This window comes from Achromobacter colocynthidis (genome assembly GCF_057334535.1).
Map to the genome: position 1 here is coordinate 340,554 of NZ_JBHFIZ010000039.1, position 50,210 is coordinate 390,763.

Sequence of the window (50,210 nt, forward strand, 5' to 3'; positions counted from 1 at the left end):
GCCTGGCACAACGACACGTGCCAGGCCCCTGTCTTTGCGGCGCGCTAGGCCACCTTCCGAATCACCACCGGAATCGACTTGTAGCTGGGCGTGCCGCTTTGCTTGTCCTGGTAGTCCAGCGGGCAAAGGTCATTGGCTTCGGGGTAGTACGCGCCGACCGAGCCGGACGCAATGTCGTAGGCAATCGCCGTCAGCCGCAGGCGCCGGTGGGACTGGCCGGGCAGGTCGGTCTGAAGCTCGACTTCGTCGCCGGGTTCCAGGCCGTGGCGCGTCAGGTCGGACGCATTCATGAACAGCACGTCGCGTCGGCCGAACACACCGCGATAGCGATCGTCCAGGCCGTAGATGGTGGTGTTGTACTGGTCGTGGCTGCGCAGCGTGGTCAGCTTCAGGCCGCCGGATGCGGTGGCGGGATCTTCCTGCAAGCCCTTGAAAGGCAGGAACTCAGCGCGGCCCGAGCGCGTTTTCCAGATGCGCTCGGTGGGCGGCAGCGGCAGGCGGAAGCCGCCCGGTTTCAGGATGCGTTCGTTGTAGCCGTGGAAGTCCGGATACACCTGTTCGATCAGGTCGCGGATGCGGCTGTAGTCTTCCACCAGATGCAGCCACGGTACGCGGCTGGCGGGCAGCGTGGCGGCGGCGATGCCGGCGATGATGGCGGGTTCGGAACGCAGATGCTCGGACGCCGGCGTCAGCTTGCCGCGCGAGGCGTGCACCATCGACATCGAGTCTTCCACGGTAATGGACTGCGCGCCGCTGGCCTGCACATCGCTTTCCGTGCGGCCCAGCACCGGCAGGATGATCGCGTCGCGACCGATCAGCAACTGCGAGCGGTTCAGCTTGGTGTTCATGTGCACCGCCAGGTCCAGGCGGCGCATGCCGGCCTCGCATTGGCTTGTGTCGGACAGCGCCATGGCCAGGTTGCCGCCCAGGCAGATCAACACGCGCGCGTCCCCGTTCACCATCGCCTTCATGCCGTCGACGGCGTCATGCCCATGGCGCTCGGGTGGTCGGAAGCCGAACGTCTTTTCAAAGTTGTCGAACATCACCGGGTCGATCTTTTCGGTGATGCCGACGCTGCGGTTGCCTTGCACATTGGAATGCCCGCGCAACGGGCAGATGCCGGCGCCGGGCTTGCCGAAGTTGCCTCGCATCAGCAGCAGCGCGGCGATCTGCTGCACGTTCTGCGTGCCGCGCGCGTGCTGGGTGATACCCATGCCGTAGGTGACGATGGTGGCGTTGGACTTGGCGTAGGCGGCGGCCACCTGTTCCAGCTCCGCGCGCGCCAGGCCGCTCACCTGTTCGATGTCGGCCCAGTCGGTGTTGTCCAGGTCTTGGACGTAGGCGTCAAAGCCGTTCGTGTGTTCCGCGATGAAAGCGTGATCCAACGCGCCCGGCGCCTTGCGGTCCGCCTCCACCAGCGCCTTCATGATGCCCTTGAGCGCCGCCGCGTCGCCGCCAACCTTCACCTGGTAGTAGGTGGATGCGATGCGGGTCGAGCCGAAGGTGCCCATTTCGATGGGGTCTTGCGGGTCTGCAAAGCGTTCCAGCGCGCGTTCACGCAAGGGGTTGAACACGATGATCGGCACGCCGCGCCGCGCGCATTCATGCAAGGTGCCCATCATGCGCGGGTGATTGGTGCCGGGGTTGTGGCCCATCGAGATGATCAGGTCGCAGGTATCGAAATCATCCAGCGACACCGTGCCCTTGCCGATGCCGATGGCTTGCGGCAGCCCGACGCTGGTGGCCTCGTGGCACATGTTCGAGCAGTCGGGAAAGTTGTTGGTGCCAAACTCGCGTGCAAACACGCTCAAGAGAAAAGCGGCCTCGTTCGAGGCGCGGCCAGACGTGTAGAACTCCACCATGTCCGGGGCCGGCAGGCTGGACAGCGTGCGGCCGATGTGGGCAAAGGCCGCGTCCCACGAAATGGGCTGATAGGTGTCGCTGGCGGCGTCGTAGCGCAAGGGATGCGTCAGGCGGCCGGCGTCTTCCAGCTTGTGGTCGCTCCAGGTCAGCAATTCGGTGACGGTGTGCGCGGCGAAGAATTCAGGCGTGACCCGCTTCTTGGTGGCCTCCCACGTGACCGCCTTGGCGCCGTTTTCGCAGAACTGGAAGGTGGAAGTATGGGCCTTGTCGGGCCAGGCGCAGCCCGGGCAGTCAAAGCCGTCCGGCTTGTTGGTGCGCAGCAGAAGCACGGGCGCTTCCGCGATCCGCATCTGGTCGGCCACGGCCTGGGCGGTGGCCTTGAGCGCACCCCAGCCGCCGGCGGGGGCGTCGTAGCGTTGGATACCGGTGAGGTTGTTGGGCTTCTTGGGTGGGTTCTTGCTAGGCGGGTTGTTTGACGGCTTGCTTGGCTTCATAAAAATCTCAGGTTCAAGATGCTATGAAGCACTGTATGCCAAGTGGCGTCAATAACACCCATCCCAGCGTTCGCTCAATCCCACTTCGCCGCCAGCCCCTCGGGACTGACTTCACGCCCGTTGCGCTCCAGCGCGGCGATCTGTGCCATATCCTCATCGCTCAGGCGCAGTTGCAGGGCGAGCAGGTTGCTGGCCAGGTTGTCGCGCTTGGTCGACGAGGGGATCACGGAATAGCCCAGTTGCAGCGCCCAGGCCAGCGCCACTTGTGCGGGCGTGGCGTTATGGCGTTGGGCGATCTGCTGGATGACGGGGTCTTTCAGCACCTTGCCGTAGGCCAGCGTCATGTACGACGTCACGTGAATGCCTTGTTCCTTCAGGAAGGCGGTCAGCGCTGCGTTCTGCAGATAGGGGCTGAGTTCGATCTGGTTGGTGGCGATGGCGTCAGCGCCCACGGCTTCGATGGCTTCACGGGTTTCGGCGATGGGGAAGTTCGAGATACCGATCTGGCGGGTCAGGCCTTGCGACTTGGCCTCGGCCAGCGCGCCCATGCATTCCGCGATCGACACGCCATTGCCGGGCGCGGGCCAGTGGATCAGGGTCAGGTCCACGTAGTCGGTGCGTAGCTTGGCCAGGCTGTCCTTCAGGCTGGGTACAAGCTTGTCCTGCGCCATGTTGGGCACCCAGATTTTCGTGGTGATGAACAGGGCGGCGCGCGCCACGCCGGATTCTGCGATGGCCTGGCCGACCTCGGCTTCGTTTTCGTAGATCTGCGCGGTGTCGATGGCGCGGTAGCCGACGTCCAGCGCGTTGCGCACGGAATCAATGACAACCAGGCCTTGCAAGCGGAACGTGCCGACGCCGAAATGGGGAATGCTCATGTAAAACTCCGGAAAGGGGGGTGAAGATCCAGGCGGCGATGGCCCGGGAATGCAGCCAGTGTGCCCGCCCGATCCTTGCTGAAAAAGCCCTGTATTGGCGAAAGACTTTTGATATAACGTCAAACATGAAAACCACACTCGACGAAATGCAGGTCTTTATCGCGGTCGTGGACAGCGGATCCATCACCGCTGCCGCCGACGTGCTGGGCCAAACCATTTCCGCTACCAGCCGCACGATGAGCCGGCTGGAAGAAAAGCTGCAAACCACCTTGATGCGCCGAACCACGCGCCGGCTGGAACTGACCGAAGAAGGCCGCGCCTATCTTGAGCAGGTGCGCCGCATCGTGGCGGCGGTGGAAGAAACCGAAGACCTGATGAATGTGCGGCGCAATCAGCCGGCCGGCTTGTTGCGCGTGGATGCCGCGTCACCGTTCATGCTGCATGTGATCGCGCCGCTGGTGCCGGGCTACCGCAAGCGCTATCCGCAAGTTGAGCTGGAGCTCAACAGCAATGAGGGCAATATCGATTTGCTGGAACGGCGCACCGATCTGGCCATTCGCATCGGGCGGCTGAAGGATTCGTCGCTGCACGCGGTGCCGCTGGGGCAAAGCCGCGTGCGCGTGCTGGCCAGCCCGGCCTATCTGGCGCAACACGGCACGCCCAAGCGCGTGGCCGACCTGGCCACGCACACGCTGCTGGGTTTCAGCCAACTGGAAGCGTTGAACGAATGGCCGCTGCTGGATGCCGATGGGCAAGCCTTGCACGTCAAGCCCGGCGTGCGCGCCCATAGCGGCGAGACGCTGCGGCAGTTGGCGCTGAACGCCGGTGGCATTGTCTGCCTGTCGGATTTCATGACGCGAGCGGACCGTGAATCAGGCGCGTTGCAGCAAGTGCTGCCGCGCCACACGCAAGATGTCAGGCAGCCGATCAACGCGGTGTACTACCGCAACACCGCGATCTCGTCGCGCATCAAATCGTTCATCGACTATGTGGTTGAAGCGGTGGGGCCGAACGGATTCTCGGAGCCGGCCAGACGGTGAGAGATGTGTCCAATCGAGACATGGCGTTGGGCGCACCAATGGGCAAACGTATACTGCCCCCGTTTTAATTCTGGATAGCCCCAAACCCCATGAGCATCTTCTCCCGCTTCTTTGGCAGCAAGGAAGAATCCGCCGACTCGCGCGCGCTGGCCGCCAACCCCGACGTTGAAAACCCGCTGAGCTTGCAGGTGCTGTTCAACGCACCGCTGGCGCTGGCCGAAGACACCTTGAAGGCCGCGTTGTGCGCGTATCACCCGTCAATGAGCAAGGCTCGCGTCGAGATCGCGCCCGACATGCCGGAAGTGCTGGGCCTGGCGGGCTGGGGCGAGCATGTGGTGCGGCTGGTGGGTTTTAACGCACCCTATCCCAAGGATTCGTTGGAAGCCTGCGTGGCGCCGGCCCATTACCCGGGCACGGTCAAGGACGAAGTCCGCGCGCATGCCAGCCACATCATCCTGTACTACGGTGGGTTCGCGAAAGATCCGCTGGAGCAGTACGTGGCGCTGGCCGCCGTGGCCGGCGCGTTGACGGGGTTTGGCGCCGTGGCGGTGTTGAACGAAACCGCGCACACCTCGTTGCCGGCCGGCGTGTTCGATGCCGAGTCGCTGGGTGAGGAAAGCCTGGACCTGTTGCGCACGCTACCGCTGAACATGCTGTATTGCGGCTTTGTGAAGTATGACGTGGACGGCGTGGCGGGCGTGTGGATGCGCACGTATGGCGCCGACCGGTTCGGCCTGCCCGATTTCGCGGCGCTGGCGCGGGGCCATGATGAAGGCGAGTACTACTCGAACATGTTCAACAACATCATGGGCTACATGCTGGAAAGCGGCGCGGAACTGGCCGCCGGGCACACCATGCAGATCGGCGAGAACGCCTACATGAAGCTGCGCGAGCCCGCCCAGGAAGAGTACTTCCTGGACGGTCCCGCGCAGGTGTTGGTGGCCGAGATCATCACGGCCGACGAGATCAACGCGCCGCAATAACCGCGCGGCCGCCCAAGGCGGGCCACACCCGCAAGCCCAGCGCTACCGCTGCCGCACTGGCCGCCACCACCGTCACGCCGGTCCAGCCCCAGTGCGCCAGCGCCAGGCTGCCCAGCGCGCCGCCAGCCGCCATGCCGATGAACACGCCCGTCATCAGGATGGCGTTGAGCCGGCTGCGGGCGGCGGGGTCGATGCCGTAGACGATGCTTTGATGCGCGATCAGCGAGGTCTGGATACCCAGGTCGAAACCGATGGCGGCGCCGGCGATCAGCCACAGGGCGGCGTGCGGCGACAGGAACGGCAGGAAGATCATGGACGCAAATGAAACCATGGTCAGGCCCGCGCCCAGGCTGGCTACGGCCAGCGGGCCACGAGTGTCGGCCACGCGGCCGGCCAGCGGCGCGGCCAATGCACCGGCCGCGCCCGCCAGGCCGAACGCGCCCGCCGCACCGGCGCCCAGGTGGAACGGCGCGCCATGCAGCATCACCGCCAGCGTCGACCAGAACGCACTGAAGCCTAACGACAGCAAGCCTTGCGCCGTGGCCGCGCGGCGCAGCCCCGGATGTTGGCGCCACAAGGTGGCCAGCGAACCCAGCAACGCCGCATACGACAACTGAGCGGTCGGCACGAAGCGCGGCAGGCCGCGCCACAGCGCCGCGCCCAAGGCCACGATGGCGACGGCGGCGGCCACGAACATGGCGCGCCAGCCGAATTGCTCGGCCACAAAACCGCTGACCACGCGCGACAGCAGGATGCCCAGCAGCAGGCCGGTCATGACGGTGCCGACGATCTTGCCGCGTTGCTCGGCGGGCGCCAGATGCGCGGCGGCGGGCACGATGTCTTGCGCCAAGGTGGCCGACAGGCCCACCACGAAACTTGCCGCCAACAGCACGCCGATGGACGGCGCCATGGCGGCCGCCAACAGCGCCAGGCTCAGCACGGCGGCTTTGATCAGGATGATGCGCTTACGGTCGTGGCGGTCGCCCAGCGGCGCCAGCATCAAGATGCCGAAGGCGTAGCCCAATTGCGTCAGGGTTGGAATCCAGCCCAGCGTTTCGGCGCTGGCGTGGATCTCAACGCCCAGCACGCCCAGCATGGGTTGGCTGTAATACAGGGACGCAACCGACAGGCCGGCGCCGATCGCTAGAAGAAAAACCAGGCCACGCGACAAGGTGGCGGAAGGGGTTTGGGATGACATGATGACGTGTCCGAAGGTTCGTGTACGGGGCAGATTCTCGGCGTCTCGACGATGTTTTGGTAGCCGGCGCGGCGGTACATCGGTTATACGGTTGGCGTATGAGCACCTCCATCCCGACTGTCACGACCCCTGTCAACGCCACTGCCGGCACCGACCGCCTGCTGCTGATCGAAACGTTCGTGCGCATCGTCGAGGCGGGCAGCCTGTCGGCCGCCGCCGCGCAACTGGGCGGCACGCAACCCACCGTCAGCCGCCGCCTGCAATTGCTGGAGCGCTCGATGGGGGTGCGGCTGCTGCAACGCTCCACCCACGCCATCCGGCTGACCGAGGATGGGCAGCGCTGTTATGAACGCGCCAAGGAACTGCTTGCCACGTGGCAGTCGTTTGAAAGTGATGTGCGCGGCGCGGGCGACGAACCCACCGGCACCTTGCGCGTGGTGGCCCCGCACGCCTTCGGCCAGGATCAATTCGTGGAGCCGTTGGCGCGCTACTTGCAGCAGTATCCGGCAATGCGCGTGGAATGGCTGCTGCATGACCGCATGCCGGATCTGATCGCCGAAAACGTGGACTGCGCGATTCGCGTGGGCGCGGTGACCGACCCGTCCGTGATCGCCGTGAAGCTGGGCGAAGTGCCGCGCATTGTCGTTGCATCGCCCGATCTGTTGCGTGGGGCTCCCGTGCCTTTGCAGCCGGAGGCGCTGGCGTGCCTGCCCTGGCTGGCGTTGCGCACGTTCTATCGCACCGAGGTCAGCCTGACGCATTGCGACACGGGCGCAACCGAGCGCTTCGGCATCCACCCGCGCCTGTCCACCGACGGCTTGCACGCGCTGCGCAAGGCCGCCGTGCTGGGCCTGGGCGTGGCGCTGGGATCGGCGTGGGTCATGCAAGACGACCTTGCCGCCGGCCGGCTGGTGCATCTGGCGCCCCAGTGGCGCGCCGACCCGCTGCCGGTATTCCTGGTGTATGCGCCGTCGCGTTTTCAGCCGGCGCGGCTGCGCCGATTCATCGAGATCATGCGCGAGCATCTGCCTGTCGGGCTGGCAGGCGGCTGACGCAACCAGCGCCGACTCTTATCAGACAGGCCATACCGTCGGGTCGCGATGGCCGGACGTGGCGGCGCTGGCTCCCGGACAGAAAGACGTTGCCGCTTGAGGGGCGGACGCGGACGGGGGGGGGGGGGGGGGGGTTGGATTGGCGCGCAGCAATTCCGCCCGGCACGGGCGACCATACAGCCAGCCCTGGCCGGTGGCTTCGGGTGCGCGTTCCAGCACATAGCGCGCCTGCTCTTCGGTTTCGATGCCTTCGACCAGCACAGAGATATTCAAACGGCGGGTCATCTCGAACACCGTGTCCAGCACCGTGGCCGCCCACGCATTCGCGCTGATCCAACGAATCAACGTGCGGTCCAGCTTCAGACCGCTGACGCCCCACGTGAGCAGATTGCTGAGGTTGGCGTAGCCCGCCCCGAAGTCATCAATGACCACGCGGAATCCAACTCGCAAGTATTGGGCAATCAACGTGCGCGGGTCTTCCACCAAGAACGCCAGTGATTCCGTAATCTCAAGCACGATTCGGTCGGGCGGTATTCCAAACTCGCGTGTGGTATCGACCATGAACTTCACAAAGGAAGCGTCTTCGATGTCGCGCGGCGTGACGTTGATGCTGGCGTAGAAATCGCCCGGCTCTCGCAAACGATCTTGAAGGTCGCCGAAGGCGGCGCGCACGACGTGGCGCGTGAGTTTGCGTCCCAGGCCCGTTGACTCTGCCCAAGCGAAAAACGTATCGGGCGGAATCACGCCCAGCGTCTCGTGCGTCCAGCGCGCCAACGCCTCGACGCCAACCATGTGGCCCGTGGACATCTCCACAAGCGGTTGATAGACGACGTGGATGTGCCCGCGTCGCATTGCCCGATTCAATCGGCGTCGCACCGCTGACGCACCGCCAAACCAGCGGTAGCACAACAGGCTGAGCAGCACGCCGCCAATGGCGCCAAGCAAGGCGGGCCAGTGCACATCGCGCGCGGGTTGCTCGGCTGTGCCGCTGTTCTCACCCGACGAGGAAGCGATGGCATCGTAGGCCACGCCAAAGATAGCGCCCGTTAAAACGAGCAATAAAAAATAGGGCAGGCAGGGGCGCAGGAAGCGATGAGGAATGGTCATGGATGCGAGCAGATCCGCAATATGTCTTGGTTGCCGCGGCAAAATAAAAGCCAAGAAACCGAGCACTAATAAAGGGCTTGCGCAGTGACCATGTGGACACCTTGCAAGACCGTGCCGATTACTCAGCACGCACTCACTAGTTCGCGCGATAACGCGGGCTTGTTGCAGCCTTGACGTTAATTTTCATTTGGCTCGATGCCTTGTTGCTAAGCTCATCGCAAACGCAATGTTCAGTAATCGGCAGTGCATGAAATTATGTATCTGTCTGTACTTTGCGAGCGTATACTTCCCTGCATGGTTCAGCCCATGCGCCATCTTTTGCGGCCAGGCCGCTTATCAGAATGGCGGTAGAAATGCCCAGAGAATTCGCCTCCCGCTTAGGGACTGTGGAATCCGAATTAAAGGCACTGTGGCTACAAGCTCAGGCCGGAGACGAAACCGCTTATCGAGATGTGTTGGGCCGCATTGCCCGTTTGCTGCGAGCCTATTTGCGCCGACGCATGGCGGGCTCCCTGGACGATGTCGAAGACCTGGTTCAAGAGTGTTTGTTGGCCCTGCACCTGCAGCGTGGAAGCTACGACTCCACCCAGCCGCTTTCCGCCTGGGTATATGCAATCTCTCGTCACAAGCTGATCGACTTCTGGCGCCGCAATCGGCGCTATGGTGCCCTGAACGATCCTATCGACGATGTAGACGAACTGCTTCTTGCCGGGGAAGCCAATGAAGCGACCTCCCATATGGATCTGGCTCGTTTGTTGGGCGAGTTGCCGGATGCGCAACGTCGAGCCATCGAACTGACTAAACTGGAAGGATTGAGTGTGGCGGAGGCCGCGGCGCGGATTGGCATGTCAGAAGGCGCCATCCGGGTTCAAGTCCACCGTGGGTTAAAACGACTGAGCCTACTCGTCAAGGTGGTCATATAGTGAAAACCAAGGACTTCATCGATTTTCTAGCTACCGGCGCGGGGCCCGCGCCGGCGGCCAATACGTCCTTCAAGCTCCGCGCCGCCTTGCTCGCCGGATTGGCCACCAGCCTGGGAGCAGGCCTGGTGGCGAACGGCACCGCAACCCCCGCTATTTTTCTGGCCAGCCGCTGGTACAAGCTGCTTTATGCCTTGTCGATCCTTGCCTGCGGATGGGTAATGGTCACGCAGTTGGCTCGTCCGTTATCGCGCGTGCGTCGGTCCATGTGGTGCTTGGTGGCGGTGGTGTTGATCATGGCCGGATTCGGTGTATGGGTCTTGATTAACGCACCACCTGATCAATACGCGGCGTTGTTGTTGGGTCAAAGCTGGCAGGTTTGTTCGTTGTTGATCATGCTGTTTTCCCTACCCGGTTTGGCGGCGTTGCTATGGGCCTTGCGCTCGTTGGCGCCCACACGATTACGTCTTGCCGGCTTTGCCGCTGGCGTCTTTGCGGGGTCGTTGGGTGCATTGGGTTATAGCGTGATTTGCCTTGAGAATTCATTCTTGTTCGTGGCGGTCTGGTACACGTTGGGAATCGGCTTGAGTGGCTTGCTTGGCATGTTGCTTGGGCCCAAGGTGCTGAACTGGTAGGCGTATTGGTACGTATTGATAGCGGATGTCGTCACGGACCCATTGGGGTCCGTTGTTGTTTTTGGCGTTGATGTTTGTGGCGATGACGTTTGTGACGTTGATACGTGGTGTGACTGCATGGTGCAAGCGTTGTAACGAAACGGCGCACGACGGCGAATAAGAAGACATGCCGGCGCTGGCCGCCCCGCTCTTCGGTCGTGTGAATGGGGCGAGACGCGCGGGCGCCCAGCCGTCGCGCCGCGTCGGCGCCAACGAGTACGCCATGAACGCCCAAGAATTCTTCAATGTGTTGACTCAGCATGCGGCAAGCACCTACCGGCCCGCGGTGATCGGGCCGCGCGCGTCGCTGTCCTATAGCGCGCTGTGCGCGCATGTGAAAGAACGCGCGGCGCTATACAAGCAGTTGTCGGTGGGCGTGTTGCTGACGCTTCAAGACAACTCGCCTTGGACCATCGTCGATGATGTCGCGGCATTGATGACCGATGTCGTCCATGTCCCGTTGCCGCCGCTCGCGACGGACCGCATGGTGACTAGCGCGCTGGAACGCTGCGGCGCGGATACGGTGATCGCGCCCGGCGCCATGGCGGCCAGGCTTGTCAGGTTGGGGCTGCGGCCGTCGGTCTCGCTGTCCGGCGGCGATGGCGTGTTTGTCCGGGACGTTGCATCGCCCGCGCGCGCGCTGCCGCCAGGCACCGCGAAGATTGTGTTCGACATCGACGGCGAAGGCATGGGCCGGGGCATATGCCTGAGCGAGCAAGCGTTGCTGTCGGCCGCGTCGTCGACGGCGCAAGCCTTGGCGGAGCGGGGAATCAAACGGCATTTGATGACCCGCCCCTTGGCCACGCTGCAAGAGTGCGTGATGGGGGCCTATGCCAGCTTGATGTCAGGCGCAACGTGTGTGGCCATGCCGGGCAGCCATTTCGCGCTAGACGCGATGGGCGTTGACCCGCTGGCCTTGCACGAAGAGCTTGAGCACCACGGCGCGCAGAGCTTTCTGGCGACGCTGCAAACGCTGGTCGATTACGCCACGTTCTTGCAGGACCGTCGCGCCCGCGCGCCCGTCACATTGCGCTGTGCGCTGATCGACGGCCCGGCGGACGAGCTGGGTGTGCGCCGACTGTTCGAAGCGACCGGACTGCCTGTCGTGCCGACCTTCTCTTTGCCCGAGGCCGCTTCCGTCATCACGATGAGAACCGACGGCATCCGCCACGCCGGCTCGGCGGGAAAAGTGCTGCCGCACATGCGGATGCGCGTGTCCGCCAGAGGCGAACTCGAGGTCAAGGGAACGCTGTTCCTGGGCTACGTTGGCGACACGCCCTATACGGGGGAATGGCTGGGCACGGGCCGGTATGGAGAGATCGACGCCGAAGGGTTCGTGTATCTGTTGGATCGCGCGGGCTCCGCGCTGGTCGCTACCTCGCGCGCGGGGCCCACGCAGGCAAGCGCCGAACGCGCCTTGATGGATACGTTGCTGTTCATGCAAGCCGTCGTGTACCTCAAGCCGCGCGTGGGATGTTGCGCGGTGTTATGGCCGATCGGCCAGAGCCTGTCCGACGGCGAAATACAGGCCGCCATCGACCGGTGCAACGCCCGTCTGGATGCGCGGTCGAAGTTGGTGCGATGGACGCGCGCCAAAGCGCCGTTTTCATTCGTGGCGGGGCTTGCCACATCGCGAGGCCGGCCACGCCGTTCGATGATCTTGCGCCTGCATGATCATGAGTTCAATGAGGCGATCGCCGAAGACGCCCGCCACGATGCGCTGATCGCCGACGTGTGACGGCGGCGCAATGAAGGGGGCGCATCACTGCCCCCCCTTCTCTATTGCCTGACGCAATTGCCAAACGATCGCAAGACTATTGCGTTATTGGGCGCGGAATACTCGCACTTAGGCGATAAAAAAATACTCGCAAACTTCAGACCACATTGAGCGAGAGACAAATTTGCCGAACTCCCGCAAAGCTATGTCCATTATTTACCGTTCTTAACTATTGCCCCCGTAACCGGATGCAGCGGGCGCTCGTATTTACAGATATGGGCCGCTCGTCTGCATTCTCCGGGTCGATTCCATACGAGTTTTTCTTAGGCGGATTCTGTCAGGGACGCACGCAGTCGTGCGCGACAAGGGTAAAGAACATGAGCTCCATCGTAAGCCTCGGCATCGGCGGCACACGCCGGCCCAGAATTGAAAACAAAGCCAGGATAGGCACCGCTGTCGCTTCCTTGGCGGTGGTGGTGCTTGCGGGCTGCTCGGTGCAGCCCAAGCAATTCGAAGCGGCTGAAAACCGTGATCGCGCCATGGATCTGATTGCGCGATCCACCGCCAACCAAGAGCCCATCCTGGGGCCGGTGGATCTGTACGAAGCCATGGCGCGCGCCATCAAATACAACCTGGATGTGCGCGTTGAAATGATGGGCGTCGCCTTGGCGCAGCGCGAGCTGGACTTGAAGCACTACGACATGCTGCCGAAGTTTGTCGCGTCGTTGGATTACTCCGGCCGCGATAACTATTCGGGCGGCGCCAGCCAGTCATTGCTGACGGGCCAGACCTCGCTGGAACCTTCCACGTCGTCTGAAAAGAATGTGCTGCAAAGCAATCTGCAACTGAGCTGGGACGTGCTGGATTTTGGCCTGTCGTATGTGCGCGCCAAACAAGCGGCGGATCGGGTCAACATGGCCGACGAGCGCAAGCGCAAGGTCATGAACCGTTTGATCGAAGACGTGCGCACCGCCTACTGGCGCGCCGTCAGCGCGGAGCGTTTGCTGGGCAAGATCCGTGAATTGGAAACGGCTACGCAGACGGCGCTGGACCTGGCCGCCGAGCAAGACCGTCTTGGCCTGACCGCGCCGCTTGCGCCCTTGAGCTACCAGCGCGAAATGCTGGGCATCCGGCGCGACGTGCAGGCGCTGGGGCGCGAGCTGGGCGTGGCCAAGCAGCAGTTGGCCGCCTTGATGAACCTGCCGCCCAACACCCAATACACGATCGCGATGCCGCCGCCGATGGAAGCCAACCGGCCGCTGGTGCTGCCCGGCATCGCCGATGATTCGGCGGCATGGCTGCAAGTGGCGATCGAGAACCGGCCCGAGCTGCGTGAAGTGGCGTATCAGCTGCGTGCGAACGATCAGGAAAACACCGCCGCCTTGTTGCGCTCGTTGCCCAGCCTGAAGCTCTTTGGCGGCTTGAACGCCAGCACCAACGACCTGCTCTACAACAGCAACTGGATCGGTTGGGGCGCGGTGGCCAGTTGGAATCTGCTGAACATCTTCCGCCTGCCCGCCGAGAAGGCGCAGATCAAGGCAGAAGGCGACCTGCTGGACCAGCGGCAGTTGGCGCTGACCACGGCGGTGGCCACGCAAGTGGAAGTCAGCCGGGCGCGCTACGCCCTGCGCCAGGATGAGCTGGACACGGCGCGGCGCTTCTACGACGTGCAGGCACGTATTGAAGGGCAGATCGATTCGGGCTTCAAAGCGGAAAAGCTCAGCCGCCAAACCTTGATCCGGGAACAGATGAACACCTTGGTGGCGCGGGTGCGTTATGACCTGGCGCTGGCGGACCTGCAAAACGCCTATGCCAATGTCTTCGCCTCGCTCGGCATCGACCCCGTAGACACCTCCATGAGCACGTCTGACGCCGTGCCGACGCTGGCGGGCAAGCTGCGCGGCATGTGGACGGCGCGCGACGCCTTCGCCAGCAACGAGCAGGACGCTCGCGTGGCCGTGGTCGCGCCGACACGCTAACCCCTACGCGGGAACCATCATGAACAAGCAAAGAAGTATCGCGCCCAAGGCGGGTTGGCCCCGTCGCGTCTGGCTGACGCCGTTGTTGCTGGCCTGCGCCACGGCCTGGGGCTCGCAGCCGCCGGCTGATGGAGGCTCGGCGCGCGGGGTATTGCGCGCCACGGCCGAGGCCACGCTGTCGTCATCGGTCTCTGAAAAGATCCTGAGCATGCCGCTGCGCGAAGGCGAACGGTTCAAGCAGGGCGACGTGCTGGTCAGCTTCGATTGCCGTCGGCTGGAAGCCGAACTGCGCGCCGCGCGCGCCGGCGCCGCCGTCGAAGCGCGCAACGCGAAGGTGCAGTCAGAACTGTTGCGCATGGCGGCCACCGGCCGCGCCGATGCCGACATCGCACGCTTCAAGCATCAGGAACGCCAGGCGCAGGCCGACGTCATCCAGCAACGGATGGTGGACTGCAAGGTCGTGGCGCCGTATGCGGGCAGCGTGGTGGAAACGCTGGCGCGGCTGGACGAAACGCCGCCCGCCAACGAAAAGCTGATCTCTATCGTGAGCGATGGCCCGATGGAATTGCACATGGTCGTGCCGTCCAAATGGCTGGCGTGGTTGAAGGAAGGATCCGACCTGGACTTCATCGTCGATGAAACCGGTGATGTGCTGCCGGCCAAGGTGACGCGCGTGTCCGCGGCGGTGGATGCGGTCAGCCAGACGATCAAGGTGGTGGCGCGCGTGGAACAGGCCCCCGTGGGCGTGCTGCCGGGCATGAGCGGACGCGCAACCTTGGAAGGCGCCGCCGCGTCACCGGCAACGCCCATGGCATCGACGCCGGGGCCGGTGCAAGCCCCAGCCGGCAAGCTGCCCGTTCAGGCGGTCTATCACGTGCCGCCCGGTAGCGAAGGCCAGCCGCCGGCGGTCATGCCGATACCGTCGACGCCAGCCCATGCCACGCCCTCGGGGTCGGTGCGTGTTGGCGCGCCGGGTTCCAGCAATAGCGCTGTGCGGTAAGGAGTGCTTGTCATGGCCCTTCATGTTGCAAGCTCCCGGAGTGGGCCGGCTGAATCCGTGGCTGGCGGCGAAGCCGCGCGGCCTCGACCCGCCGCGAATGCGCCGTCGGTATCGCAGGCCGATCCGCAGAACAGCACGGGCGCGCAACTGATCCGCCTGGAAGGCGAGCTGCGCCGCTGCGCCTCGCGCGATGCCTTGTGGCAGCACCTGGCCAACGAGCCCATCGCGCTGTTGCCCTTTGGCCAGGCGCTGGTGTTCGAAGGCGCGCCAGGTGGCCGCTGGCGCGTGGCGGCCATATCGGGCCTGGCAAGCGTGAACCGCGATGCGCCGCTGGTGCGCTGGTACGAGAACATGGTGTCGGCCCTGTGTCGTCAGAAGGGGAATGCGGCCGGCGCGCCCGTTGCTTCCGATACGCCAGACCCAAGGGCCGTCCGCGCTTTCGATGTACACGCCTACGCCGATCCGGATGACCCCTGCTCGGCCGACGCAGTGCTGACTTCGCTCTTGTGGGTACCGCTGGCTGATGTGGGGCAGGCGCCGCGCGCAGGCTGGCTGCTGGCGCGTGATCAACCCTGGGAAGATGCGCACCAGCGCCTGGCTACGCGCCTGGGCGGGGCCTATGCCCATGGCCTGTCCGCCATCGCCGGCCGCGCCCGGCCGCCCGCCGGTTTGCGCCGTCATCGTCCCAAGCTGTATGTATTGGTGGCAGCGGTGGCGGCGGCGCTGGCGTTTGTCCACGTGCCGCTGACGACATTGGCGCCGGTGGAAGTCACGCCGCAAGACCCCTTCGTGGTGACGGCGGCGCTGCCCGCCGTGGTGGAGCGCATTCTGGTGGCCCCGGGCGCAACCGTCGCCGCCGGCACGCCGCTGGTGCAATTGGTGGACACCCAGCTGCGCAGCGATTACGAAGTGGCTATTCAGAAGGTGGAAGTGGCCCGCGCCAAGGTGCTGCGGCTGCAACAGGCGGCCGTGTCCGACTCTACCGCCAAGCGTGAACTGGCCGTGGCCTTGAGCGAAGAATCCGTCGCCACGGCGGAACGTGACTACGCACGCGCCATGCTGGCCAAGGCCTTGCTGCGCGCACCGCAGGACGGCGTTGCCCTGTATGGCGACCCGCGCGACTGGCTGGGCCGCCCGGTGGCGGTGGGCGAAGCCATCATGCGCGTGGCCGACCCTAAGCGGGTGCAATATCAATTGAAGGTGCCGGTGGCGGACTCCGTCAACTTGCAGGAGGGCGCCTCCGTGCGTGTGTTCCTGGATGCCGCGCCGCTAGACCCGCTGGACGCGAAGATCGTGCGGGTGGCGTATCGCGCGGAATCCGACGCCGCCGGCGTGGCCAGCTACACCGTGCTGGCACGGCTTAACGACCCCACCGCCGCGCCCGAACGCCTGGGCCTGCGCGGCACTGCGCGCGTCTATGGCGAACCGGTGTCCTTGTTCTACTACCTGATGCGGCGGCCGATTACGGCCTTGCGCCAATGGACCGGAGTCTGATGCCATGGACGCCACCGCACTGCGCATTGACGACCCAGAAGCCAACCCGGACGCGCGCAAGCTGCCGCCGCTGCGCCAGGACCTGCGCCTGATCGCCGACCAGGGCGGGGCGCGCGCGGGCGAATGGGGCGGCAACTGGCGCATCCATGACCCCGCCGCGCATCGCTTCTTCGCGATTGACCAGGACACCGTCGGCATGCTGGCCCAATGGCATCAGGGCACGGTGGGCGCGCTGCGCTCGGCGGTTGCGCGCAGCACGGGCCGCACGCCTGACGACCAGAAGATCCTGGGCCTGATCGAATTTCTGCAACGCCATGAACTGCTGGCGCCCGCAGCGGGCGAAACCTATGCGCGCGTGCGCCAGCAGCGCGGCGCGCAACAGCGCTCGCTAAGCGCACGGCTGCTGCACGGCTATCTGTTCTTCAAGGTGCCGCTGGCTCGCCCCGACGCCTTTCTGCGCCGCACGCTGCCGTGGGTAACGGTGTTCTTCTCGCGCACCTTCTGGGCCCTGGCAGCGTTGCTGGGTGTGTTGAGCCTGTATCTGGTTTCACGCCAATGGGACACCTTCCTGAGCACCTTCCCCGACATGATCTCGGCCACGGGCCTGATCGCCTTCGGCCTCAGCCTGGCCTTGGTGAAGACCTTGCACGAACTGGGCCACGGCTATACCGCCGTGCGTTTGGGTTCGCGCGTCACCACCATGGGCGTGGCGTTCGTTGTGATGACGCCCATCCTCTACACCGACACGACCGACGCCTGGCGCTTGCCCCGGCGCCAGCGCGTATTGATCGACAGCGCCGGCATGGCGGTGGAACTGCTGGTGGCGGTGCTGGCGACGCTGGCCTGGGTGTTCCTGCCTGACGGCGCCTGGCGCAACGTGGCCTTCGCGCTGGCCACCACCAGCTGGGTGCTGAGCCTGGCGGTCAACCTCAACCCGCTGATGCGCTTTGACGGCTACTACCTCTTTAGCGACCTGATCGGCATTCCCAGCCTGCAAGACCGCTCGTTTGCGATGGCGCGCTGGTGGATGCGCGAACGGCTCTTCGGCTACGGCGACGAGCAGCCCGAGCCCACCTACGGCTCGACGCGCACCTTGTTCATCGTCTTTGCGTACGCCACCTGGATCTATCGCTTCTTCCTGTTCCTGGCCATCGCGCTGCTGATCTATCACTACTTCTTCAAGATCCTGGGCATCTTCCTGTTCGTGGTGGAGATCGGCTGGTTCATCGTGTTGCCGATCTGGCGCGAAATGAAAGTGTGGGTACGCCGCCGCCACGAAGTGGGCCGGCAGGCGTTCGTCACGATGGGCGTCTTGGCGATACTCGCGGCCGTGTTGCTGGTGCCCTTGCCCTACACCGTGCGCATTCCCGCCGTGCTGACCGCAAGCGAGCAGGCGCCCGCCTTCGCGCCGCGCCCCGCGCGTCTGGAAGCCGTGCGCGTACGCCAGGGCGAAACCGTGCGTGCCGGACAGATCCTGATGGCGCTGAGCGCCTCGGAGATTGAACAACAGTTGGAAGCCGCGCGCGAGCGCGAACGGCTGTTGAACGAACGGCTGGATCGTCGCAGCGCCGACCGCAAGGATCTGTCCGAGTCCCTCACGCTGACGCGCGAAGTCCAGTTGGAGCGCGACCGCATTGCCGGGTTGGAACGCGAGCGTGCCCGCCTGGCCGTGCGCGCGCCCATCGACGGCGTGGTGGTCGAGCTGGCGCTGGAACTGTCGCCCGGGCGCTGGGTGGACGAGAAGACCCGCCTGGCCCTGATTGCCGCGCCCGACAGCCTGGAGGCGCGCGGCTACATCGATGCGGACGACCTGCATCGTATCCGCGAAGGCGACGCGGGCGAGTTCGTGGACGAGCAGCGCCTGATGCCCGCGCGCGCCATCCAGGTCTCGCGCGTGGGCGCGGCAGCCAACGACACATTGGACAACTGGGTGCTGACGTCCGCGCATGGCGGCGACGTGCCGGCGCGCCAGTTTGAGGGCCGGCTGCGTGCCGAACAGGCCGTGTTCGAAGTGGCCGGCGACGTGACCGACTTGTCCCGCCAAGCGCTGCCCTTGACCGAACTGCGCGGCGAAATGCAGATACGTGGTGAACCGATCAGCTTGGCCAGCCGCCTGGTGCGGCGCGTTGCAAGCGTGCTGTTGCGCGAGGCCGGCGCATGAGCACGAAGAAACATGAACGACGCGCCGTAGGCGTGTTGCATGAGTATGGGGGCGTTGCCACCGGCAGCGTCCAAGCGATCTCTGTGAGAGGTGTGCAGTGAAAAACAAATCCGCTTCGCGTTTCGGCAAGAAGACCCCGCAAGCCCTCGGCCCTCGCACGCTGAGCTCGCGCCTCTTCCTCCAGGCCCTTGAACCCCGCGTCCTGCTGGACGCCGCCATGGCCCAGACGGCGCACGAAGTGGCGCAGGCCGTCCCCGACGCGCCGCCCGCCGCGGATACCCAGGCGCATGCCGAACTGATCGCCGCCCTGGGCGCCGTGGAGCAGCACAAGGCGACCGCCACCGAACCGGCGGCGGAGCGCACCGAGGTCTATTTCATTGACCGCACCGTTGACGACGCGGATGCGCTGGCGCGGTCGCTGCCGCCCGGGGCCGAGGTTCACTTCATCGAGCCGGGTGTCGACGGCGTGCGCTTCATGGCTGACACACTGGACGGCCGCCAGGATGTGGATGCCGTCCATATCCTGAGCCACGGCGAAGAAGGCATGCTGAAACTTGGCACGGCCACGCTGACGCTCGAATCCATGCAAGGTGAATACCGCGAGGTGTTGACGCAGATCGGATCGGCCCTGAGCGCCGACGCCGACGTGCTGCTTTACGGCTGCGACTTCGGTCAGGGCGATGTTGGCGCGCTTGCGGTGCAGACACTGGGCGTGATCACCGGCGCGGACGTGGCTGCATCGTCGGACACCACCGGCGCGGCCATGCTGGGCGGCGACTGGACGCTGGAACACCAGAGCGGTTCCATCGAAACCGTCGCCGTGGCGGCAGAGGGCTGGAGCTATCTGCTGGCGCCGCCGGTGCTGGACAACGCCTTGAACCTGACCTATACCGGCGCAGAAGATTCCGGCACGCCCAGCGGCGCGGTGGGCGCCACGATTTCCAACTACACCGCCGGCCTGACCGATGCCGACCCCGGCGCCGTCAAGGGCATTGCGGTAATCGGCACCGTAACGACGAACGGCACGTGGTGGTACACGCTGGACGGCGGCGCCAACTGGAGCGCCGTCGGCACCGTCAGCACAACCAGCGCGCTGCTGTTGTCCGACACGCCGAATTCGCGCATCTACTTCCAGCCCAACGCCAACTTCAATGGCAGCGCGGGCAATGCGCTGACGTTGCGAGGCTGGGACCAAAGCGCCGGCACGGTGGGCACCAAGGTGAACCCCACCACGATTACCGGCGCGGTGTCTACCGCCTCGGACACCGTCGCGGTTTCAGTGACCGCGGTCAATGACGCGCCGTTGCTCAATGCGGCCACGCGCAGCTTGACGGCCATCAACGAAGATCTGAACGTCGGCGTGCCGGCGCCCGCGCCGACGGGTGCGGTTGGCTCGACGGTGAACAACTTCATCGGTTCGACCACCGACGTCGACGCCGGCGCATTGACGGGCATCGCGATCGTGGGCGCCGACACCGCCAATGGCACCTGGTGGTATTCCGCCAACAATGGCACGAACTGGACGCAGATGGGCGCGGTGTCCGACAGCAGCGCGGTGCTGCTTGCCAACAGCACCAGCTCGCGCGTGTACTTCCGTCCTAACGCGGACTACAACGGCACGGCCACGCTGACGATCCGGGCCTGGGACCAGACCAGCGGCACCAATGGCGGCACGGCCGACGCCAGCGTCAATGGCGGCATCACCGCCTTTTCCAGCGCCACGGGCTCGGTCGGCATCACGGTCAGCGCTGTCGCCGATATCGTGGCGGACACGGCCACCACGGCGGAAGAAGCGCCGGTCATTATCAATGTGCTGGGCAACGACACGTTCGAGAACAGCGGCCGCGTCGTCACCGCCATCAACGGCACCGGGATCACCGTGGGCGGGCCGGCAGTCAGCGTGGCGAACGGGTCGGTGGTGTTGAACGCCGACGGCACCATCACCTTCACGCCGGGCGCCGATTATCCGGGCGCCCTGGCCTCTGCGAACACCGTCTTCACGTATACGGCAACGTCGGGCGGCGTGTCCGAGACCGCCAACGTGACGGTCACCGTGACGCAAGTGCAGGACGCGCCCCGCATTGACCTGGATGGTTTGACTGCTGGGTCCAACTACAGCACCACGCTTGATCAAGGCGCCATCGCCATCGGCAACCTGGTGTCCGTGACCGACCCCGAAGGCAATAACCTGGCGTCGATGACCATCACCTTGTCGGGCGCCACGGCGGCCGCCACCCTGGCGCTGACCGGCAGCGTGGCCGGCATTACGGCCAGCTACAACAGCGGCACCGGCGTGCTGACCTTGACGGGCAGCACCACGCTGGCCAATTACCAGACCGCGCTGGGCCTGGTCTCGTTCACCACCACGTCCGGTTCGACCGCTGCGCGTACCCTCTCGGTCCAGGCCACGTCGGTCGCCGCGCCCACCGCATCCAACGTGGCGGTTGCCACGATCACGCCCATCGATACCGATGGCGATGGTCTTGCCAATACTGCCGACATCGATGACGACAACGACGGCATCCTGGACATCAACGAAGCGGGCAATACCGACGCCGATGGCATTGTCGATCGGTTGGATCTGGACAGCGACAACGACGGCATTGCCGACAACGTCGAAGCGCAGGCGACGGCGGGCTACAAGCCGCCCAGCGGCCAGGGCCTGTCGATGGTCGATGTGGACCAGGATGGCCTGGATGACCGCTATGACGCGGACACCGTCAGCGTCAGCAGGACGACGGCGGTGGCCAGCCTGGGCCTGACGCCGGTGGATTCCGACGCAGACGGCACGAAAGATTTCCGTGATGCCGATAGCGACAACGATGGCACGGCCGACGTGGCCGAGCGCGGCGACGGCCAGGCGATTTCGGTGACCAGCACCACGGACACCGACCTGGATGGCCTGCTGGATATCTTTGAACACGGCACCGTCAGCGACGGCTTTGCCGTGCACGACGGCGCGGTGGTCACCAGCGGCAGCGGGCTGACCGCCACCGTCACCGGTTTCAACCTGAGTGACACCGACGCAGACATTCTCGCCAACGGCAGCAACGCCCAAGTGCTTAGCGCTGACCTGGACTGGCGTGACAACTTCGTCGGCGTGGCGCCTCCGGTGGCGCTGGCCGATTCCGCGATCACCGTGGAAGACACACCCCTGTCGGTGTCGGCGGCGGCGGGCCTGCTGGCCAACGACACCTACAACCGCGACGGCAGCATTACGGCCGCCAGCTATGACAGCAATGCCGACGGCACGCCTGACACGGCGATCACCGTGGGCGTGGCCACCGCGCTGGTGCGCAATGGCGTCACCACCGGCAGCCTGACGCTGAACGCGGACGGTTCCTATACCTTCACCCCGGCATCCAACTACGACGGCCTGGTTCCGCTGGTGCGCTACACCATCACCACCCCGGGCGGCAGTTCCAACGGGGACCTGTCGCTGGCCATCACCCCGGTCAACGATGCGCCGGTGCTGGCGGATACGACGCTGACCGTGGTGGCGGTCATGCCGACCAACGGCGCGCCGGTCGGCCAAGTAGGCATGCTGGTGTCGGACCTCGTGGGCGGCGTCACGGACGCCGATACCGGTGCGGTGAAAGGCGTTGCGGTCACCGGCATGAGCGGTCTCGGCACGCTGTACTACTCCATCAACAACGGCACGGCCTGGACGCAGGTTGCGTCCTTGACCGAGGCCACGGCGCGCTTGCTGGCCGCCGATGGCGTTACCCGCCTGTACTTCCGACCCAACGTCGCGGTGTTGGGCAATGTCGCCAACGCGCTGACCATCCGGGCCTGGGACCGCACCAGCGGCACCAATGGGGCGACGGCCGACGCTACGGTCCACGGCGGCGCCACGGCGTTCTCGGATGCGACAGACACCATACAGATGCGGGCAAACACCGCTCCGGTACTTAACACAGTACCGGCGCTGACCTATACGGGTAGCGAAGATGACCCGGTCCCCGTGGGGGCGGTGGGACAACTGGTCTCGGCCTATACGGTGGGCATCGTCGATCTGGATCCGGCCGCGCTGTCGGGCATCGCGCTGACGGCGGCGAACGCTGGCAACGGCGTCTGGTGGTACACGGTGGATGGCGGCGCGACCTGGAACCTGGTGGGCACCGTCAGCGGCACCAACGCGCTGCTGCTGTCCGACACGCCAGATTCGCGCATCTACTTCCAGCCCACGACCAATTTCAATGGCAGCGCGGGCAATGCGTTGACGCTGCGCGCCTGGGACCAAAGTTCCGGCACGGCCGGCACCAAGGTGAATCCCGGAACGTCGACCGCCTTCTCTGCCGCCAGCGATACCGTGGCGGTTTCCGTGACGGCGGTGAACGACGCGCCGGTTCTGCTGGTGGATACGCGCAACCTGTCCACCATCAACGAAGACCTGAACGCCAGCGTGCCCGCGCCCGCGCCCCCCGGCGCGGTCGGCACGTCGGTCAACAACTTCATTGAGTCCACCTCCGACATCGACGCCAGCCCGTTGACGGGCATCGCCATCGTGGGCGCGGATACGACCAACGGCACCTGGTGGTATTCCACCAACAACGGAACCAACTGGACGCAGATGGGCACGATCGCCGACAGCAGCGCGGTGTTGCTCGTCAACAGTGGAAACTCGCGCGTGTACTTCCGGCCCACCGCCGACTACAACGGCACCGCAACGCTGACCATCCGTGCGTGGGACCAGACCAGCGGCACCAATGGCGGCACGGCCGACGCCAGCGTCAATGGCGGCATCACGGCCTTCTCCACCGCGACGGGCCTGGTCAACATCATCGTCAACCCCATTGCGGATATCGTGGCCAACACCGCCACCACCGCCGAAGAAACGGCGGTCATCATCAACGTGCTGGGCAACGACACGTTCGAGAACAGCGGCCGCGCGGTCACCGCCATCAACGGCACCGCGATCACCGTGGGCGGGCCCGCGGTCAGCGTCGCCAACGGATCGGTGGTGTTGAACGCCGACGGCACCATTACCTTCACCCCGGGCCTCGACTTCCCCGGCGCGGCGGCGTCAGCCAACACGGTCTTTACGTATACGGCAACGTCGGGCGGCGCCTCCGAGACGGCCAACGTCACGGTCACGGTCACGCAGGTGCAGGACGCGCCGCGTATCGACCTGGACGGCTCGGCGGCCGGCACCGGCTACAGCAGCACCCAGGACCAGGACAAGGTCGCGATTGGCAAGCAGGTGTCGGTAACGGACCCGGAAGGCAACAACCTGGCCTCGATGACCGTTACCTTGTCGAGCCCGGCGACGGGCGATCTGTTGTCTTTTGACGGCAGCGTTACCGGTATCACCGCCAGCTACAACAGCGTGACGGGTGTATTGACGCTGACGGGCAGCGCCACGCTGGCCAGCTACCAGGCCGCGCTGGAGCAGGTTTACTTCAGCACCACGTCCGGCTCGACCGCCGTGCGCACCATCTCGGTACAGGCCATCTCGGTGCTTGCTCCCACCGCCTCGAATGTGGCGGTGACGACCATTACGCCCATCGATACCGATAGCGATGGCGTGTCCAACACGGTTGACCTGGACGACGACAACGACGGGATCCTGGATGGCGTTGAGTCTCAAGCCACCACGCCGTCTTTGATCGACGGCTCGATGGAAGGCGGGCTGCCGGACGCGCATACTGAAAATCAAAGCCTGAACTTCAGTGTCGACGGCACCGGCTTCACGGACGCCTTGGCCACGCCGGATACGTGGAAGGGTAGTTTCTCCCTGGCCGGGTCCGGCCAATGGTCGGGCGCCATGAATGGTGTACCCGGCGCGGCGGATGGGCAGGTCTTCATGGGGATCTACAGCGGCTTCGTGGAAGAGGCGTCGCAAGTCATCCTTCCGGCTTCCGCGGGCATCCAGGTGGGCGACGTGGTCCGTATCACGTTCCAGGAGATTTTCGGCGGGGTCAATGGCTTGACCATCCCGGGCATGCAGGCGTATTTCGTCGTCACCGTGGACGGGGTGTCGTACAACGCCGATACGCTGACCTATAACGGCAACAACTTCAAGACCTGGTCCACGGGCTCAATCACGTTTACCGCCACGTCGACAACGCCCGTGGTGGTGTTCTCCATTGGTCGGCCCAATGGTGGTGATGGCGCGTATTTGGGCCTGGATGATGTGCGCGTCTATAAGGTCAGCTCGCTGAACGCCGCGCAGGACCGCGACGGCGACGGGCTGGTGGATCGCCTGGACCTGGACAGCGACAACGACGGCATCCCGGATAACGTCGAAGCGCAAACCACGGCCGCCTACAAGCCGCCCAGCGGCCAGGGCCTGGCCATGGTGGACGCAGACGATGACGGCCTGGATGACCGCTACGATGCCGACACCGCCAGCATCAACAGAATGACCGCCGCAGCCAGTCTGGGCCTGACGCCGGTGGACACCGACGTCGACGGTACCGCGGACTACTACGATGCGGACAGCGATAACGATGGCAAGACGGACGTAACCGAACGCGGTGACGGACAAGCGACTTCGGTGACCAGCACCACCGATACCGACAATGACGGCTTGCTGGACATCTTCGAACACGGCAACGTCAGTGACGGCTACAGCGTGCAGGACGGCGTCATCACGACCAGCGGGCCCGGCTTGACGGCTACGGTCGTGTCATTCAACCTGGCCGACACCGATCTGGACACCGCGATCAATGGCAGCAACGCCGTGCCGCTGACCCGCAATTTCGACTGGCGCGATAACGTCAGCGCGCCCGTCATCGACCTGAATTCCACGGTCGGCGCGGTGGATGGCACGATCAACTACAGCACCAATCAAACCGGTGCGGGCGTCGCCGTGAATACCGCGGCAGCCGCCGCCGACGTCAGTGACTTCGGCGACAACGACATTCAACAACTGGCGATCACCGTATCCGGCACGCTGGACGGCGCCAACGAGGTTGTCACGCTGGGCGGCGCAAGTTTCGCGTTGAACGCCGCTGCGTCGGCCACGGTGACGGTCGACACCGTTGACCTGCTGATCAACTACACCGTCCTGGGCGGCTTCGTGATCACGCGCAGCGGTGGCGGCGTGATTGCCCATGCCGTCCTGGATACCCTGGTGCGCGGCGCCACGTACCGCAACACGCAATTGGCGGCCACGGCCGGCGCGCGTCAACTCAGCTTCGTGCTGACCGATACCGGCGGGGCCGCTTCCGCCACGGCGGTGTCCACGATTCAGGTCACCCCGGGCAACCGCCCGCCGGTGCCCGCCGATCCGGCGATTGCGGGCCAGGTGTTCGATCCGGGCACCGGCAACTATGCCGTCAGCGCCCAGGAGGACACGGCCTTCAACGGCCAGGTGTCGGCCACCGACGCCGACAACGACACGCTGGCCTATGCCGTCACGACGCAGCCGCTTCATGGCGCCGTCGTGATTGACCCCGCAACGGGCGTGTACACCTACACCCCCGATGCCGACTACAACGGCAGCGACAGCTTCGTGGTGACCGTGTCGGACGGCATGGGTGAAACCGTGCAGTCCATCGTCAACGTGACGATGGCGGCCGTGGCGGATATCGTCAACGACACGATCACGACGAATGAAGACACCACGGTCAATATCGCGGTGAGCGGCAACGACACCTTCGATGACGCCGGGTATGCGATTACGGCGATCGACGGCATCGCGGTCGTGGTGGACACGCCGGTCGTGGTCGCCAACGGGACCGTCACGCTCAAAGCCAACGGCACCTTGGACTTCACGCCGGCGCCCAACTACAACGGGCTGGCCAGTTTCACGTACACCGTGACATCGGCCGGCACGGTGGAGACGGCATCGGTCACGGTGACCGTGACGGCGGTGGCGGACGTGCCGGTGACGGTGGATCCCGCCGTACCCGGTCAAGTGTTTGATCCTGCCACGGGCAACTACGCAATCAGCCTGAACGAGGACGCTGTCTTCAATGGCCAGGTCTCGGCGGTGGATGGCGACGGCGACACGCTGGTGTATGGGGCGGATACCGCGGCCACGCACGGCATGGTCACGGTGGATTCGGTGACGGGCGCGTACACGTACACGCCGACGGCCGACTACTACGGTGCCGACAGCTTCATCATCAGCATCGGTGACGGTGCGGGCAACATCGTCCTGTCGACGGTGAGTGTCACGGTAGCGGCGGTGGTGGATATCACCGACGACACGATCACGACCGATGAGGACACGACGGTCAACATCGCAGTGATCGGCAACGACAGCTTCGAGAACGCTGGACGCTCGATCACTGCCATTGATGGCATTGCGGTGGTGGTCGATACGCCGGTCCTGGTGGCCAATGGTTCTGTCACGTTGAAAGCCAATGGCACCTTGGACTTCACGCCCACGGCCAACTACAACGGTTCGACCAGCTTCACGTACACCGTGACGTCGGGCGGGGCGGTGGAGACGGCAACGGTCACGGTGACTGTCACCTCGGTAGCGGATGCACCGGTGACGGTGGATCCCGCAGTACCCGGTCAAGTCTTCGATCCAGCAACAGGCAACTACGCGATCAGCCTGAACGAGGACGCCGTCTTCAGCGGCCAGGTCTCGGCGATTGATGGAGACGGAGACACGCTGCTGTATGCGGTGAACACTCCGGCAACGCACGGCATGGTGACGGTTGATCCGGCAACGGGCGTCTACACCTACACGCCCACGGCGGATTACTACGGTACCGACAGCTTCATCATCAGCATCGATGACGGCGAAGGCAACGTGACGCAGTCGACCGTAAGCGTCACGGTCGCGGCGGTGGTGGATATCGTCAACGATACGATCACGACCGACGAGGACACCACGGTCAACATCGCAGTCGTCGGCAACGACAACTTCGAGAACGCGGGTCGCGCCGTTACGGCCATTGACGGCAACGCGGTGGTGGTGGGTACGCCGGTTGCGGTTGCCAACGGATCGGTCACGCTGAAAGCCGACGGCACCTTGGACTTCGCGCCGGCCTTGAACTACAACGGGTCCACGAGCTTCACCTATACCGTGACATCTGGCGGCGCGGTGGAGACGGCAACCGTTACGGTCACCGTGACGGCAGTGGCGGATGTACCAGTGACGGTCGACCCGGCAGTCCCGGGCCAGGTCTTTGATACTGCTACTGGCAACTATGCGATCAGTTTGAACGAAGACGGGGCGTTCACGGGCCAGGTCTCGGCGGTTGATGGCGACGGCGATACGCTGACCTACAGCGTATCCTCGGCTGCCACGCACGGCATGGTGACGGTGGACCCGGCAACGGGCGGCTACACCTACACCCCGACGGCGGATTACTACGGCAGCGACAGCTTCGTCATCCGCATCGATGATGGCGCAGGCAACTTCATTCTGTCGACGGTGGGTGTCACAGTAGCGGCGGCGGTGGATATCACCGACGACACGATCACGACGAATGAAGACACGACGGTCAACATCGCGGTGGTCGGCAACGACAGCTTCGAGAACGCCGGGCGCGCCATAACCGCCATCGACGGCATTGCGGTGGTGGTGGGAACGCCGATTCTGGTCAGCAACGGTTCGGTCACCTTGAAGGCCGACGGCACCTTGGACTTCGCTCCGGCTGCGAACTACAACGGCTCGACCAACTTCACGTACACCGTGACATCTGGCGGCGCGGCGGAGACGGCAACCGTTACGGTCACCGTCACTGCCGTGGCTGATGCGCCGATGACGGTGGACCCCGCAGTACCCGGTCAAGTCTTCGATCCGGCAACAGGCAACTACGCGATCAGCCTGAACGAGGACGGGGCATTCGCTGGCCAGGTCTCGGCGGTTGATGGCGATGGAGACACGCTGGTGTATGGGGTGGATACCCCGGCAACCCACGGCATGGTCACGGTGGATTCCGTGACGGGTGCGTACACCTACACGCCGACGGCCGACTACTACGGTGCCGACAGCTTCATCATCAGCATCGGTGACGGCGCAGGCAACTTCGTCCTGTCGACGGTGAGTGTCACGGTTGCGGCGGTGGTGGATATCACCGACGACACGATCACGACGAATGAAGACACGACGGTCAACATCGCAGTAGTCGGCAACGACAGCTTCGAGAACGCCGGACGCACTATCACGGCCATCGACGGCATTGCAGTGGTGGTGGGTGCGCCGATCCCGGTTGCCAATGGCTCAGTCACGCTGAAAGCCGACGGCACCTTGGACTTTGCACCGACGGCTAACTACAACGGCTTGACCAGTTTCACGTACAGCGTGACGTCTGGTGGTGTGGTTGAGACGGCAACGGTCACGGTGACCGTCACCGCAGTGGCGGATGCGCCGATGACGGTGGATCCTGCCGTACCCGGTCAAACCTTTGACCCTGCCACGGGTAACTATGCGATCAGCCTGGACGAAGACGGAGCGTTTACCGGCCAAGTCTCGGCGGTGGATGGTGACGGTGACACGTTGACCTACAGCGTATCCGCGGCTGCCACGCATGGCCTCGTCACGGTGGACCTGGCAACGGGTGCCTACACCTACACGCCGGCGGCGGATTACTACGGTACCGACAGCTTCATCATCAGCATCGATGACGGCGAAGGCAACGTGACGCAGTCGACGGTAAGTGTCACAGTCGGGGCGGTGGTCGACATCGACAACGACGCGATCACCACCAACGAGGACACGACGGTCAACATCGCCGTGGTCGGCAACGACAGTTTCGAGAACGCCGGACGCACGATCACGGCCATCGACGGCATTGCGGTGGTAGTGGGAACGCCGGTCGCGGTCGCGAACGGCTCAGTCACACTGAAGGCCGACGGCACCTTGGACTTCGCTCCGGCCTTGAACTACAACGGTTCGACCAGCTTCACGTACACCGTGACGTCTGGCGGGGCCATGGAGACGGCAGGGGTCACAGTCACAGTCACTGCGGTGGCGGATGCACCGATGACGGTGGACCCCGCAGTGCCCGGTCAAACCTTTGACCCGGCCACGGGCGACTATGCAATCAGCCTGAACGAGGACGCTGTCTTCAACGGCCAGGTCTCGGCGGTTGATGGCGACGGCGACACGCTGGTTTATGGCGTTGATACCGTCGCGACGCACGGCTCGGTGACGGTGGACCCGGCAACGGGTGCGTACACCTACACGCCCACGGCGGACTACTACGGCAGCGACAGCTTCATCATCAGCATCGGTGACGGCGCAGGCAACGTGATCCTGTCGACGGTCACTGTGACGGTGGCGGCGGTAGTGGATATCGCCGATGACACGATCACGACGAATGAAGACACGACAGTCAACATCGCCGTAGTCGGCAACGACAGCTTCGAGAACGCGGGACGCAGCATCACGGCCATCGACGGCATGGCGGTGGTGGTTGGAACGCCGGTCGTGGTTGCCAACGGTTCGGTCACGCTGAAGGCCGACGGCACCTTGGACTTCGCCCCAGCTGCGAACTACAACGGCTCGACCAACTTCACGTACACCGTGACATCCGGCGGGGCCATGGAGACGGCATCGGTTACCGTGACCGTTACTGCGGTGGCGGATGCACCGATGACGGTGGACCCGGCAGTACCCGGTCAAGCCTTTGACCCGGCCACAGGCAACTACGCGATCAGCCTGAACGAAGACGGTGCGTTCAATGGCCAGGTCTCGGCGGTGGATGGCGATGGCGACACCCTGACTTATGGGTTGGATACGCCGGCAACGCATGGCATGGTCACGGTGGACCCGGCAACGGGCGCGTACACCTACACGCCCACGGCGGATTACTACGGCAGCGACAGCTTCATCATCAGCATCGATGACGGCGAAGGCAACGTGACGCAGTCGACAGTAAGCGTCACGGTCTCGGCGGTGGTGGATATCGTCAACGACACGATCACGACGGACGAGGACACCCCGGTCAATATCGCGGTGGTCGGCAACGACAGCTTCGAGAATGCGGGTCGCGCCATTACGGCCATTGACGGCAACGCAGTCGTGGTCGGTACACCGGTCGCGGTTGCCAACGGCACGGTGACGCTGAAAGCCGACGGCACCTTGGACTTCGCCCCGGCTGCGAACTACAACGGCTCGACCAGTTTCACGTATACCGTGACATCCGGCGGTGCGGTCGAGACGGCATCGGTCACGGTGACCGTGACGGCATTGGCTGATGCGCCGATGACGGTGGACCCCGCAGTACTCGGTCAAACCTTTGACCCGGCCACGGGCAACTACGCGATCAGCCTGAACGAGGACGGAGCGTTCACTGGCCAGGTCTCGGCGGTTGATGGCGACGGCGACACCCTGACTTATGGGGTGGATACTCCGGCAACGCACGGCATGGTCACGGTGGACCCGGCAACGGGCGCCTACACCTACACGCCCACGGCGGACTACTACGGCAGCGACAGCTTCATCATCAGCATCGATGATGGCGCAGGCAACTTCGTCCTGTCGACGGTAAGCGTCACGGTCGTGGCGGTGGTGGATATCACCGACGACACGATCACGACCAATGAAGACACGACGGTCAACATCTCCGTAGTCGGCAACGACAGCTTCGAGAACGCTGGACGCACTATCACGGCCATCGACGGCATTGCAGTGGTGGTGGGTGCGCCGATCCTGGTTGCCAATGGCTCGGTCACGCTGAAGGCAGACGGCACCTTGGACTTCGCGCCGGCCTTGAACTACAACGGGTCCACGAGCTTCACCTATACGGTGACGTCGGGCGGCGCGGTGGAGACGGCAACCGTCACGGTCACCGTCACTGCGGTGGCGGATGCGCCGATGACGGTTGACCCGGCAGTCCCGGGCCAGGTCTTCGACCCGGCCACAGGCAACTACGCTATCAGCCTGAACGAGGACGCTGTCTTCAACGGCCAGGTTTCGGCGGTTGATGGCGATGGTGACACGCTTGTTTATGGGGTGGATGCCCCGGCAGCGCACGGCATGGTCACGGTTGATCCGGCGACGGGTGCCTACACCTACACGCCGACCGCCGACTACTACGGCGCCGACAGCTTTGTTATCAGCATCGACGACGGCGCGGGCAATATCATCCTCTCCACGGTCAGTGTGACTGTCGCGGCGGTGGTGGATATCACCGACGACACCATCACGACCAGTGAAGACACGACGGTCAACATCGCCGTGGTCTCCAACGACAGCTTCGAGAACGCCGGACGCAGCATTACGGCCATTGACGGCAACGCTGTCTTGGTCGGTACGCCGGTCGCGGTTGCCAACGGTTCGGTCACCTTGAAAGCCGACGGCACCTTGGACTTTGCGCCGACAGCCAACTACAACGGCTCGACCAGCTTCACCTACACCGTGACATCTGGCGGTGCGGTTGAGACGGCAACGGTCACGGTGACCGTGACGGCGGCGGCCGATGCCCCGATGACGGTCGACCCGGCAGTCCCGGGCCAAGTCTTCGACCCGGCCACCGGCAACTATGCGGTCAGTACCAACGAGGACATGGCCTTCAATGGCCAGGTTTCGGCGGTGGATGGTGACGGCGACACGCTGACCTACAGCGTATCCTCGGCTGCCACGCACGGCATGGTGACGGTGGATTCGGCAACGGGTGCGTACACCTATACGCCGACTTTCGACTACTACGGCAGCGACAGCTTCATCATCAGCATCGATGACGGCGAAGGCAACGTGACGCAGTCGACGGTGAGTGTCACGGTCGCGGCCGTGGTGGATATCACCGACGACACGATCACGACCAATGAAGACACAACGGTCAACATCGCGGTGGTCGGCAACGACAGCTTCGAGAACGCCGGACGCAGCGTCACCGCTATCGACGGAATTGCGGCTACGGTCGGGGTGCCTGTCCTGGTCAGCAACGGTTCTGTGACCTTGAAGGCCGACGGCACTTTGGATTTCGCGCCGACGCTCAACTACAACGGATCAACCAGTTTCACCTACACGGTCACTTCGGGCGGCGCGGTTGAGACGGCAACCGTCACGGTGACGGTCTCGGCCGTGGCCGACGCGCCGATGACGGTGGATCCGGCAGTGCCTGGTCAAGTCTTCGATCCGGCCACCGGCAACTATGCGGTCAGCACCAACGAGGACATGGCCTTCAATGGCCAGGTTTCAGCGGTGGATGGTGACGGCGACACGCTGATTTACAGCGTATCCTCGGCAGCCACGCACGGCATGGTGACGGTGGATTCGGCAACGGGCGCGTACACCTATACGCCGACTTCCGACTACTACGGCAGCGACAGCTTCATCATCAGCATCGATGACGGCGAAGGCAACGTGACGCAGTCGACGGTAAGTGTCACGGTGGCGGCCGTGGTGGATATCGTCAACGACACGATCACGACCAATGAAGACACAACGGTCAATATCGCGGTGGTCGGCAACGACAGCTTCGAGAACGCCGGACGCACGATCACGGCCATTGACGGCGTTGCGGTGGCGGTGGGAGCGCCGGTCGCGGTCGCGAACGGTTCTGTGACGTTGAAAGCCGACGGCACCTTGGACTTCACGCCGGCCACCGACTACAACGGCTCGACCAGCTTCACGTACACCGTGACCTCTGGCGGTGCGGTGGAAACGGCATCGGTCACGGTGACCGTGACGCCGGTGGCGGATGTGCCAGTGACGGTCGACCCGGCAGCCCCGGGCCAGGTCTTCGACCCGGCCACGGGCAACTACGCGATCAGCCCGAACGAGGACGCTGTCTTCAATGGCCAGGTCTCGGCGGTGGATGGCGACGGCGATACGCTGGTTTACGGCGTTAACACCCCCGCGACGCACGGCATGGTGACGGTGGATTCGGCAACGGGCGCGTACACCTACACGCCGACTGCCGACTACTACGGCAGCGACAGCTTCATCATCAGCATCGACGACGGCGCGGGCAACATCAGCTTGTCGACGGTGACGGTGACCGTGGCAGCCGTGGCGGATATTGCCGACGACACGATCACGACCAATGAGGACACGACGGTCAACATCGCCGTAGTCGGCAACGACAGTTTCGAGAACGCCGGACGCAGCATCACGGCCATCGACGGCACGGCGGTAGTGGTGGGCACGCCGGTCCTGGTCAGCAACGGTTCTGTGACCTTGAAGGCCGACGGTACGTTGGACTTCACGCCAACCACCGACTACAACGGTTCGACCAGCTTCACGTACACCGTGGCTTCTGGCGGCGCGGTGGAGACGGCAACCGTCACGGTCACCGTCACTGCGGTGGCGGATGTGCCAGTGACGGTCGACCCGGCAGTGCCTGGCCAAACCTTCGACCCGGCCACGGGCAACTATTCAATCATCTTGAACGAAGACGCTGTTTTCAACGGCCAGGTCTCGGCGGTTGATGGCGACGGCGACACGCTGACCTACAGCGTATTCTCGGTTGCCACGCACGGCGTGGTGACAGTCGATCCGGCAACGGGTGCATACACCTACACGCCCACGGCGGATTACTACGGCAGCGACAGCTTCATCATCAGCATCGACGACAGCGAGGGCAACGTGACGCAGTCGACGGTGAGCGTCACGGTCGCGGCAGTGGTGGATATCACCGATGACACGGTCACGACCAATGAGGACACGACGGTCAATATCGCCGTGGTCGGAAACGATAGCTTCGAGAACGCCGGACGCACGATCACTGCCATTGACGGCAACGCGGTAGTGGTGGGAACGCCGGTCCTGGTCAGCAATGGTTCGGTCACCTTGAAGGCCGATGGCACCTTGGACTTCACGCCCACCACCGATTTCAACGGCCCGACCAGCTTCACGTACACCGTGACCTCTGGCGGAGCGGTGGAGACGGCAACCGTTACGGTCACCGTCACTGCCGTGGCGGATGCGCCGGTGACGGTCGACCCAGCGGTCCCGGGCCAGGTCTTTGACCCTGCCACGGGCAACTACGCGATCAGCCTGAACGAGGATGGGGCCTTCAACGGCCAGGTTTCGGCGGTGGATGGCGATGGAGACACGCTTGTTTATGGGGTGGATGCTCCGGCCACGCACGGCATGGTGACAGTCGATCCGGCAACGGGTGCATACACCTACACGCCCACGGCGGATTACTACGGCAGCGACAGCTTCATCATCAGCATCGACGACAGCGAGGGCAACGTGACGCAGTCGACGGTGAGCGTCACGGTCGCGGCAGTGGTGGATATCACCGATGACACGGTCACGACCAATGAGGACACGACGGTCAATATCGCCGTAGTCGGCAACGACAGCTTCGAGAACGCCGGACGCAGCATCACGGCCATTGACGGCAATGCGGTGGTGGTGGGAACGCCGATCCTGGTTGCCAACGGTTCGGTCACCTTGAAAGCCGACGGCACCTTGGACTTCACGCCGGCAACGGACTACAACGGTTCGACCAGCTTCACGTACACCGTGACATCTGGCGGCGCGGTGGAGACGGCAGCCGTCACGGTCACCGTCACTGCGGTGGCGGATGCACCGATGACGGTGGATCCGGCGGTACCCGGTCAAACCTTTGATCCGGCCACGGGCAACTATGCAATCAGCCTGAACGAGGATGCTGTCTTCAACGGCCAGGTCTCGGCGGTGGATGGAGACGGCGACACGCTGACCTACAGCGTATCCGCAGCTGCCACGCACGGCATGGTGACGGTGGATCTGGCAACGGGCGCGTACACCTACACGCCCACGGCCGACTACTACGGTGCCGACAGCTTCATCATCAGCATCGACGACGGCGAAGGCAACGTAACGCAGTCGACGATAAGCGTCACGGTCGCGGCAGTGGTGGATATCAGCGACGACACGATCACGACCAATGAAGACACGACGGTCAACATCGCGGTGGTCGGCAACGACAGTTTCGAGAACGCCGGACGCGCCATCACGGCCATCGACGGCAACGCAGTCATGGTCGGTACGCCGGTCGCAGTTGCCAACGGTTCGGTCACGCTGAAGGCCGATGGCACCTTGGACTTCGCGCCGGCCTTGAACTACAACGGCTCGACCAGCTTCACGTACACCGTGACGTCTGGCGGCGCGGTGGAGACGGCAACGGTCACGGTGACCGTGACGGCGGTGGCCGATGCCCCGATGACGGTCGACCCGGCAGTCCCGGGCCAGGTCTTCGACCCGGCCACGGGCAACTACGCGATCAGCCTGAACGAGGACGCTGTCTTCAACGGCCAGGTTTCGGCGGTTGATGGCGATGGTGACACGCTTGTTTATGGGGTGGATGCCCCGGCAACGCACGGCATGGTCACGGTTGATCCGGCGACGGGTGCCTATACCTACACGCCGACGGCCGACTACTACGGTACTGACAGCTTCATCATCAGCATCGACGACGGCGCGGGCAACCTCAGCTTGTCGACGGTGACGGTGGCCGTGGCCGCCGTGGCGGATATTGCCGACGACACGATCACGACCAATGAAGACACGACGGTCAACATCGCCGTAGTCGGCAACGACAGCTTCGAGAACGCCGGACGCAGCATCACGGCCATTGACGGCAATGCCATCTTGGTTGGCACGCCGGTCGCGGTCGCGAACGGTTCGGTCACGTTGAAGGCCGATGGCACCTTGGACTTCACGCCGGCCTTGAACTACAACGGCTCGACCAGCTTCACGTACACCGTGACGTCTGGCGGCGCGGTGGAGACGGCAACGGTCACGGTGACCGTGACGGCGGTGGTCGATGCGCCGATGACGGTCGACCCGGCAGTCCCTGGCCAGGTCTTTGACGCGGCCACGGGCAACTATGCAATCAGCTTGAACGAGGATGGAGCCTTCACTGGCCAGGTCTCGGCAGTGGATGGTGATGGAGACACGCTGCTGTATTCGGTGAACACCCCTGCCACGCACGGCATGGTGACAGTCGATCCGGCAACGGGCGCCTACACCTACACGCCGACGGCCGACTACTACGGTGCCGACAGCTTCATCATCAGCATTGACGACGGCGAAGGCAACGTAACGCAGTCGACGGTGAGTGTCACGGTCGCTGCGGTGGTGGATGTCACCGACGACACGATCACGACCAACGAGGACACGACGGTCAATATCGCCGTGGTCGGGAACGACAGCTTCGAGAACGTCGGGCGCGCCATCACGGCCATCGACGGCATTGCGGTGGTGGTGGGTGCGCCGGTCCTGGTGAACAACGGTTCGGTCACCTTGAAGGCCGACGGCACCTTGGACTTCGCCCCGGCTGCGAACTACAACGGTTCGACCAGCTTCACCTACACCGTCACGTCTGGCGGCGCGGTGGAGACGGCAACCGTCACGGTGACCGTCACCGCGGTGGCTGATGCGCCAATGACGGTGGACCCGGCGGTACCCGGCCAAACCTTTGACCCGGCCACGGGCAACTATGCAATCAGCCTGAACGAGGACGCTGTCTTCAACGGCCAAGTCTCGGCGGTTGATGGCGACGGCGATACGCTGGTTTACGGCGTTGACACCTCCGCGATCCACGGTACTGTCACGGTTGATCCGGCAACGGGTGCGTACACCTACACGCCGACGGCCGACTACTACGGTGCCGACAGCTTCATCATCAGCATCGACGACGGCGCGGGCAACATCAGCTTGTCGACGGTGACGGTGACCGTGGCCGCCGTGGCGGATATTGCCGACGACACCATCACGACCAATGAAGACACGACGGTCAACATCCCGGTGGTCGGCAACGACAGCTTCGAGAACGTCGGGCGCGCCATCACGGCCATCGACGGCATGGCGGTGGTGGTGGGCACGCCGGTCGCCGTCATGAACGGCTCGGTCACCTTGAAGGCCGACGGCACCTTGGACTTCGCCCCGGCCTTGAACTACAACGGCTCGACCAGCTTCACGTACACCGTGACGTCTGGCGGCGCGGTGGAGACGGCATCCGTCACGGTCACTGTTACGGCGGTGGCCGATGCACCGATGACGGTCGACCCGGCAGTCCCAGGCCAGGTCTTTGATACTGCTACTGGCAACTATGCGATCAGTTTGAACGAAGACGGGGCGTTCACGGGCCAGGTCTCGGCGGTTGATGGCGACGGCGATACGCTGACCTACGGTGTATCCGCAGCTGCCACGAATGGCATGGTGACAGTCGATCCAGCAACGGGTGCGTACACCTACACGCCCACGGCGGACTACTACGGTGCCGACAGCTTCATCATCAGCATCGACGACGGCGAAGGCAACGTGACGCAGTCGACGGTAAGCGTCACGGTAGCGGCGGTGGTGGATATCACCGACGACACGATCACCACCAATGAAGACACGACAGTCAATATCTCCGTAGTCGGCAACGACAATTTCGAGAACGCTGGACGCGCTATCACCGCCATCGACGGCATTGCGGTGGTGGTGGGTGCGCCGGTCCTGGTGAACAACGGTGCTGTGACGCTGAAGGCCGACGGCACCCTGGACTTCGCTCCGGCAGCTAATTACAACGGCTCGACCAGCTTCACCTACACCGTGACGTCTGGCGGTGCGGTGGAGACGGCAACCGTCACGGTGACCGTCACTGCGGTGGCGGATGCGCCGATGACGGTCGACCCGGCGGTCCCGGGCCAGGTCTTTGACCCGGCCACGGGCAACTACGCAATCAGCCTGAACGAGGATGGAGCCTTCACTGGCCAGGTCTCGGCAGTGGATGGTGATGGAGACACGCTGCTGTATTCGGTGAACACCCCTGCCACGCACGGCATGGTGACGGTCGATCCGGCAACGGGCGCCTACACCTACACGCCGACGGCCGACTACTACGGCAGCGACAGCTTCATCATCAGTATCGACGACGGCGAAGGCAACGTAACGCAGTCGATGGTAAGCGTCACGGCCTCGGCGGTGGTGGATATCACCGACGACACGATCACGACCAACGAGGACACGACGGTCAATATCGCCGTGGTCGGGAACGACAGCTTCGAGAACGTCGGGCGCGCCATCACGGCCATCGACGGCAATGCCATCCTGGTGGGCACGCCGGTCGCCGTCATGAACGGCTCGGTCACGCTGAAAGCCGACGGTACCTTGGACTTCACGCCGGCCACGGATTTCAACGGCCCGACCAGCTTCACGTACACCGTGACGTCTGGCGGGGCGGTGGAGACGGCATCGGTCACGGTAACCGTGACGGCGGTGGCGGATGTACCAGTGACGGCCGACCCGGCAGTTCCCGGTCAGATTTTTGACCCGGCCACGGGCAACTACGCAATCAGCCTGAACGAGGACGCTGTCTTCAGTGGCCAGGTCTCGGCAGTGGATGGCGACGGCGATACGCTGGTCTACAGCGTATCCGCAGCCGCCACGCAGGGGATGGTGACGGTGGATCTGGCAACGGGTGCGTACACGTACACGCCCACGGCGGATTACTACGGTACTGACAGTTTCGTCATCCGTATTGATGACGGCACCGGAAATGTCATCTTGTCGACGGTAAACGTGACCGTCGCGGCGGTGGTGGATATCGTCGACGACACGGTCACGACCAATGAGGACACGACGGTCAATATCGCCGTGGTCGGCAACGATGGCTTCGAGAACGCCGGGCGCATGATCACGGCCATTGATGGCAACGCGGTGGTGGTGGGAACGCCGATTCTGGTCAGCAACGGTTCGGTCACCTTGAAGGCCGACGGCACCTTGGACTTCGCCCCGGCTGCGAACTACAACGGTTCGACCAGCTTCACGTACACCGTGACATCCGGCGGGGCCGTGGAGACGGCGTCGGTCACGGTCACTGTGACGGCGGTGGCGGATGCGCCGATAACGGTGGATCCAGCGGTCCCCGGTCAAATCTTTGACCCTGCCACGGGCAACTACGCGGTCAGTCTGAACGAAGACGCTGTCTTCAACGGCCAGGTCTCGGCGGTTGATGGCGACGGCGATACGCTGGTTTACGGCGTTAACACCCCCGCGACGCACGGCATGGTGACGGTGGATTCGGCAACGGGCGCGTACACGTACACGCCGACGGCGGATTACTACGGCACCGACAGCTTCATCATCAGCATCGACGACGGCACGGGCAACATCAGCTTGTCGACGGTGACGGTGACCGTGGCCGCCGTGGCGGATATTGCCGACGACACGATCACGACCAATGAGGACACGACGGTCAACATCCCGGTGGTCGGCAACGATAGCTTCGAGAACGCCGGACGCACGATCACTGCCATCGACGGCAACGCCATCATGGTGGGCACGCCGGTCCTGGTTGCCAACGGTTCGGTCACGTTGAAAGCCGACGGCACCTTGGACTTCACGCCCGCCACGGACTTCAACGGCCCGACCAGCTTCACGTACACCGTGACGTCTGGCGGCGCGGTGGAGACGGCAACGGTCACGGTGACTGTGACGGCAGTAGCTGATGTGCCGATGTTGGTCGACCCGGCAGTACCGGGCCAGACCTTTGACCCGGCTACTGGTAACTATGCGGTGAGCACTAGCGAGGAAACGGCAGTCAATGGTCAAGCCGCTGCGGTGGATGGTGACGGTGACACGCTAACTTATGGCGTAAGCATCCCGGCGACGCACGGCATGGTGACGGTTGATTCGGCGACGGGCGCCTACACCTACACGCCGACGGCCGACTACTACGGTGCCGACAGCTTCATCATCAGCATCGACGACGGCACGGGCAACATCAGCTTGTCGACGGTGACGGTGACCGTGGCCGCCGTGGTGGACATTGCCAACGACACGGTCACGACGAATGAAGACACGACGGTCAACCTCGCCGTGCTCGGCAACGACAGCTTCGAGAATGCCGGGCGCACGATCACGGCCATTGATGGCAACGCGGTGGTGGTGGGAACGCCGATTCTGGTCAGCAACGGTTCGGTCACCTTGAAGGCCGACGGCACCTTGGACTTCGCCCCGGCTGCGAATTACAACGGTTCGACCAGCTTCACCTACACCGTAACGTCTGGCGGCGCGGTGGAGACGGCAACGGTTACGGTGACCGTGACGGCGGTGGCGGATGTACCAGTGACGGTCGACCCGGCAGTCCCCGGTCAAACCTTTGACCCTGCCACGGGCAACTACGCGATCAGCCTGAACGAGGACGCTGTCTTCAGCGGCCAGGTCTCGGCGGTTGACGGCGACGGTGACACGTTGGTTTACGGCGTTAACACCCCCGCGACGCACGGCATGGTCACGGTGGACCCGGCAACGGGCGCCTACACCTACACGCCGACGGCCGACTACTACGGTGCCGACAGCTTCGTCATCAGCATCGATGACGGCGAAGGCAACGTCATCCTGTCGGCGGTCAGTGTGACGGTGGCGGCGGTGGTGGATATCATCGACGACACGATCACGACCACCGAGGACACGACGGTCAACATCCCGGTGGTCGGCAACGATAGTTTCGAGAACGCCGGGCGCACCATCACCGCCATTGATGGCATTGCGGTGGTGGTGGGCATGCCGGTCGCAGTCGCCAACGGTTCGGTCACGTTGAAAGCCGATGGCACCTTGGACTTCACGCCGACCACGGATTTCAACGGTCCGACCGGCTTCACGTATACCGTGACATCCGGCGGAGTGGCCGAGACGGCATCGGTCACGGTGACCGTCACTGCGGTGGCGGATGCGCCGATGACGGTGGACCCGGCAGTACCTGGTCAAACCTTTGACCCGGCCACGGGCAACTATGCAATCAGCCTGAACGAGGACGCTGCCTTCAACGGCCAGGTGTCGGCGGTGGATGGCGACGGTGACACGCTGACCTACAGCGTATCCTCGGTTGCCACGCGCGGCATGGTGACGGTGGATTCGGCAACGGGTGCGTATACCTACACACCGGCTTCCGATTACTACGGTACCGACAGCTTCATCATCAGCATCGACGACGGCATGGGCAGCATCAGCCTGTCGACGGTGACGGTGACCGTGGCCGCCGTGGCGGATGTTGCCGACGATACGATCACGACGAATGAAGACACGACGGTCAACATCGCCGTGCTCGGCAACGACAGCTTCGAGAACGCCGGACGCAGCATCACGGCCATCGACGGTAACGCCATCATGGTGGGCACGCCGGGCGTGGTTGCCCACGGCTCGGTCACGTTGAAGGCCGACGGCACCTTGGACTTCACACCCGCCACCGATTTCAACGGCCCGACCAGCTTCACGTACACCGTGACCTCTGGCGGAGCGGTGGAGACGGCAACGGTTACGGTGACCGTGACGGCGGTGGCGGATGTGCCAGTGACGGTCGATCCTGCGATTCCCGGTCAAACCTTTGATCCTGCCACGGGCAACTACGCAATCAACCTGAACGAGGACGGGGCCTACAACGGCCAGGTCTCCGCGGTCGACGGCGACGGAGACCCGCTGACTTATGGGGTGGATACCCCGGCAACGCACGGTATGGTCGTGGTGGATCCGGTGACGGGCGCGTATACGTACACGCCGACGGCCGACTACTACGGTACAGACAGCTTCATCATCAGCATCAACGACGGCGCGGGCAACATCAGCCTGTCGACGGTGACGGTGACAGTGGCCGCCGTGGTGGACATCACCAGCGACACGATCACGACCAATGAAGACACCCCGGTCAACATCGCCGTGGTCGGCAACGACAGCTTCGAGAACGCCGGACGCAGCATCACGGCCATCGACGGCAACGCAGTCATTGTCGGTACGCCGGTCGCGGTTGCCAACGGATCGGTCACGCTGAAAGCCGATGGCACCTTGGACTTCGCCCCGGATACGAACTACAACGGCCCGACCAGCTTCACCTACACCGTGACGTCTGGCGGCGCGGTCGAGACGGCAACGGTCACGGTGACCGTCACTGCGGTGGCGGATGCGCCGATGGCGGTGGATCCGGTAGTACCTGGTCAAACCTTTGACCCTGCCACGGGCAACTACGCAATCAGCCTGAACGAGGACGGTGCCTTCAATGGCCAAGTCTCGGCGCTGGATGGTGACGGTGACGCGCTGACTTATGGCGTAAGCACCCCTGCGATGCATGGCATGGTCACGGTCGATTCGGCAACGGGCGCGTACACGTACACGCCGACGGCGGATTACACCGGTACCGACAGCTTCATCATCAGCATCGACGATGGCGAAGGCAACGTGACGCAGTCGACGGTAAGCGTCACGGTCGCGGCAGTGGTCGACATCGACAACGACGCGATCACCACCAACGAGGACACGACGGTCAACCTCGCCGTGGTCGGCAACGACAGCTTCGAGAACGCTGGACGCACCATCACTGCCATCGACGGCAACGCAGTCGTGGTCGGTACGCCGGTCGCGGTCGCCAACGGTTCGGTCACGCTGAAAGCCGATGGCACCATCGACTTCACGCCGACCACGGACTTCAACGGCCCGACCAGCTTCACGTACACCGTGACATCTGGCGGTGCGGTGGAGACGGCAACGGTCACGGTGACCGTCACTGCGGTGGCGGATGCGCCGATGACGGTGGACCCGGCAGTACCTGGTCAAACCTTTGATCCGGCCACGGGCAACTACGCGATCAGCCTGAATGAGGACGCAGTCTTCAGTGGCCAGGTCTCGGCGGTTGACGGCGACGGTGACACGTTGATTTATGGCGTAAGCACCCCGGCGCTGCATGGCATGGTGACGGTTGACCCGGCAACGGGCGCCTACACCTACACGCCAACGGCCGACTACTACGGTGCCGACAGCTTCATCATCAGCATCGACGATGGTGAAGGCAACGTGACGCAGTCGACGGTAAGCGTCACGGTCGCGGCAGTGGTGGATATCCTCAACGACACGGTCACGACCGATGAGGATACGACGGTCAACATCGCGGTGCTCGGCAACGACAGCTTCGAGAACGCCGGACGCAGCATCACGGCCATCGACGGCAACGCAGTCTTGGTCGGTACGCCGGTCGCGGTTGCCAACGGTTCGGTCACGCTGAAGGCCGATGGCACCTTGGACTTCACGCCCTCGGCCAACTACAACGGTTCGACCAGCTTCACCTACACCGTGACGTCTGGCGGCGCGGTCGAGACGGCGACCGTGACGGTCACAGTGACCGCCGTGGCGGATGTGCCGACGATGGTGGACCCGGCGGTGCCTGGTCAGACGTTTGACCCCGCCACGGGCAACTACGTGATCAGCCTGAACGAGGACGCTGTCTTCAATGGCCAGGTCTCGGCGGTGGATGGCGACGGCGATACGCTGGTCTACAGCGTATCTTCGGCGGCCATGCACGGCATGGTGACGGTTGATCCGGCAACGGGCGCGTACACCTACACGCCGACGGGCGACTACTACGGTGCCGACAGCTTCATCATCAGCATCGATGACGGCGAAGGCAATGTGACGCAGTCGACGGTAAGCGTCACGGTCGCGGCAGTCGTGGACATTGCCAACGACACGGTCACGACCAACGAAGACACAGCGGTCAACATCGTGGTGTTCGGCAACGACAGCTTCGAGAACGCCGGGCGCAGCATCTCGGCCATCGACGGCAACGCCATCGTGGTGGGCACGCCGGTGGCAGTCGCCAACGGGTCGGTTACGCTGAAGGCGGACGGCACCCTGGACTTCCTGCCGGCCTCGCACTACCACGGTTCAACCAGCTTCACCTATACCGTGACCTCGGGTGGCGTCACCGAGACCGCTACGGCCACGGTCAACGTCGCCTCGATCAACGACGTACCGATCTTGGTGGATGTCCGGATTGGCGGCCAGGTGTTGAACCCCGCCACCGGCGAGTACGGCGTGCCGACAACGGAAGACACATCGGTCGCCGGGCGCGTGGAGGCGCTGGATTCGGACGGTGAACCGGTGCAGTACACGATGACCACCTTGCCGGCCCACGGTGTGGTGACGCTGAATGCCGCGACGGGAGACTACGTCTATACGGCCATCGGTGATTTCCACGGCAACGACCGCTTCGTGGTCACGATTACCGATAGCAGCGGCGGCTCGGTGCGAACGGTGGTGAATGTGACCGTCGGGGCGATTGTGGACATCGACCACGACACGGTGACGACCAACGAAGACACGACGGTCAACATTGCGGTTCAGGCTAACAACACCTTCGAGAACGCTACGCACGTCATTACGGCCATCGATGGGTCGGCCGTGATGGTGGGAACCCCGGTCGCGGTCGCCAACGGCCTGGTGACGCTGCGCGCAGATGGCACCTTGGACTTCACACCTTCGGCCAACTACAACGGCACCACCAACTTCACCTACACCGTGACTGCGGGTGGCGTGACCGAGACGGCGACCGTTACGGTGAATGTGACGGCCGTGAACGATAGTCCGATCGTGCCGGGAGGATCGGTGAACTTGCCGCTGGGCGACGGCGTGGACGTGCCGGCTGACCAGGGCTTGCTGGCCGGCGCGTCAGATCCCGAAGGCGACCCCTTGCGCGTCATCGAGGTCAGCGTGGACGGGGTGGCCGGAAGCACGCCCGCCGGCACGCCGATCGTGATCCCGGGCCGGGGAACGTTGTTGGTACGGGCCGACGGCAGCTATGTCTTCACCCCATCCGCGAACTTCGTGGGCGAGCTGGTCGTGCGCTACACGGTGGGTGACGGCAACGGCGGTGTAACCGAAGCGACGATCAGGCTGTCCAACTCGACGCCTGTGTTTACGGAGCAAGAGGAGCTTCGTCGGGTTCCGCTGCCGGGGGCCGGCGCCTTGGACACGAGTGGCAGCGGCGGTTTGTATCGGGCGGGCGAGGCGGATTCGGTGCTGATCCAAACGGTCAATGGCCTGGGTTCACTGAACGGCACCGCGGATCTTCTGCATCCGGATGGCGCGGTGTCGCGGGCGGTCAATGGTGTCGACAACCTTGGCCATGTGGCTTCCTTTGGCGGCGTGGGCGCGGTCCTGAATGCGGTCAACGATATCTCGGCGCTGAACGGCAACGACGATATGGGCGCGCGCAGCGGCTTGCACCACTTGCTACGGTCCGCCTTGGGCGGCGGGCTGGAAGGGGGCCAGGCGGTGTTGTCGTCCTTGCCGCTGGGCGGCGGATTGCAGCTGGATATGCTGGGGCGTGGCGACCAGTTGCTCATCATCATCAACGGGGGAGCCGGTGCAGACGGCATGAGCGTCACGCTGGCCAACGGCGCGGCGCTGCCGGATTGGGTGCAGGCGGATGGACGGGGGCTTTTCCTGATCAATCGCCCGGCAGGCGTGGAGTCTCTGAGTCTGCGGTTGACGCAGCGTTCAGCGGCTGGCGTCACGGTCGACCGGCTTGTCACGATCGACTTCCTGTCTGGCGAGCTGCGTGAACAACGCGAACAGCGTGGCGCGGCGGATGCGGCTTTGCGTCCGGAAACCTCACCCGACACCGCGCCCCAGGCAGCGGCAGCCGAGCCGGTCCGGTTGGCGGGAGCACCGTTCGCGCAGCAGTTGGCGCAAGCGGCCCGGCAGCACGATGCGGAGGATGCCGCCTTGATGGACCTGCTTAACTAAGGGCCTGGCGACAGGGTGACAGGGCGGGCGGGGGTAACCCTGCCCGCCCTGTCGCGCTTGTTGGTCGTCGATAGTGCCGCGCGACACGTCCAGCCTCTTGGCATGTGGAATATTATTGTCACTACGAATTGATTTGGGCATCAGCCAGAATTTCCTTTCCATCCCTTGGGGAGAAAAGAATGACGACACTGCTCACAACGTCGGACGTGGCCAGCATCATGGCCTTGCAAGGCTCGCGCAAGGTGTACACCGAACTGCTCGACTACGTGCTGGCGGACTTTATGCGATGGCCGGAATTCGACAAGTGCGCGCGCGTCGCCAGCCATTCCCCCACCGGCGTCATCGAACTGATGCCCACCGCCGACCACGAGCTCTACAGCTTCAAGTTCGTGAACGGCCACCCGAAGAATCCGCATGCCGGCCTGTCCACCGTGATGGCCTTTGGCGCGCTGGCGCAGGTCAACACGGGTGAACCGCTGCTGATCAGCGAACTGACGCTGACCACCGCCCTGCGTACCGCCGTCACCTCAGCCTTGGCCGCGCGCGCGCTGGCGCGGCCCGACTCGCGGTCGATGGCCCTGATCGGCAACGGCGCGCAAGCCGAATTCCAGGCGCTGGCTTTCCACACCGTGCTGGGTATCGACACGCTGCACGTGTACGACGTGGACGAAGGCGCCACCCGCAAGCTGCAAGCCAACCTGGCCTCCGCCGCGCCGTCCATGCGTGTCGTCCGCTTTGATAGCACGGCCCAGGCCGTCAAGGGCGTGGACATCGTCACTACCGTTACGGCCGACAAGGCCTACGCCACCATCCTCTGCGCCGACATGGTCGAGCCGGGCATGCACATCAATGCCTTGGGCGGCGATTGCCCCGGTAAGACCGAGCTGCATGCCGACGTGCTGAAGATGGGCCCCGTGTTCGTCGAATACGAACCACAGACGCGCATTGAAGGCGACTTGCAGCAGATGCCCGCGGATTTCCCGGTGACGGAATTGTGGCGCGTGCTGACGGGCCAGGCGGAGGGCCGCCAGAGCGCGTCAGACGTGACCATCTTCGATTCGGTGGGATTCGCGCTGGAGGACTTCTCGGCGCTGCGCTGGCTGCGCGACAGCGCTGCCCGGTTGGGCGTAGGCACCCGCATTGAAGTGGCGCCGCAATTGCAGGACCCCAAGAACCTGTTCGACGTGGTGCGCGCGGCAACCCGCGTCACGACGGGTGGCGCGGGTTGAAGGCGTGGCCACGGCGCTTGGTTGACGGCCCCGTAGTTGACGGCCCTTAGTTGACGCGCGTATTTGATGGCGCGTAGCTGTCGGCGATCACGCGCGCGCGGGCGTCTCGACCGAAGGGGTGCCCTCGTGGAACATGCCTTTTAGCTGGGTCCGTAGCTCGGGGCTGTCCGCATGTTTGTGTACGGTCGTGGCGTGCTGCACGGCGGCTTCCAGCAGTTCGTCGTCGGTATCCGCTACCAAGGCCACCGAGCAGTTCAGCTCGCTTGGGTACTCGCGGCAATCGATGTATTTGCGGCTCATGATGGGCTCCCTGCGCAGCGGCCCAGGGGGCGGCTTGCGCGATGGAATATCCGACGCGCGGCGTGGCAGGCACCGGGCAGGATGGCGCGTCACAGCGCACCCGATGATTCGAAAAGTATAGGTCCGCGGGCAGTCAGGCGGGGGTCGAAATTGAGGGGTCGGCCCCTGATTTGATACGACCCCATGATTGAGCGGTCCGGCGGTCCGGCGATCCGGCGATCCGGCGATCCGGCGATCCGGCGACTCCGCGATCTCGCAATCTCCTACGTCGCGTCGTCCGGCTGCGTTTCATGAGACACCGGTCGGCCCAGCAGATAGCCCTGGAAGTGCGAGCAGCCCTCTTGGGTCAGCCGCTCCAGTTGCGCGGCGGTTTCCACGCCTTCGGCGGTGGTGGGAATGTCCAGGCTGCGCCCGATGCCGTTGATGGCGCGGATGATGGCCAGCGCTTCCTTGCTGGATTCCACATCTTGCGTGAACGACTTGTCGATCTTGATCTTGTCGAAGTCGAACGACCGCAGATAGCCCAACGAGGAATAGCCGGTGCCGAAGTCGTCCAGCGCCACCTTCACACCCAGTGCCTTCAGCCGGTTCAAGGTGGTCAGGTTGGCGGCGGAATTCGCCAGCAGCACCGACTCGGTAATCTCCAATTCCAGGCGCCACGCGGGCAGGCCGGAATTGGACAGGGCCGACTCCACCAACGACACCAGTGCGCTGTTGGTGAATTGGGTGGCCGACAGGTTGACCGCCACGGTTTCGTGGTCGTCCCAGCGCATGGCTTCCGCGCAAGCCTCGTGCAGGGTGAACGCGCCCAGCTCGTGGATCAGCCCGGTCTCTTCAGCGATGGGGATGAAGGCGTCGGGCATGATCAGGCCCTTCACCGGATGCTGCCAGCGCATCAGCGCCTCGCGGCCCACGATGCGGACGTGGCTGACGTCCAGGATGGGCTGGTAATGCAATTGAAACTGCTGCCCCATGATGGCTTGGCGCAGATCCATCTCGATTTCATGGCGCTTGAGCGCGGCGACTTCCATCTCGGGTTCAAAACACGCCAGGCGGTTGCGCCCGTTGCGCTTGGCTTCATACAGCGCCATGTCGGCGTAGCGCAGCAGGTGGTCGGCCGTGTAGTCGGGCGTTTCGGCCAGCGCGATGCCAATGCTGACGGTAACGGGCACGGTATGGCCGTCCACCTCGAACGGCTGGCGCATCGTTTCGATCAAGCGCTCGGCCAGCTTGCGCACGTCTTCCTGCTGGCCGATGTTGGGCAGCACCACGGCAAACTCGTCGCCACCCAGCCGGGCCAGCGTGTCCTGCTCGCGCAGCACCTTGGGCAGGCGCTTGGCGAACAGGCGCAGCAGTTCGTCGCCGCAGGGGTGGCCCAGCGTATCGTTCACGCTCTTGAAGTTGTCCAGGTCCAGGCACAGCACGGCGGTGCGGCGGTCGCCGGCACGGTTTTGCAGCGCCTTGAGCAGTTGTTCGCGGAACAGCCGGCGGTTGGGCATGCCGGTCAGCGTGTCGTGGTGCGCCATGTAGCGCACCTGCGCGTGGGCGGCGTTTTCGTCGGTGACGTCGTCCGAGATCAAGAGCGCGTAGCGCGAGCGCGGGTCGCTGCTGTGGAATACCAGCGTGCGCGTGCGCAATGTGCGCATGCCGCGCGCGGTGATCAGTTCTTCTTCGGCTTCGCGCAGCGCGCCGTCCGTGCGCAGGGCATCGTTGGTCAGGCGGTCGAAAAATTCGCAGACGGGCGCGGGCAGGCATTGCTGGGCAGTCTTGCCCAACATCTCGGCGCGTGTGGCGCCGAACGTGGCTTCGGCCTGACGATTGGCCAACAGGATATTGCGCGACACGGCATCCAGCACCAGCACGCACGACGGGATGTGCGACACCACGGCATCCAGGAAGCTCGACAGCGACGTCAGCTCGGTGTTGTAGTGCTCGGCCAGCTCTTTGGCCCGGACAAGCTGCTGTTCGCGTTCACGCCGTTCGGTGATGTCGCGCGTGACTTTGGCAAAACCCAGCAGCGCGCCCTGGTCGTCGTGGATGGCATCGATCACCACGTTGGCCCAGAACAGCGTGCCGTCCTTGCGCACCCGCCACCCTTCGGCTTCAAAGCGGCCTTGTTCGCGGGCAGTGGCCAGTCCGCGCTGCGGCAGGCCTGAAGCCTGGTCTTCCGCGCTATAAAAGCAGGCGAAGTTCTTGCCGACGATTTCTTCCTGTGTGTAGCCCTTGGCGCGTTGCGCCCCGGCGTTCCAGTTGGCGACGGTGCCGTCCGGATGCAGCATGTAGATGGCGTAGTCGACGACGCCCTGCACAAGGTGCCGGTACATGACGTCGGAGTTGTCGATGATCATTGGATGTGACGGGAGCCGACCCCGTCGCGGGGCGTTTGCGCATTCGCGTGCGTTGCGTTTTGCCTGCGTGGGTCGTCCCGCAAAAAGACTGAGGGATATACGGCTTTACGTCGTATGACGGACGATAGTTAAGCCGAGCGCCTGAAAAGGCGCAAATCTAACGAATGATGTCGTGAAAACGCAATTCATTGCATGCGGGAGCGTTGCGTGCACGTTGCGGGTATGCCTGCGCGCAGGCATGCGAATGCGCCGCGGCTTAGAGCTTTACCCGCTGCTTAAGCGCCTGCGCGATCATGCCGATGTCGATGTCCTTGCCCGGGTTCTTCTGGCAAAAGTCGTACAGCACCGCCACGTAGGCATTGCCCAGCAGCTTGGTGATGGCGCCGGCGGTGGTGGCGGCAATGGTGCCGCCCACGGC

18 protein-coding genes are annotated in these 50,210 nt (G+C 64.1%); 12 read left to right on the forward strand and 6 right to left on the reverse strand.

Translation table 11 applies throughout. The features are described from left to right. Positions 1–44: 44 nt before the first annotated feature. Together ACE04A_RS28095 and dkgB are read right to left on the reverse strand one after the other, a co-directional pair. Positions 45–2,357, reverse strand: coding sequence for an FdhF/YdeP family oxidoreductase (locus ACE04A_RS28095; protein WP_485820741.1), 2,313 nt, complete (start codon positions 2,355–2,357; stop codon positions 45–47). Between the two features lie 74 nt (positions 2,358–2,431). Further along, on the reverse strand, positions 2,432–3,235 hold the full coding sequence (dkgB, locus tag ACE04A_RS28100; RefSeq protein WP_448716898.1) for a 2,5-didehydrogluconate reductase DkgB: 804 nt from the start codon (positions 3,233–3,235) through the stop codon (positions 2,432–2,434). 125 nt (positions 3,236–3,360) lie between these two features. Here dkgB and ACE04A_RS28105 point away from each other — a divergent pair, with 125 nt between their 5' ends. Beyond that, positions 3,361–4,275, forward strand: a complete 915-nt coding sequence (locus ACE04A_RS28105; RefSeq protein ID WP_485820742.1) for a LysR substrate-binding domain-containing protein — start codon at positions 3,361–3,363, stop codon at positions 4,273–4,275. A gap of 89 nt (positions 4,276–4,364) precedes the next feature. Then, complete coding sequence (locus ACE04A_RS28110; protein WP_259252758.1) at positions 4,365–5,258, forward strand: DUF4261 domain-containing protein; 894 nt, start codon at positions 4,365–4,367, stop codon at positions 5,256–5,258. On the opposite strand, the gene ACE04A_RS28115 is transcribed toward ACE04A_RS28110, so the two are convergent. Next, a complete protein-coding gene (locus ACE04A_RS28115; RefSeq protein ID WP_447987777.1) occupies positions 5,242–6,456 on the reverse strand; it encodes an MFS transporter in 1,215 nt (404 codons plus the stop codon). The genes ACE04A_RS28110 and ACE04A_RS28115 overlap by 17 nt on opposite strands. 98 nt (positions 6,457–6,554) lie before the next feature. Between ACE04A_RS28115 and ACE04A_RS28120 the strand changes: the two genes are divergently transcribed. Then, positions 6,555–7,508 carry a LysR family transcriptional regulator gene (locus tag ACE04A_RS28120; RefSeq protein ID WP_448716901.1) on the forward strand — a complete coding sequence of 318 codons (954 nt, stop codon included), beginning with the start codon at positions 6,555–6,557 and terminating at the stop codon, positions 7,506–7,508. A 21-nt stretch (positions 7,509–7,529) separates the two neighbouring features. On the opposite strand, the gene ACE04A_RS28125 is transcribed toward ACE04A_RS28120, so the two are convergent. Next, complete coding sequence (locus ACE04A_RS28125) at positions 7,530–8,615, reverse strand: EAL domain-containing protein (protein WP_485820743.1); 1,086 nt, start codon at positions 8,613–8,615, stop codon at positions 7,530–7,532. Positions 8,616–8,968: 353 nt separating this feature from the next. Here ACE04A_RS28125 and ACE04A_RS28130 point away from each other — a divergent pair, with 353 nt between their 5' ends. From ACE04A_RS28130 to ocd, 9 genes are all read left to right on the forward strand, one after another. Continuing rightward, on the forward strand, positions 8,969–9,538 hold the full coding sequence (locus ACE04A_RS28130; RefSeq protein WP_448716904.1) for a sigma-70 family RNA polymerase sigma factor: 570 nt from the start codon (positions 8,969–8,971) through the stop codon (positions 9,536–9,538). After that, entirely contained in the window at positions 9,538–10,170 is a 633-nt protein-coding gene (locus tag ACE04A_RS28135; RefSeq protein ID WP_448716906.1) for a DUF1109 domain-containing protein, read from the forward strand. Before ACE04A_RS28130 ends, ACE04A_RS28135 begins: the two co-directional genes overlap by 1 nt. Positions 10,171–10,432: 262 nt before the next feature. Further along, complete coding sequence (locus tag ACE04A_RS28140) at positions 10,433–11,947, forward strand: AMP-binding protein (protein ID WP_448716907.1); 1,515 nt, start codon at positions 10,433–10,435, stop codon at positions 11,945–11,947. Positions 11,948–12,303: 356 nt separating this feature from the next. Next, on the forward strand, positions 12,304–13,905 hold the full coding sequence (locus ACE04A_RS28145) for a TolC family protein (RefSeq protein ID WP_448716908.1): 1,602 nt from the start codon (positions 12,304–12,306) through the stop codon (positions 13,903–13,905). A 19-nt stretch (positions 13,906–13,924) separates the two neighbouring features. Next, on the forward strand, positions 13,925–14,905 hold the full coding sequence (locus tag ACE04A_RS28150) for an efflux RND transporter periplasmic adaptor subunit (protein ID WP_485820744.1): 981 nt from the start codon (positions 13,925–13,927) through the stop codon (positions 14,903–14,905). A 12-nt stretch (positions 14,906–14,917) separates the two neighbouring features. Beyond that, entirely contained in the window at positions 14,918–16,399 is a 1,482-nt protein-coding gene (locus tag ACE04A_RS28155) for an efflux RND transporter periplasmic adaptor subunit (RefSeq protein WP_485820745.1), read from the forward strand. Between the two features lie 4 nt (positions 16,400–16,403). After that, on the forward strand, positions 16,404–18,560 hold the full coding sequence (locus tag ACE04A_RS28160) for an HlyD family efflux transporter periplasmic adaptor subunit (RefSeq protein ID WP_448716912.1): 2,157 nt from the start codon (positions 16,404–16,406) through the stop codon (positions 18,558–18,560). 97 nt (positions 18,561–18,657) lie between these two features. Further along, positions 18,658–45,915: an Ig-like domain-containing protein gene (locus ACE04A_RS28165; RefSeq protein ID WP_485820746.1), complete on the forward strand. Its 27,258-nt coding sequence runs from the start codon at positions 18,658–18,660 to the stop codon at positions 45,913–45,915. Between the two features lie 179 nt (positions 45,916–46,094). After that, positions 46,095–47,144, forward strand: coding sequence for an ornithine cyclodeaminase (ocd, locus tag ACE04A_RS28170; RefSeq protein WP_448716914.1), 1,050 nt, complete (start codon positions 46,095–46,097; stop codon positions 47,142–47,144). A gap of 87 nt (positions 47,145–47,231) precedes the next feature. On the opposite strand, the gene ACE04A_RS28175 is transcribed toward ocd, so the two are convergent. Further along, positions 47,232–47,444 (reverse strand): DUF1059 domain-containing protein, encoded by a 213-nt coding sequence (locus ACE04A_RS28175; protein ID WP_259252763.1) that lies wholly within the window; start codon positions 47,442–47,444, stop codon positions 47,232–47,234. A 263-nt stretch (positions 47,445–47,707) separates the two neighbouring features. Then, positions 47,708–49,792, reverse strand: a complete 2,085-nt coding sequence (locus ACE04A_RS28180) for a putative bifunctional diguanylate cyclase/phosphodiesterase (protein WP_485820747.1) — start codon at positions 49,790–49,792, stop codon at positions 47,708–47,710. Between the last annotated feature and the right edge of the window lie 418 nt (positions 49,793–50,210).

What these genes read in the sequence shown, in the direction of transcription:
- ACE04A_RS28095 (WP_485820741.1), bottom strand. Translation starts at nt 2,357, where the DNA reads ATGAAGCCAAGCAAGCCGTCAAACAACCCGCCTAGCAAGAACCCACCC.
- dkgB (WP_448716898.1), bottom strand. Translation starts at nt 3,235, where the DNA reads ATGAGCATTCCCCATTTCGGCGTCGGCACGTTCCGCTTGCAAGGCCTG.
- ACE04A_RS28105 (WP_485820742.1), top strand. Translation starts at nt 3,361, where the DNA reads ATGAAAACCACACTCGACGAAATGCAGGTCTTTATCGCGGTCGTGGAC.
- ACE04A_RS28110 (WP_259252758.1), top strand. Translation starts at nt 4,365, where the DNA reads ATGAGCATCTTCTCCCGCTTCTTTGGCAGCAAGGAAGAATCCGCCGAC.
- ACE04A_RS28115 (WP_447987777.1), bottom strand. Translation starts at nt 6,456, where the DNA reads ATGTCATCCCAAACCCCTTCCGCCACCTTGTCGCGTGGCCTGGTTTTT.
- ACE04A_RS28120 (WP_448716901.1), top strand. Translation starts at nt 6,555, where the DNA reads ATGAGCACCTCCATCCCGACTGTCACGACCCCTGTCAACGCCACTGCC.
- ACE04A_RS28125 (WP_485820743.1), bottom strand. Translation starts at nt 8,615, where the DNA reads ATGACCATTCCTCATCGCTTCCTGCGCCCCTGCCTGCCCTATTTTTTA.
- ACE04A_RS28130 (WP_448716904.1), top strand. Translation starts at nt 8,969, where the DNA reads ATGCCCAGAGAATTCGCCTCCCGCTTAGGGACTGTGGAATCCGAATTA.
- ACE04A_RS28140 (WP_448716907.1), top strand. Translation starts at nt 10,433, where the DNA reads ATGAACGCCCAAGAATTCTTCAATGTGTTGACTCAGCATGCGGCAAGC.
- ACE04A_RS28145 (WP_448716908.1), top strand. Translation starts at nt 12,304, where the DNA reads ATGAGCTCCATCGTAAGCCTCGGCATCGGCGGCACACGCCGGCCCAGA.
- ACE04A_RS28150 (WP_485820744.1), top strand. Translation starts at nt 13,925, where the DNA reads ATGAACAAGCAAAGAAGTATCGCGCCCAAGGCGGGTTGGCCCCGTCGC.
- ACE04A_RS28155 (WP_485820745.1), top strand. Translation starts at nt 14,918, where the DNA reads ATGGCCCTTCATGTTGCAAGCTCCCGGAGTGGGCCGGCTGAATCCGTG.
- ACE04A_RS28160 (WP_448716912.1), top strand. Translation starts at nt 16,404, where the DNA reads ATGGACGCCACCGCACTGCGCATTGACGACCCAGAAGCCAACCCGGAC.
- ocd (WP_448716914.1), top strand. Translation starts at nt 46,095, where the DNA reads ATGACGACACTGCTCACAACGTCGGACGTGGCCAGCATCATGGCCTTG.
- ACE04A_RS28175 (WP_259252763.1), bottom strand. Translation starts at nt 47,444, where the DNA reads ATGAGCCGCAAATACATCGATTGCCGCGAGTACCCAAGCGAGCTGAAC.
- ACE04A_RS28180 (WP_485820747.1), bottom strand. Translation starts at nt 49,792, where the DNA reads ATGATCATCGACAACTCCGACGTCATGTACCGGCACCTTGTGCAGGGC.